This is a genomic window from Paraburkholderia sp. SECH2, assembly GCF_030464795.1.
Classification (GTDB): domain Bacteria; phylum Pseudomonadota; class Gammaproteobacteria; order Burkholderiales; family Burkholderiaceae; genus Paraburkholderia; species Paraburkholderia aspalathi.
On sequence record NZ_JALPRH010000006.1, the window covers coordinates 226,232 to 283,902 of the forward strand.

Genomic DNA, 57,671 nt, shown 5'->3' on the forward strand with positions numbered 1-57,671 from the left:
TGAATCTGTAACCTCTTAATTTTTTGGAGTTTTTATGGCGATCGAACGCACCCTGTCGATTATCAAGCCGGACGCAGTGGCCAAGAACGTGATCGGTCAGATCTACAGCCGTTTCGAAAACGCTGGCCTGAAGATCGTGGCTTCGCGCATGGTCCACCTGTCGCGCGCTGACGCAGAGAAGTTCTACGCTGTGCACGCTGCACGCCCGTTCTTCAAGGACCTGGTCGATTTCATGATCTCGGGCCCGGTGGTCGTGCAAGCGCTGGAAGGCGAAAACGCGATCCTGAAGCACCGCGACCTGATGGGCGCAACGGATCCGAAGAAGGCAGAAAAGGGCACGATCCGCGCTGACTTCGCTGACAGCATCGACGCTAACGCGGTGCATGGTTCGGACGCCGCTGAAACAGCTGCAGTTGAAATCGCGTTCTTCTTCCCGCAAGTGAACGTCTACTCGCGTTAAGCGGGTTTAGGCAGGTTTGAGCGTGTCTGAACGCGCTTGCCCTGCAAGGCGCTATCCGCGCGATTCGTGCGCTGCCGTTGGATTTGTCGCACGAATCCGCACGAACAGCCCGGCAAAGTAGTAAGGTAAAGCAGCAGGAATGGGCGCGAACGGCATTGCGTTCATGCAGCTTGTTGCATGAACGTAGTCTCGCACTGAAATGGCAGGATTCGATATGACGAGCAGTCCCACCGTCAACCTTCTCGACCTCGACGCCCAAGGGCTTGTCGCTTACTGCGACAGCCTGGGCGAGAAGCCGTTTCGCGCCAAGCAATTGCAGCGCTGGATCCACCAGTACAACGCTGCTGACTTCGACGGCATGACCGATCTGGCGAAGTCCTTGCGCGAAAAGCTCAAAGGGCGCGCAACGATCACGATGCCCGGCATCGTCAGCGACAACATTTCGACTGACGGCACACGCAAGTGGCTGATCGACGTCGGCAACAGCAACGCGGTTGAAACCGTCTATATCCCCGAAGAAACGCGTGGCACGCTGTGCGTGTCGTCGCAGGCGGGGTGCGCGGTCAACTGCCGTTTCTGTTCGACCGGCAAACAGGGTTTCTCCCGCAATCTCACCACCGGCGAAATCATCGGCCAGCTGCGTATGGCCGAGTTCGCGTTGCGCGCGACGCGCGGCACGGATGGCGGCCGCGCCACGGGCGGTGACGGCAAAGGCGAGCGTGTCGTCACGAACGTGGTGATGATGGGTATGGGCGAGCCGCTGCTCAATTACGACGCGGTGGTGCCCGCCATGCGCCTGATGCTGGACGATAACGCGTACGGCCTGTCGCGCCGCCGCGTCACACTATCCACTTCGGGCGTCGTGCCCATGATGGACCGGCTTGGCGCCGATCTGCCGGTGGCGCTCGCGGTCTCGCTGCATGCCCCGAGCGACCCGCTGCGCGACATGCTGGTGCCGCTGAACAAGAAGTATCCGTTGCGCGAATTGATGGCCGCTTGCCAGCGCTATCTGAAAGTCGCGCCGCGCGATTTCATTACGTTCGAATATTGCATGCTCGACGGCGTGAACGACAGCGAAGCGCAAGCGCGCGAATTGCTGGCGGTTACGCGCGACGTACCGTGCAAGTTCAACCTGATTCCGTTCAATCCGTTCCCTGAATCGGGCCTCATCCGCTCGAAGCCGGAACAGATCAAGCGGTTTGCACAAGTGTTGATGGACGCGGGCGTCGTCACCACAGTGCGTAAGACACGCGGCGATGATATCGATGCTGCCTGCGGTCAGTTGGCCGGTGCGGTGAAAGACCGCACGCGCCTCGCTGAGCGCACCGGGAAGGCGGCGAAGATTATCGAGGTGCGCGCCGTGTAATCGCGCGAGATAGTGGGGCGCGACCGTTCGGAGGAAAGCGATCCGGGCGTGTGAAAACGCTCCACGCCTCCGCGGTTGAAAAGAAAGTTTGCAGAAGCGATCGGAAGCGGCACACAAGGCCGCGCATTTTGTTATAAACGGTCTGCGATTCGGGCGTGAGGCTTTGGCCCGTCCGGGTTGCACAAGTGAAAAAGAATCGACGCGAAAGGATTTGGGATGAGTGAGCCGCAGCACCCGCAGCCGCAGCCGCAGGACACAGACACAAACGAAGGCCATCCGGCGCCAGTCGCCCGGGCGGTAGTGCAGCCTGTTGAGCAGCCGGGCCCGGCGAGTTTTGATTCCCTGGCGGCAGTTGGCGCGCGCTTGACCCAATTGCGTGAATTGAAGGGCTGGACGATCGAAGACGTGTCGGCGCGCCTGAAGGTCTCCGTCACCAAGCTGCGTGCGCTCGAATCGGGCGACATCAGCCATCTGCCGGACACGACCTTCGCGCTCGGCGTGGTGCGCAGCTACGCGAAGATGCTCGGCGCGGATCCCACGCCGTTTACGCAGGCTTTGCGCCGCGAGAAGGGTGTGCCCGCGCCGGATCTGTCGATGCCGGCATCGTCGGGCAAGGATTTGCCGCGCGGTCGTGTATCGCTGTCGCTCGGCGGCAGTGGACAAAAGAGCCGCTCATGGCTGTGGGGCATTGCAGCGATCATCGTCGCGGTGATCGCGCTCGGCATGTGGCATACCAATGGCGGTGATTCGTCGGCGTGGCTCGCACGATTGAAGGCGAGCGCCAACGGCGCGGCGGGTGGCGCGACCGGTGCATCGGGCGCGGTGGCGCAGGGTCAGCCGGCAGGTTCCGAGGCAACCGCGGAAGACGCGGCTTCGGCCCCGGAAGCGCAGGCCGCAACGGATCACGCAGCGTCGGGTACGCCGATGCCCGCCCCGCTGGCAACCGGTGAAGCGCCGTCTCCCGCTCCGGCGGTCACGGCAGCAGCAGTCGCCCCGAAGGCCGGTTCGCAGGTTCAGGCGGCGGCGCAAGGCGCGAGCGCGCCGGTGGTCGCCGCGATAGGCGCATCGGCGGCAGCGGATACGGCGGCGCCGGCCGCGGGTGAGGCGATCATTGCGTTGCGCGTGACGCAGGACAGCTGGTTCAGCGTGCGTGGCAAGGACGGCAAGGAAGTGTTCTCCGGCCTCGTGCACGCAGGCGATACGAAGGAAGTGACGGGCGCGGCCCCTTTCAAGGTCACGGTCGGCAACAAGGCGGGTCTCGAGTCGCTTACGCTCGATGGTCAGCCAGTCGATCCGTCGAAATATTCGGCAGCCAAGGGTAATGTGGCGCGCTTTGCGTTGCCTTGATAGATACGGTATGCGTCGCGGCCAACCGGTTCGCGGCGCTTTTTCAATTCAGGCGCTACGTCTTTTGTGTGGCGCATGCGGCGTAAATGGGTTTTTCGATGCAATCCGAAGCTCAATCCCAATCCAGTAGCAAGATCGTTTCAAACGAGCCGGTGTTCGGCGGCCACGCTGTACGGCGCAAGTCGCACGCGGTCGATGTCCGTTGGGGCGGCCAGCTCGTCACCATCGGCGGCGATGCGCCTGTGCGCGTCCAGTCGATGACCAACACCGACACCGCGGACGCGATCGGCACGGCGATCCAGATCAAGGAACTGGCGCAAGCCGGTTCGGAACTGGTGCGTATCACGGTCAATACGCCGGAAGCGGCGGCGGCCGTGCCGGCGGTTCGCGAGCAGCTCGACCGCATGGGCGTGTCGGTGCCGCTGGTCGGCGATTTTCATTACAACGGCCATTTGCTGCTGCGCGATTACCCCGCGTGCGCGGAGTCGTTGTCGAAGTACCGGATCAATCCGGGCAATGTCGGCCACGGCGCGAAGCGCGACACGCAGTTCGCGCAAATGATCGAAGCGGCGGTGAAGTACGACAAGCCGGTGCGGATCGGCGTCAACTGGGGCAGCCTCGACCAGGACCTGCTCGCGAAGATGATGGACGAAAACGCCGCGCGTTCCACGCCGTGGGAAGCGCAGAGCGTGATGTACGAAGCGCTGATCCAGTCGGCGATTGGCTCGGCGGAGCGCGCGGTCGAAATCGGCCTGCCGCGCAACAAGATCATTCTGTCGTGCAAGGTCAGCGGCGTGCAGGATCTGATCGCGGTGTATCGTGAACTCGCGCGCCGTTGCGACTTCGCGCTGCATCTGGGTCTGACCGAAGCGGGCATGGGGTCGAAGGGCATTGTGGCGTCGACCGCTGCGTTGTCGGTGTTGCTGCAGCAAGGCATCGGCGACACGATCCGTATCTCGCTCACCCCGGAACCGGGTGGCCCGCGCACGGGTGAAGTGATCGTCGGTCAGGAAATTCTGCAGACCATGGGCCTGCGCTCGTTCACGCCGATGGTGATCGCGTGCCCGGGTTGCGGCCGCACCACCAGCACGCTGTTCCAGGAACTGGCGTCGCAAATCCAGACCTATCTGCGCACGCAGATGCCGGTGTGGCGCGATCAATATCCTGGCGTCGAAAAGATGCACGTCGCGGTGATGGGCTGCATCGTCAACGGTCCGGGCGAATCGAAACAGGCGAATATCGGCATCAGCTTGCCGGGTTCGGGCGAAAATCCGGCCGCGCCGGTGTTCATCGACGGCGAGAAGGTCAAGACGCTGCGCGGCGAGAACATCGCGCAAGAATTCCAGCAAATCGTGAGTGACTACGTCGAGCGCCGCTATGGCCGCGCCGAAGCACTCAACTAAATACCGCCAATCGAAGACAGATGACTGAACAGAAGAAAAAGCTCGAAAAGTTGTCCGGTGTGAAGGGCATGAATGACATCCTTCCGCAGGACGCCGGGCTGTGGGAATTTTTTGAAGCGACCGTCAAGTCGATGCTGCGCTCGTACGGATACCAGAATATTCGTACGCCGATCATCGAGCATACGCAGTTGTTCAAGCGCGGTATCGGTGAGGTGACCGACATCGTCGAGAAAGAGATGTACAGCTTTACCGACGCATTGAACGGCGAAAATCTGACGATGCGCCCGGAAAATACGGCGGCTGTGGTGCGTGCGACGATCGAGCACAACATGCTGTACGACGGGCCGAAGCGCCTGTGGTACATCGGCCCGATGTTCCGTCACGAGCGCCCGCAGCGCGGCCGTTATCGCCAGTTCCATCAGGTCGGCGTGGAAGCGCTGGGCTTTGCCGGTCCGGACGCCGACGCTGAAATCATCATGATGTGCCAGCGTCTGTGGGACGACCTCGGCTTGATGGGCATCAAGCTCGAGCTCAATTCGCTGGGTCTCGTGGAAGAGCGCGCGGCGCATCGCGTCGAGTTGATCGCGTACCTCGAAAAGCACATGGACGTGCTCGACGAAGAAGCGAAGCGTCGCCTGTACACGAACCCGCTGCGCGTGCTCGACACGAAAAATCCGGCTATGCAGGAAGTCGCGCAGAACGCGCCCAAGCTGATCGATTTTCTCGGCGAAGAATCGCGCGCGCACTTCGAAGGCCTGCAGCGGATTCTGAAGGCGAACAATATTCCGTTCACGATCAATCCGCGTCTCGTGCGCGGTCTCGATTATTACAATCTGACCGTGTTCGAATGGGTGACCGACAAGCTCGGCGCGCAAGGCACGGTCGCGGCCGGCGGCCGTTACGATCCGCTGATCGAACAGCTTGGTGGTAAGCCGACGGGCGCATGCGGCTGGGCCATGGGCGTCGAGCGTATCCTCGAATTGCTGAAAGAAGATCAGCTCGTGCCGGAAGACGAGGGCTGCGACGTATACGTGGTCCATCAGGGCGACGCGGCGCGCGAACAGGCCTTTATCATCGCCGAGCGTTTGCGCGACACGGGTCTCGACGTGATCCTGCATTGCAGCGCGGACGGTCAGACGGCGAGCTTCAAGTCGCAAATGAAGCGTGCTGACGCGAGCGGCGCGGCATTCGCGGTGGTCCTCGGCGAAGACGAGATTGCGAACGGCACGGTCGGCGTCAAACCGCTCCGTGATACAAGTTCTAACGGCGGTAAAAACGAGCAACATAACGTGCCCGCCGAAGACTTGACCGAATTTCTAATCAATGCGATGGTTGCAACCGCCGAAGACGGCGACGACTGATCGCGATGTCGTCGGGCCCCTTGGCTCGACACGCACACGTATCAAGAAAGAGGAAATCGCCGGGCGATGAGTTACCACGACGAACAAGAATCGATTGAAAGTCTGAAAGCATGGTGGACGCAGTGGGGCAATGCAACCACGTGGATCGTGCTGGTGGCCCTGGTTGCCGCCGCCGGCTGGAACGGCTGGAATTTCTGGCAACGGCGCCAGGCCGCGGAAGCCGCGGTGCTGTATGACCAGGTGCAGCAGGCCGTGGCATCGGGCGACAAGGCGAAGATCACGCGCGTTGCCACCGATATGGAAGACAAGTTCAGCCGCACCGCGTATGCGCAGATGACCGCGCTGGGCGCCGCCAAGGCGCTGTACGCCGCGGGTGACGAAGCCGCCGCGAAGGCCCAGTTGCAATGGACCATCGATCACGCAAAAGACGACGAGTTCAAGCAGATCGCCAAGCTCCGTCTGGCTTCGCTGCTGCTCGACGACAAGGCTTACGACCAGGGGCTCGCACTGCTCGCCGAACCGCAGTCCGATGCGTTCAAGGGCATTGTGGCGGACGGCCGCGGTGATCTGCTCGCCGCCCAAGGCAAGCGTGACGATGCGCGCGCTGCCTACAAGCTTGCCCTCGACTCGCTGTCGAAAAACGATAGCTCGGCTCGCCAGTTGATTCAGTTCAAGCTGGATGCGCTGGGCGGCTAATCGCCGCATGCAGCGCGCCGCATGACACGACCAACCGGTCTCCTTTAACTCATTTCCTGAATGCTTCGTCCACCGATGAATCTGCTGAAACGTTACGCTGTGCCCGTTGCCTGTGCGATGACCGTGCTCACCATGGCGGCTTGCTCATCCACGAAAGACGAGCGCCGCGAGCCCACGCCGCTCACCGAGTTCAAACCCGTGCTCGACGTGCAGCAGGCGTGGAAGACGAGCGTCGGCAAGGCGGGTCGTTACCTGTTCTCGCCGGTCGCGGTCGGCAACGCGGTGTACGCGGCGGGCGCGAACGGCTCGGTTGCGAAGATCGACGCGCAAACCGGCAAGGACATCTGGCGCGTCAAGTTGCGTGACGATCTGTCGGCCGGTGTCGGCAGCGACGGCACGCTCACGGCGGTCGGCGGCCTGAAGGGCGATGTCTACGTGCTCGGCGCGGACGGCAAACAATTGTGGACCGCCAAGGCGCCTGGCGAAATCATCTCGCCGCCGCTGGTCGGTAACGGCCTCGTGGTTGTGCGCACGGTCGACGGTCAGATCGTCGCGTTCAACGCGCAAACTGGCGAGCAGAAGTGGAATTATCGCAATCGCGCGGTGCCGCTCAACCTGCGCGTGTCCTCGGGCATGACGTTCGCGGGTGACGCGGCGGTGCTGGCCGGCTTCCCGGGCGGCGCCTTCGCTGCGATCAACCTGCAGACCGGCGACAACTACTGGCAGACCCCGGTGTCGTATCCGAAGGGTGTGACGGAAGTGGAGCGCATCAACGACGTGACAGGCCCGCCCACGCTGCTCGGCTCGGAAACCTGCGCGGTGACGTTCCAGGGTCAGATTGGCTGCTTCGACGCGAACTCGGGCCGCGCGGTGTGGGAAAAGGCGTTTTCGAGCACGAGCGGTCTCGCGCAGGATGACCGTGCCGTGGTGGCGGCCGACGACTGGTCGGTGGTGTCGGCATTCGACGTCAGCAACGGCGCGACGCTCTGGAAGAACGACAAGCTGAAGAATCGCGAACTCAGCGTCCCGTTCATTCTGGGTCATGCCGCCGTGCTGGGCGACTATCAGGGTTACGTGCACTTCCTGTCGCGCGACGACGGTACACTCGTGGCCCGTGTGAAGACCGACGGCACCCCGATTACCGCAGCGCCGGTGCTGGCCGGCGAAACGCTGGTCGTGCTGACACACGACGGCGATCTGTACGGCTACCGTCCGCGCTGATCGCGCAGGCTATTGGCAGTCAAACGTCGTCAAACGTGCAGGCCGGCTTCGCCGGCCGCACGCGTTTTTGTTGTATAGCTGGGCAACTAGAAATATTCCGCCGGACTGGCTGGTCCGGCAAGTCGGATCAGAAACGGCCCATGTGGCCATCGGTGGCTGCTTGCGGCGCCACCTTCGACGGCATCCTGGTCGATACGCAGAGAATCGTATCGAACCGGCGTGTGAGCCGTTGAGCAAGAAAGACTGAAGCTGGCGGCCCATTGGCGCCGCCCCATACAGCCAAACCCCCGTCCGCCCGGGTGCGCATATTGACAGCACATCCGGGGCTGGCCGAATTCGTGATAATTTTCGTCAAAGGCTGCCGTGTAGCGGCCGCATGGCGTCGCTACGCGGGCCGTCGATTTCGATCCCGCGTTTCACCGTGAACAACATCTGATGAAACCCGTTATTGCCCTGGTTGGGCGCCCCAATGTGGGGAAATCCACGCTATTCAACCGTCTCACGCGCACGCGTGATGCGCTGGTTGCCGACCTGCCCGGTCTCACCCGCGATCGCCATTACGGCGAGGGGCGCGCCGGCGACCGGCCGTATCTGGTCGTCGATACCGGCGGCTTCGAGCCGGTCGCGAAAGACGGCATCCTGCACGAGATGGCGCGTCAAACCCGCCAGGCGGTCGAAGAATCGGACGTCGTCGTGTTCATCGTCGACGGCCGCAACGGTCTCGCGCCGCAGGACAAAACGATTGCCGACTACCTGCGCAAGACCGGCCGGCCGATCTTCCTCGTCGTCAACAAGGCGGAGGGGATGAAGTACAGCACGGTGGCCGCCGACTTCTACGAACTCGGTCTCGGCGACCCGCGCGCGATTTCGTCGGCACACGGCGACGGCGTCACCGAAATGATCAATGACGCGCTGGGTGTCGCGTATGCCGGACAGCCGGAAGAGAGCGACGAGGAAAAACAGGCGCACGGCGTGAAGATCGCGATCGTCGGCCGGCCGAACGTCGGCAAGTCGACCTTGATCAATGCGCTGGTGGGCGAAGAGCGCGTGATCGCGTTCGACATGCCGGGCACCACGCGCGATTCGATCTACGTCGACTTCGAGCGTCAGGGCAAGCCCTACACGCTGATCGACACGGCTGGTTTGCGCCGCCGCGGCAAGGTGTTCGAAGCGATCGAGAAGTTCTCGGTGGTGAAAACGCTGCAGTCGATTTCAGACGCGAACGTCGTGATCCTGCTGCTTGACGCGCAACAGGATATTTCCGAACAGGACGCGCACATTGCCGGTTTCGTGGTGGAGCAGGGCCGCGCGCTGGTGGTCGGCGTGAACAAATGGGACGGGCTCGATTCGCATGTGCGCGAGCGCACTAAGGCCGACATCGAGCGCAAACTAAAATTTCTCGACTTCGCCAAATTCCACTTCATTTCCGCCGCGGAAAAAACCGGAATCGGCCCGCTGATGCGCTCGGTCGACGACGCCTACGCCGCCGCCATGGCCAAGCTGCCGACGCCGAAGTTGACGCGCGCGCTGATCGAGGCAGTGGAATTCCAGCAGCCGCGCCGACGCGGTCCGGTGCGCCCGAAATTGCGTTACGCGCACCAGGGCGGACAGAATCCGCCGATCATCGTGATTCACGGCAATGCGCTCGATGCGATCACCGAAACGTACAAACGCTACCTCGAAAACCGCTTCCGGGAAACTTTCAAGCTGACTGGGACTCCATTGCGCATAGAGTTCAGATCGTCGACGAACCCTTACGCGGATAAAGGCTAAATCCAGGCTGAAACCCGCGTGTGTGTTGGGTTTGGCCGCAAGGCCGGCCCGCTCGCGCAAAAATGAAAATCGGCTATAGTGTAGCGGTTGACGGCGGATCTCTTTTTCTTCGTCGTCAATTCAGTCAACCTGCAAAAAAATACGGAGTTTGCTATGAGCAACAAAGGGCAATTGTTACAAGACCCGTTTTTGAACGCACTGCGTAAAGAGCATGTGCCGGTGTCGATCTACTTGGTCAACGGCATCAAGCTTCAAGGGAACATCGAATCGTTCGACCAGTACGTCGTGTTGCTCCGGAATACGGTCACCCAGATGGTTTACAAGCACGCAATTTCTACGGTCGTGCCTGCCCGTCCGGTGAATTTCCACCCGGATTCCGAACAGTCCTAACCCCCGTCCGCGGCCGGCGTAGCGTCGCCCGTTGGCGATTACTCCCGGCCGCCTTATTTTGATACCCTCCAATTTGATCAATGCAGCGCTTGTCGGCATCGACTTCGGTAAGATCGATTTCGAAGCCAGTCTGGAAGAACTCAGCCTGCTCGCGCAAAGCGCGGGCGCCAATCCCTTAGTCACCCTCACGGGGCGCCGCTCCAGTCCCGATGCCAAGATGTTCGTCGGCAGCGGCAAGGCCGAAGAATTGCGTCTGGCCTGTGAGGCGAACGACATCGAACTCGTCATTTTCAATCACGCTCTGGCGCCTGCGCAGCAGCGCAATCTGGAGCAGGCGCTTAACCGCCGCGTGATCGATCGCACCAGCCTCATCCTCGATATTTTTGCGCAACGCGCCCGCAGCCATGAAGGCAAGCTGCAGGTGGAGCTCGCGCAGTTGCAGTATCTATCGACGCGGCTAATCCGCGCATGGACCCACCTTGAACGCCAGAAGGGCGGTATCGGTTTGCGCGGTCCTGGCGAAACGCAGCTCGAAACCGACCGCCGTTTGATCGGCGAGCGCATCAAGGCGCTCAAAACCCGCCTCGAAAAACTGCGCCGTCAGCACGGCACGCAGCGCCGCGCGCGCAGCCGCAATCAGACGATGTCCGTGTCGCTCGTCGGCTACACGAACGCGGGCAAATCCACGCTCTTCAATGCGCTGACGAAGGCTCAGACGTACGCCGCCGACCAGCTGTTCGCCACGCTGGACACCACGTCCCGCCGTGTCTATCTGGGCGACGAAGCCGGCCAGGTGGTGGTATCCGACACGGTCGGTTTCATCCGCGAATTGCCTCACCAGCTGGTGGCGGCTTTCCGCGCCACGCTCGAGGAAACCATTCACGCCGACCTGCTGCTGCACGTGGTCGACGCGTCGAGCGCCGTGCGTCTCGATCAGATCGATCAGGTGAACGAGGTGTTGCACGCAATTGGTGCGGATACGATCCGTCAGGTGCTGGTGTTCAATAAGATCGACGCCGTGCCGGAGTTGGCGGCCCGTGGCGACGCGGTCGAGCGGGATGAGTATGGTAATATTTCGCGCGTCTTTTTGAGCGCGCGCACGGGGCAAGGGCTGGATACATTGCGCGCTGCCATCGCTGAAATCGCTACTGCCGAACCTCTCTCCGATCCGCTGGTCGATCTGTCGGAAGAAGACCGGTCGGCAGCACCACGCGAGGACCGTAAGGTCTCAGAACTCGGGCACTGACCCGCTCCAATTGCACTGACCCGCTGTCTACTCTGGTGAACGAACACAGGTGAACGATTACAACGAGCGGAGTATCTGGCTGCGCATGCGCGCCATGCTTTCACTGAACGATCCGCGCTGGGGCCGGGGCGACGGCAATGGCGAACGCCAACGACCCAACGAACCCAAGCGGCCGCCGGCCAAGGACGGTGAAGGCCCGCCCGATCTCGACGAGATGTGGCGCGATTTCAACCGCCGTTTGAGCCGGGTGTTCGGTCGCAAGGGCGGCGGTGCGGGTGGTGGCCGTCCGGACAACGGTCGCGGCGCACGCATTGGCGTGGGCATCGTGATCGGCGTGTTGATCGCGATCTATCTCGGCAGCGGCGTGTTCGTCGTGCAGGATGGCCAGGCCGGCGTCGTCATGCAGTTCGGCAAGTATCGTTACACCGCGGGGCAGGGCGTGCATTGGCGCCTGCCGTATCCGTTCGAAGCGCACGAGCTCGTCAACATCGGCCAGATTCGCCAGGTGGAGATCGGCCGTAACAACGTGGTGCGTCTCGCCAACGTGAAAGACGCGTCGATGCTCACGCACGACGCCGATATCGTCGACGTGCGCTTTGCCGTGCAGTACCAGGTGAGCAAGCCGACCGACTATCTCTTCCGCAGCGTCGATCCCGATCAGAGCGTGATGCAGGCCGCGCAGGCGGCGGTGCGTAGCATCGTCGGTGCGCGCAGCACCAGTGACATCCTCTATCAGGATCGCGAAACAATTCGCCAGCAACTGATGGCGTCGATTCAGCAATCTTTGGATGAATACCAGTCCGGCCTCGCCGTGACCGGTGTGACGATCCAGGGTGTGCAGGTGCCCGACCAGGTGCAGGCCGCTTTCGACGATGCCGCCAAAGTGCGCCAGGACAACGAACGCGCCAAACGCGACGCGCAGGCCTATGCCGCCGAGCTGCTGCCGCGCGCGCAAGCGGATGTGGCGCATCAGGTCGACGAAGCGAAAACGTATAGCGACAAGACGGTGGCCCAGGCGCAAGGCGATGCCGAGCGCTTCAAGCAGGTCTACGCGCAGTACTCGAAAGCGCCCGCTGTGATTCGCGAGCGCATGTACCTGGAAACCATGCAGCAGATCTATTCGAATACGACCAAGGTGTTTGTGGACAGCAAGAGCGGCAACAACGTGTTGTATCTGCCGCTCGACAAGCTGGTCGAGCAGACTCGCCAGCGCGTAGCCGACGCTGCTGCAGCCGCTTCCGGTGCTGCCGTTACGTCGGGCGCCGCCGCGCCGCAAGCCGCGAGCAGCGCTGCCGCACCGGCTGCTGCTGCCGCTGCTTCCGCGCCCGCCGCGGTTGCGACGCCTGCCAGTCAGGCCGCCGCCAGCAGCGACGCACTGCGTTCACGCGACTCCTTCCGCAGCCGTATGCGCGAAGACGACGTTCAATAAGGAGCGCACATCATGAACAAGATCATTGCGCTCGTCGTAGCCGTCGTCATCGTGCTGTTTGTCGCATCGTCGATGGTATTCGTGGTCGACCAGCGGCATATGGCTGTGTTGTCCTCGCATGGCGACACCGCGCCCGAATTGCTTGGCCCGGGCTTGCATGTGAAGCTGCCGCCGCCGTTGCAGACGGTCACGCTGGTCGATAACCGCATCCAGTCGCTCGACGCGCCGGATGAAGACCGTTATGTCACGTCGGACAAAACCGACCTGCTGGCCAACCCGGTCATCAAATACCGCGTAACCGATCCGCTGAAGCTGCTCGCCGAAACCCGCGGCGACGTGCAAAGTCTGGCGGACCGCCTCGCGCTGCTGTCACGCAGCGCGCTCGGCGACGCGTTCGCCAAGGTCACGCTGACCGATGCGCTCGCAAAGCAACAAGCCGTCGCGGACGAAGCACGTGGCACGATGAGCAAAGCCGCGGCATCGCTGGGCGTTTCGGTGCTCGACGTGCAACTGACGCGCGTCGATTTCCCGGCAGCGATGGCCGACTCGGTCTACAAGCGGATGATCGCCGCGCGCGAGCAGGCCGCGGCCGACGAACGTGCGAAGGGCACGGCCGAGGCCGACCAGATCAAGGCGGATGCCGTCAGCCAGCAACAGGCGATTCTCGCGGACGGCTATAAGCAGGCGCAGACCATCAAGGGCGAGGGCGATGCCAAGGCCGCGGAAATCGCGGCGGAAGCATATGGCAGCGACCCGCAGTTCTACCAGTTTTATCAAAGCATGCAGGCGTACAAGAACACCTTCAAGCCGGGCGACGTGATCGTGGTCGACCCAAGCAGCGAGTTCTTCCGCTTCATGCGTAGCCCGACCGGTGGCGCCGCCCCGGACGCTCCCGCGGTACCGCGCAAACACTGATAACCGGAAGGCCGCGGCATCCGCATCGCGGCCCCTTCATTCGCATGGACATAGCCGGCTCGTTACTGCTCGCGATCGCATTGATGCTGATTATCGAAGGGATGTTTCCCTTCGTTTTTCCGAGCGCCTGGCGCGACACGTTCCGTAAAATAGCGGAACGGCCCCCGCATCAGATTCGCGTCGGCGGGCTGGTCGTGATGGTGCTCGGGTTGATCCTGCTGTTTATCGTGACCTGAGGGCGTCGCATAGCGCCGCCGCTGCGCGCCGTTGCGTTGGCGCTCCATTTGCGCGGCATCAGCGGCTTGGCAACAGCGAGCGTTCAGCGGCGCGGGCCAGGAAGGGTTATGAAGGGCCGTAAAGGCCCGCCGCGATACCCGCGACAGCCGCCAGAATAGAGCCGTCGCCCGCCATTCACACACATTTACCGGCGCACCCAGCCGCCGTGTTCAACGTCGTAGGACTGTATCGATGTCGACCTGGTTACTTCCCGAGAATATCGCCGACGTGCTGCCGTCGGAAGCCCGCAAGATCGAAGAGTTGCGGCGCCATTTGCTGGACCGTTTCCGCTCGTACGGCTACGAGATGGTGATGCCGCCGCTGCTCGAGTACATCGAGTCGCTGCTGACCGGCGGCGGGCAAGATCTGAATCTGCGCACGTTCAAGCTCGTTGATCAGATGTCCGGGCGCACGCTCGGTCTGCGCGCCGACATTACGCCGCAGGTCGCGCGTATCGACGCACACCTGCTGAATCGTCAGGGCGTGACGCGTCTTTGCTATGCCGGCAATGTGGCGCATACGCGTCCGCGCGGCCTGCACGCCACGCGTGAACAGATCCAGATCGGGGCGGAAATCTATGGTCACGCCGGTCTCGAAGCGGATCTGGAAATCCAGCAGTTGATGCTCGACGCGCTGCGTCTGGCCGGCCTCGCGAAAGTGCGGCTCGATCTATGCCATGCCGGCGTGCTCGCCGCGCTGATCGAAGCGGAACCTGCTGCTGCGGAGTTGGGCCAATCGCTGTACGACGCGTTAGCCGGCAAGGATGTGCCGCGCCTCGTCGAGCTGACCGCCGATCTCACGCCGGTTACGCGCGACGCATTGCGCTCGCTCCCCACACTTTACGGCGACGCGTCGGTACTCGACGAAGCCCGGGCACGCTTGCCGAACGCACCAGCTATCGCCCGCGCGCTCGACGACCTCGCATTCCTCGCGAGCCAGGTGGACGGCGCCGAAGTGATGATCGATCTGGCTGATTTGCGCGGCTACGCGTACCACAGCGGCGTGATGTTCTCGGCGTATGTGGACGGCGTGCCGAACGCGGTTGCGCGCGGCGGCCGTTACGACCACGTCGGCCAGGCCTACGGCCGGGCACGTGCCGCAACCGGCTTCTCGCTCGATCTGCGCGAAGTTGCTCGAATTTCGCCCGTAGAAGCGCGCAGCAGCGCGATTCTCGCCCCGTGGCAGCATGACGACGCGCTGCGCGTGAGCGTCGCCGCACTGCGCGATGCCGGTGAAGTCGTGATCCAGGCGCTGCCTGGCCACGAGCACGATCTGGACGAGTTCGCCTGCGACCGCGTGTTGGTCGAGCGCAACGGCGCGTGGGTCGTCGAACCCCGTTCCTGAGCGTGAATCGATAGACCGCCCGAGGGCCATCCCAAGGGCATTTCAGAAGGCGTCCAAAGCGTCGCCGAACCCGGCGCGGCCACTCGCCGCGCTATTTTCGATATACCCACCATAACGTGCATACCGTTGAGCGGAAACGGAAAAATTCGGAAGGTTCCGCGAACATAGGTAGAATACGTTTTTAACCAGCTTACGAAACAACATGTCTGCCAGCGCAGTGAATGTGAACCCCGGGCGCAACGTCGTCGTCGTGGGGACCCAGTGGGGTGATGAAGGCAAGGGCAAGATCGTCGACTGGCTGACGGACCACGCTCAAGGCGTCGTTCGCTTCCAGGGCGGTCACAATGCCGGTCACACGCTTATCATCGGCGGCAAGAAAACCATCTTGCGTCTGATTCCGTCGGGCATCATGCATCCCGGCGTCGCGTGCTACATCGGCAATGGCGTCGTGTTGTCGCCGGAAGCGCTGTTCAAGGAAATTGGCGAGCTCGAAGCCGCCGGGGTCGATGTTCAGAATCGCCTCTTCATTTCCGAAGCCACCACCCTGATCCTGCCGTATCACATTGCCATCGACCAGGGCCGCGAAGCGCGCCGTGGCGCGAGCAAGATCGGCACCACCGGCCGCGGCATCGGCCCGGCCTACGAAGACAAGGTGGCGCGCCGCGGTTTGCGCGTGCAGGACCTGTTCGAGCCGGAAAGCTTCGCCGAACGTCTGCGTGAAAATCTCGATTATCACAACTTCGTGTTGACGCAATACCTGGGTGTCGCCGCAGTCGACTTCCAGCAAACGCTCGACACGATGCTGAGCTATGCCGACCGTCTGAAGCCGATGGTGACCGACGTGTCGCGCCGTCTGTACGACGAAAACGCCGCCGGCAACAATCTGCTGTTCGAAGGCGCGCAAGGCACGCTGCTCGACATCGACCACGGCACCTATCCGTACGTCACGTCGAGCAACTGCGTGGCCGGTGCGGCTACCGCGGGCGCAGGTGTGGGTCCGCAAAAGCTGAACTACATTCTTGGCATCACCAAGGCGTATTGCACGCGTGTCGGTTCGGGCCCGTTCCCGAGCGAACTGTACGACGCGGATAACGCCGCGCGTCAGGAACCGATTGGCCTCGAACTCGCCAAGGTCGGTAAGGAATTCGGCTCGGTCACCGGCCGTCCGCGCCGCACCGGCTGGCTCGACGCCGCCGCACTGCGCCGCTCGATCCAGATCAACGGCGTGTCGGGTCTGTGCATGACCAAGCTCGACGTGCTCGACGGCCTCGACGAAGTGAAGCTGTGCGTCGGCTACACGGTCGACGGCAAGAATATCGACCTGCTGCCGCGTGGTGCATCGGAAGTCGCGCGTTGCGTACCGGTGTACGAAACCTTCGCGGGCTGGAAGGAAAGCACCGTCGGCATCACGGAATGGGACAAGCTGCCGGCCACCGCGCGTGCTTATCTGACGCGTGTGCAGGAAGTCGCGGGCATTCCGATCGACATGGTGTCGACCGGTCCGGATCGCGACGAAACGATTCTGCTTCGTCATCCGTTCAAGGTTTAAGCCATGGTGCAAGGTGTACCCATGATTGCGATGAAAGACCCGCGCAACGACGACAAGAACCTGTGGGTCGGCTGGGACGAATATCACCGGCTGATCGAACTGCTGGCGTTGCAGGTGCATGAATCGGGCTGGAAGTTCGACAAGATTCTGTGTCTCGCGCGCGGCGGTTTGCGCGTCGGCGACCAGCTCTCGCGTATTTACGATCTGCCGCTGGCGATTCTCGCCACCAGTTCGTACCGCGAAGCGGCCGGCACGGAGCAGGGCGAGCTCGACATCGCGCAATACATCACGATGACGCGCGGCGAGCTGCACGGCAACGTGCTGCTGGTCGACGATCTGGTCGATTCGGGTGTGACGCTGGCACGCGTGCAGGCGCATCTGAAAGAACGTTATCCGGCGATCACCGCGGTGCGCTCGGCGGTACTCTGGTACAAGGGCTGCTCGAAAGTGAAGCCTGATTACCATGTGCAGTATCTGCCGACGAATCCGTGGATTCACCAGCCGTTCGAGGAATGGGACACGGTTCGTCCGCATAACCTCGGCGCGTGGATCAAGCGCGGCATGCAGCAGGACCAGGAGTCGTCGGGCACGTGATGCGCGCTACGACGTCGTGTGTATCGCGTCGTATCCCGTGCAGTGTCTGCAAGACGGAGCCCGAGCGGGCTCCGTTTTTTTTATGTGCGTTATGTGTCCACCGTATGTCCCGCGAAGGGTGCCTCGCAAAACGCGCATGCCGCGCCGGCGAAACGCCTGACGCAGCAGACGCGCCTAAATCGCAGTGCTACACTGCGCGGACCATCCACGTGGTGTATCCACAACAAGCCGGGCGGCGCTAGGCGGGCAGTTTAGAATAGCGGTCGTTTTTTCCGCTCAGGGAACGGATTTCCTCGCGTCTATGACAGATAACAATCACGTGCACAAACAGCCTCTGCCTTCCCTCGCGATTGCTGCGATCGGAGTGGTGTTCGGCGATATCGGCACGAGCCCGCTGTACTCGCTGAAAGAAGCTTTCAGCCCGGCACATGGCATTCCGCTGACCAACCAATCGATTCTGGGTGTGATCTCGCTGCTGTTCTGGGCGATCGTGATCGTGGTCAGCATCAAGTACGTCTTGTTCGTGATGCGCGCCGACAACAACGGCGAAGGCGGCGTCCTCGCGCTGATGGCGCTGGCGCTGCGCTCTCTCGACCAGAAGTCGAAAATGGCCGGCTTGTTGATGATGCTCGGCATTTTCGGCGCCTGCATGTTCTATGGCGACGCGGTGATTACGCCCGCCATTTCGGTGATCTCCGCAGTCGAAGGCCTTGAGATCGCGGCGCCCAATCTGTCTCATCTGGTGCTGCCGCTCACGATGGTGATCCTCGTGCTGCTGTTCTGGATTCAGCGGCACGGAACGGCCACCGTCGGCCGCCTGTTTGGCCCGATCATGGTGCTGTGGTTCGTGGTGCTCGCCGCGCTCGGTCTGTGGCACATCCTGCAGTCGCCGAATGTGATCCGCGCACTGAATCCGTACTACGCCTACACCTTTATGGCCGCGCACGTGTTGCAGGCTTACGTGGTGCTTGGCTCGGTCGTGCTGGTGCTGACGGGCGCCGAAGCGCTGTACGCCGATATGGGCCACTTCGGTGCGAAGCCGATCCGCATGGCCTGGTACTTCCTCGTAATGCCTTCGCTGGTGCTGAACTATTTCGGCCAGGGCGCGCTGCTGATGCACGACCCGAAGGCAATCGAAAACCCGTTCTTCCTGCTTGCACCGGATTGGGCGCTGCTGCCGCTCGTGGTGCTGTCGACGGTGGCGACCGTGATCGCGTCGCAGGCTGTGATTTCCGGCGCCTATTCGTTGACGAGCCAGGCGATCCAGCTCGGCTACGTGCCGCGCATGAAGATCCTGCACACGTCGGAACTGGCGATCGGCCAGATCTATGTGCCGGTGGTGAACTGGATGCTGCTGTTCATCATTCTGTGCATCGTGATCGCGTTCAAGAGCTCGGATAACCTCGCCGCCGCGTACGGTATCGCGGTAACGGCCACCATGGTCATCACCACGGTCCTGGCCTGCGTCGTTATGGTGAAGGTATGGAACTGGAACAAGTTCCTCGTGGCGCTGATCATCGGCGTGTTCATGGCGGTCGACTTAGGCTTTTTCGGCGCCAATCTGCTCAAGGTGGCCGAAGGCGGCTGGTTGCCGCTCGGCATCGGCGCGCTCCTGTTCTTCCTGCTGATGACCTGGTTCAAGGGCAGGATGATCGTCAAGGAGCGTACGGCGGCTGACGGTATTCCGCTTATGCCGTTCCTGCAGGGTCTGCTCGCGCATCCTCCGCATCGTGTGTCGGGTACCGCGATCTATCTGACGGGTAGCGATTCGCTCGTGCCGGTGAGCTTGCTGCACAACCTGAAGCACAACAAGGTGCTGCACGAACGCACAATTTTCCTGACTTTCGTGACGCTGGATATTCCGTATGTGAACGATGCGGAACGCGTGACGGTAAAGGATCTGAACGGCGGCTTGTTCCTCGTCAAGGCAGCGTACGGTTTCAACGAAACGCCTGACGTGAAGGCTGTGTTGCTCGAAGTCGGCCGCACGCACGACATGACCTTCGAGATAATGGACACGTCCTTCTTCCTCGCTCGCGAAACGGTCGTGCCTACGCAGTTGCCGGGCATGTCGGTGTGGCGCGAACGTGTGTTCGCGTGGATGCATCAGAACGCCGCCAAGCCGACCGACTTCTTCAGTATTCCCGCCAACCGGGTGGTGGAGTTGGGGACGAAGATCGAGATCTGACGCGACGGATCGAGGCTCGGACGCGCCTTGCATGTGAAGACGCGGCAAGCGAAAAGAGATAAAAAAAGCCCACGCAATTGCGTGGGCTTCTTTTCTGCTCAGTCATCGCGGATGTCAGTGCGTGGGCGAATCACGCACTGACGAACCCGCTTATTTCTGCTTGAGCTTGGCGAATGCCGCGGCCATTGCGCCGCCTGCTTCCGGCTCACGCGAGCGCTGTTGCTGCGCGCCGCGGCCAGCACCGCCCGAACGGCTCGAACCGCCCCGATCCTGCTGGGCGCCGCCACCGCTGCGCGGCGCGGCTGCCGCGCCGAACTCGTCGTCCAGACGCATGGTCAGCGCGATACGCTGTCGCTTCACGTCGACTTCCAGCACCTTCACCTTGACGATCTGGCCGGCCTTGACCACTTCGTGCGGGTCTTTGATGAACTTCGTCGACATGGCCGACACGTGCACCAGACCGTCCTGATGCACGCCGATGTCGACGAACGCACCGAAGGCCGCCACGTTCGTCACGACGCCTTCGAGCACCATGCCCGGCGTCAGATCGCTGACCTTCTCGACGCCTTCACGGAAGGTCGCGGTCTTGAACTCGGGGCGCGGGTCGCGGCCCGGCTTTTCGAGTTCCAGCAGAATGTCGCGCACGGTCGGCAGGCCGAAACGTTCGTCGACGAATTCGGCCGGCGAGAGGCCACGCAGTGCGTCGCGATTGCCGAGTACTTCGCCGACATGCTTGCTGATCTTCGCCAGCATGCGTTCAACGACCGGATACGCTTCCGGGTGAACCGACGAGCGGTCGAGCGGGTTCTCGCCGTTGTTGATGCGCAGAAAACCGGCGGCTTGTTCGAAGGTCTTGTCGCCCAGACGCGGCACCTTGCGCAGATGTTCGCGCGACGGGAACGGGCCGTTTGCATCGCGATAGTCAACGATGTTACGAGCCAGCGTCGCGTTCAAACCCGACACGCGCGCGAGCAACGCGACCGACGCCGTATTGGCGTCCACGCCGACTGCGTTCACGCAATCCTCTACCACCGCGTCGAGCGAGCGGGCCAGTTCGCGCTGATTCACGTCGTGCTGATACTGGCCGACGCCGATTGCCTTCGGCTCGATCTTCACCAGTTCCGCGAGCGGATCCTGCAGACGGCGTGCAATCGACACCGCGCCGCGCAACGACACGTCCATGTCCGGGAATTCCTTCGCCGCGAGTTCGGAGGCGGAGTACACGGACGCACCGGCTTCCGAGACGACGATCTTCTGCAGCTTGAATTCCGGATGACGCGCGATCAGTTCGCTCGCCAGCTTGTCCGTTTCCCGCGAGGCCGTGCCGTTGCCGATACTGATCAGCTCAGCCTGCGTCTGTGCACAGATGCGCGCCAGTTTCGCAATCGAGCCGTCCCAGTCGCGGCGCGGCTCGTGGGGATAAATCACGTCGGTGGCGAGCACCTTGCCGGTCCGATCGACCACGGCGACTTTCACGCCGGTGCGCATGCCCGGATCGAGGCCGATCACGGCCTTCGGTCCGGCGGGCGCTGCCAGCAGCAAGTCCTTCAGATTGCGCGCGAACACGCGAATCGCTTCATGTTCGGCTTCGTCGCGCAGATTGGTCAGCAGTTCGTTTTCGATATGCGGCTGCACCTTCACGCGCCAGCACCAGCGGCACACGTCGGCGAGCCACTTGTCGGCCGGACGGTTCTGATTGGCGATGCCGAAGTGGCGGGCGATCAACGCTTCGCCCGGATGCGGCACCTGCGCGTCAAGGTCTTCGCCGAGACCCAGCTTGACCATCAGCACGCCCGCATTGCGGCCGCGGAACAGGGCCAGCGCGCGATGCGACGGCACGGTTCGGATGGTTTCCGCGTAATCGTAGTAATCGCGGAATTTTTCTTCTTCCGCGTTTTCCTTGCCCTCGACCACCTTCGACGACACCACGCCCTGGTTGAACAGGTAATCGCGCAGCTTGCCGAGCAGATCCGCGGTTTCGCCGAACTGTTCGGAGAGGATGTCGCGCGCGCCGTCGAGCGCGGCCTTGACGTCGGCGACGCCTTTCTCGGCGTCCACGTAGGCGGCGGCTTCGGTTTGCGGGTCGAGGAGGGGATTGGCCAGCAGCGCGTCGGCGAGCGGCTGCAGGCCGGCTTCGCGGGCGATCTGCGCGCGCGTGCGGCGCTTGGGCTTATACGGGAGATACAGGTCTTCCAGCACCTGCTTGCTGTCGGCGCCTTCGATCGCGGCGCGCAGTTCGTCGGTGAGCTTGCCCTGTTCGTCGATGCTCGCGATGATCGTGGCGCGCCGGTCTTCCAGCTCGCGCAGGTACAGCAGGCGCTCCTCGAGATTACGGAGTTGCGTGTCGTCGAGATTGTCGGTCACTTCCTTCCGGTAGCGGGCGATGAACGGAACAGTCGCTCCTTCGTCGAGAAGTTGCACCGCGGCCGCGACCTGGCGCGGCTGGACGGACAGTTCGGCGGCGATGCGCTGTACGATCTTGAGTGCTACGGTTTCCGTCATAAGGTCTTGGTGTTCCTGCTGCTCAATCAAAGGTCGCGCCGTAGTGGCACATGCCCGGCACATGCCAGGCATACTCCGGGCCCACGTCGGGCACACCGGTGTACGCTGGGCGTGCGCGCTGCGACCAGGTTGCTGGAGCGGGGCATTTTGCCATAAATGCAAAAGGGCTCAACCGCAGGGTGATAGAATTTCGGGCATGTTCCGTTGACCAATTACGACGTTGCCAACCTCCCTGTCCCTCAACCGCCTGGACTCCCGCTTGGTCTCTCGCTTGTCACAATTACCGCTTTTTCTGACGCCGCGTGTGTCGCGCTCGCCGCTTACATCGCTCACGTCGGTGTTGCGGTCCCTGTTCAGGTCAGCGCTTCCGTCCAATGGGATGTTTTTCGTTTCGTGCGCGTCGTGCGTCATGGCAGCTTCGCTGGCCATGTCCGCGCCGGCCGTAGCGCAATCCGCAGCGCCGCTCGTGGCCGCCAGCAGCCTCGCGCCGGCAGCGGCTTCGGGCACAACGAGCACCATGAGCGCCACGGGCGCGGACAATGCCGATAACGCGGCATCGCCCGACAGCGCATTCGAGGCGCGGCAGAAAGTCCTCGATCAGCGTACCGAGGAAAACAACTACCGTTACGCGGTCGCCGAACACGATTGCTACAGTAAGTTCTTTGTCAACCACTGTCTGAACAAAGCGCGCGACAGCATGCGTTCGGTGCAGGCCGATATTCGCAAGGAACAGCTCGCGCTCGACGGTGAACAGCGTGTCCAGCACGCTCGCCAGCGTGACGAGCAGGCAGCGCTCAAACGCGCACAAGACGAAGCCAGCGCGCCGCAGCGTGCCGCTGACGACGCGCGCAACGCCCAGGCCTACGAAGACAAGCAGCGCCAACACCAGCTCGACCAGGCGCAGCGCGCGGCCGAGGCGCCGCAACGCAGCGCCAACGCGCAAGCCTATCAGCAGAAGCAACAACAGCACGCGCTGGATCAGGCGCAGCGCGGCATCAGCCCGTCGCAAGCCGCAGCCAACAGCCAGGCATACGACCAGAAGCAGGGCGACTTCCAGCGCAAGCTCGACCAGGCGCGTCAGCAGGGCGCGCAAAAGGCGCAGGAGCGGGTGGAGAAGCAGCAGACCTTCGAGAAGAAGCAGGCCGACGCGGCGCAGCACAAGGCCGATGTCGAGGCTCGTCAGAAGCAGGCGGCCGAGAAAGCCGAGCAGAAACGTCAGGACCAGTTGAAAGAGCAACAGCAGCTTGAAGAACAGCAAAAGCAGCAAAAGGAACAACAGTAGGTGTGCTGTAGCGGGTTCTGGTAGGGTAGTAGCCAGGCAGCAGTCGTCGTAACGCGTTTTAAGCCGGACAGCAACCTCAGGCATTGGGCTGCATATGCAGCCCTGTGCCGCATACGAGAGGAGGCGAGCATGCGCGATCAACATCACGTCATCACCGCGGACACATTGCGCGACCGTATTCTGCAACTGGAATCGGAGCATAGTGGGCTCGATCGCTTGATCGACCGAATGTCGGAAGAGCCCGGCATCGACGACTTCGAGTTGCAGCGCCTGAAAAAGCGCAAACTCAAAGTCAAGGACACCATCATCTTGCTGCAATTGCAGCTCGAACCGGACGCACGCGCCTGAGTTCGCGCCCTGGCAGGTGCCGGGTCGCGCCGCGCGCGCCGGACTTTGCAGGAAACGCTTGCCTTGAATTCACCGCTTGAAACTTCACCACGCGCCACGGCGGGCGAGGACGCTCCGGCGGCCGGCACGCCCGCGCTGCGTCCTCCCGCGTCTGCGCTCTCCGCGTCGCTGAATCCACGCCGCGTTGCCGAACTGGACGATATCTTCGCCGACAACGGCCTGCTCGCCCGTCAGATCGACGGCTATCGTTCGCGCGCGTCGCAGATCGAGATGTCGCGCGCCGTCGCGGCGGCCATGGAAGCGTCGGGCCGCGCGATGCCCGAGCCCGCGATGTTCGAGGCGCAAAAGCGTCCGGCGCGGCGTCTGCAAGCGCCAGGCGCGGAGGCGGCAACTGTTGCCCCTGAAAACGACGAATCGAGCGGTCTCGACGGCAGCGAAAACACGCTGATCGTGGAAGCGGGCACCGGCACCGGCAAGACCTATGCGTATCTCGTGCCGGCCATGTTGTGGGGCGGCAAGGTGATCGTCTCTACCGGCACCAAGCATCTGCAGGATCAGCTCTTTCAGCGCGATATTCCGACCGTGCGCGATGCGCTCGCCGTGCCGGTGTCGGTGGCGATGCTCAAGGGCCGCGCGAACTACCTATGCCATTACTATCTGCAGCGCACAGCGGATAACGGTCGCCTGCCTTCGCGCCAGGAAACCTCGTATTTGCAGGACATCATTCGCTTCGCCAAGATCACGCGCACCGGCGACAAGGCTGAACTCGCGAGCGTGCCGGAAACGGCGGCAGTGTGGTCGATGGTTACGTCCACGCGTGAGAACTGTCTTGGCCAGGAGTGCCCGCATTACAAGGAATGTTTTGTGATGCAGGCGCGCCGCGAGGCGCAGCAGGCCGATATCGTGGTGGTGAATCACCATCTGTTTTTCGCCGACATCATGTTGCGCGATACCGGCATGGCTGAATTGCTGCCGACGGCCAACACCATCATCTTCGACGAAGCGCATCAACTGCCTGAAACCGCGACGCTGTTTTTCGGCGAGACGCTTTCCACCACGCAATTTCTCGAGCTCGCGCGCGATTCCGTGGCGGAGGGCCTGGGTCATGCGCGTGAATCGGTCGACTGGGTCAAGCTCGGCTCGACACTCGAACGCGCGGCGCGTGACGTGCGGCTCGCTTTCAAGGAGGACACGGTGCGCTTGTCGATCGGTCAGTTGCCCGACGATCATCCGCTATTCCCCGCACTCGAAACACTTGAGACCGAGCTCGACGCATTGACGTCCGCGTTGGCGGGTCAGGCCGAGCGAGCCGAATCGATCGGGGCGTGTCTGCGCCGCGCACGCGAACTGCAAGGCGTGCTCGCGGGCTGGACCACACCGCCCACCGAGACCGAACGCGCATCCGCTGACGCCGCCGCGGAGGACGCCAAGGCCGAACGCACCGATCCGAACGAAAAGGTGCGCTGGATCGAAGTGTTCGCGCATACGGTGCAATTGCACGAAACGCCGCTGTCGGTTGCGCCGATCTTCGCTAAGCAGCGCGCGGGTGTGCCGCGCGCTTGGATCTTCACCTCGGCGACATTGTCGGTGCGTGGCGACTTCACGCACTACGCGGCGCAGATGGGCCTGAACGCAAAGCGCTCGATGACGCTGCCGAGCCCCTTCGACTATCCGACGCAAGGGCTTCTGTACGTGCCGCGCAATTTGCCGCAGCCTTCGTCGCCAATGTTTACCGACGCCGTGTTCGACGCGGCATTGCCCGCGATCGAAGCATCGGGCGGCGGCGTATTCATGTTGTGCACGACGTTGCGCGCGGTGGACCGCATCTCGGCCAAACTGCGCGACACCATTGAAGCACGCGGGTGGGACTACCCGTTGCTCGTGCAGGGAGACGCGAGCCGCACCGAGTTGCTCGATCGCTTCCGTGCGTATGGCAATGCGATTCTGGTGGGCAGCCAGAGCTTCTGGGAAGGCGTGGACGTGCGGGGCGATGCGCTCTCGCTGGTCGTGATCGACAAGCTGCCGTTTGCGCCGCCTGATGACCCGGTGCTGTCGGCGCGTCTCGATGCGCTAACGAAGAAGGGATTGAGCCCGTTCGCGGTCCACCAGTTGCCGCAGGCTGTGATTACCCTCAAGCAGGGCGCAGGCCGTCTGATTCGCGCTGAGACCGATCGTGGCGTGCTGATGATCTGCGATACCCGTCTCGTCGACAAACCGTATGGGCGCCGTATATGGCAGAGCCTGCCGCCATTTAAACGCACACGAGAGATCGAAGTCGTGCGTGAATTCTTCGAAGAGAACGCAACGCCGGCTGAATAGCAGGTGATTAAGCGAATGCCGTTGTAAAAAACGGCGCTTAAATGACAAAACGCCACGGATTTGAATCCGTGGCGTTTTGCTTTACTGCCCAGGAAATCGAGATGATTTCCCGGAGCAGTTTTCGCCCAGAGGCGAACCCTATGCGACAGCTTACTGGCTTGCGCCCGAAGCCGGAGCAGCAGCCGAAGCAGCAGCGCCTGCGTCCGAAGCAGCGGTCGTAGCCGAAGCAGCAGCGTCGCTCGCAGCAGCAGCCGCACCCGATGCAGCAGCAGCCGAATCCGAAGCTGCAGCAGCCGGTGCCGAAGCAGCAGCTGCGTCGCTAGCCGGGGCAGCGGCTTGATCGTTGCTCTTGTTGCATGCAGCCAGTGCCACAGCTGCCAACAGGGATGCTACGAGGAGGGATTTCTTCATGATCACGTCCTTTTATGGTTAAAGGTAAGCAACAGCGCAAAATAATACCGGTAATGTGCTCCAACATCGACCTGGGCCGTTGGTGGAGACGCTCTTTTGACGAGCTAGAATCTTCCCTACGGCTTGGGCGGAAATTATATGCACTTTCGTACTGACAATCCATAAATCCGGGGTCAATACGTTGTCTTTCTCATACAAAATTTCACAGTACGGTATAACAGGCGGGCAGAGTTACGCAAGCTCGCCCACTTGTATCCAGCCCGCACAATACCACTCGTGAAGCAGTGCTGTCACCGACGAATCGTCTGAGAGTGTTACAAAGCGTTTCGCACTCAGACACCGGTGGTCAGCGAGGTCAATCAACCACTTTTTGGCCCCATTAAACGGCGTTTCCTCTCCATTTAGGAAGAAAAAACGGCGGTTGTACAACAAATTAGTCTTGCGGTCCAGTCGAATGCCAGACTTGGATGCCTGACTGATGAAACGTGCTTCATTGAGCGGTCGTTGCGGCGGATCAAACACGACGCTCGGCTTCGGTTCGCTGAGGTACGTGCCAAGGAACGACGCAATGTCCTGCTCACTCCACTTGACGCCAGCAAGGATCGAACCAACCCGTTCGATCAAGGCGGCGGGCAGCGCTGCCGGACGGTCTACTGCGGCTTGCTGCGGGTCGCGATAAAGCGCATCGGGCCGCGCGGCCGAGTCGCCGCGTTCGGCCAGATAATAGAGGAACTGCGCGGTCAACTCGCCCGCGGACGGGGCGCGAAAACCGATCGAACAGGTCATGCATTCGCCTTCGGCGACACCGTCATGGGCGATATGCGGCGGCAGGTACAGCATGTCGCCCGGCTCGAGCAGCCATTCCTCTTCCGCTTCGAAATGCTGTAAAACTTTCAACGGCAAACCCGGTTGGAGTGTCAGATCTTTCTGAGCACTTATTCGCCACCGGCGCTTGCCTTTTACTTGCAAAAGAAACACATCGTAGGAATCGAAGTGGGGGCCGACGCCGCCGCCATCGCTTGCATACGAAATCATCAGGTCGTCCAGACGCGCGTCCGGCACGAAGCGGAAACGGTCGAGCAAGGCGCGCGCGCGATCGTCGTAAAGGTCCACGCCTTGCACGAGCAAGGTCCAGGCGCGCTGCTTGAGCGAGGGCAGTTCATCCGGCGCGAACGGGCCGTGCTCCAACTGCCATTTGTTGCGAAAGTGCGTGATCAGACGTGCTTCGACTTCGTCCTGATCGGCCAGCTCGAAAAACTCCTCGCGCGACAGCGGCGCCTCTACGTTCGGGATCGCCTGGCGGATCAGCAGCGGCTTCTTCTGCCAGTACCGGCGCATGAATTGCGACGGTGTCAGATTGCCGAGCAAGGGTATGGGCGTGTCGGGCGAGGGCGGGAGAATAGGGCGAGCCGGCTTTGAAGCCGCAGAAGAATTCCGTGCCGAAGCTGCATCGGCCGGGTGGTCAGTGGGCCGCTTGGGCATCGTATAATGTGAGTTGTATTCTGGAGAATCGAATGAAAATCGCAAAGAACACCGTCGTGTCGGTCGCTTACAAGCTATCGGATGCGCAGGGCAATCTGATTGAAGAAAGCGACGAGCCGATGGTCTATCTGCACGGCGGCTATGATGGCACGTTCCCCAAGATCGAGGAAGAGCTCGACGGCCACGAGGCCGGCTTCGAGACCCAGATCCAGCTCGAGCCGCAAGACGCGTTCGGCGAGTACGATCCCGATCTCGTGAAGATCGAGCCGCGCGATCGCTTCCCGGAACCGCTCGAAGTCGGCATGCAATTCGAAGGCACGCCGGAAGAAGGCGATGAGGATCTCGATTCGCTCGTCTACGTGGTGACCGACGTGGCGGAAGACAAAGTCGTGCTCGACGGCAACCATCCGCTCGCCGGCATGGCGCTGCGTTTCGCGCTGACCGTCAAGGACGTGCGTCCGGCTACGGAAGACGAAATCCAGCACGAACACGCGCATGGCGCCGACGGCCTCGAAGTCCTCGATGACGATGACGACGAAGCCGAAGACGACAAGTCAGGGCCCACGCTGCACTGAGCTTGCGGGCGTACTGGGCGCGCCTGAGGGCGCACCCGGTGCGTGCGGCAAAACGGTCGAGGCGGGCGGGCCGGACATGGCAGGCCCATACTCGCCGTTGCCGTCGTCCGTCGATCTGTGTTGCTGCGAGTCCGGTTGCTGCTGCCCGGGCGTTTGCAACAACGGCGGCAACTCGGAAGCGGGGCCCAAGGCGGGCACGGCCGGCATCGAAGCGGCCGGCTCTTCGCGCTGCGGCGCCGGTGCTGCTATCGGCATTGGCATTTGCTTCGGCACGTCGCGCACACTCACGCGGAACGGCGGTTTCTTGCCGAGATCCGCTTCAATCTGAATCCACTGGTTAAGACGATCATGCGGCGCAAGCGCGACACGCGTGAGGTTCGTCACCAGCATCCCCTTGTCATTGCGTAGCGGCTGATCGATCACGAAGCCGGCGCTCGCGCGTTCGTCGTCGCAATGCATCACCAGCACCGGTCCGCGAAAAATCTGCGCGAGTTTGACGAGGCTGCGTTTGAATTCCAGAAAGCCGTCGCGTCGCGTGTTTCGCGCAAAGCGCAGCCACGCGAAACGGTCGGGCCGTTCGTAGCGCTCCGGATCGGGGTCGCCCTGAATGAATACGACAATCGCACGCGCGTCGCGGCGTTTCGCATATTCGCCGGCATGTTCGAGCCAGAATGCATTGGCGATAACGCGATCTTCAAACTCGCCATTGCGGCCGCCCGCGGTCAGATAGTGATTGTTCGGGCTCGGTGCGTTCAGGCCGACAAACACGGTATCGCCGACTTGCCAGCGCACGTTTTCCCGGAACGGACGGAAGCGCGACACTTCGCTCTCGCGTGTCAATGCGATCGGGTTCTGACCCATCGACGTGGAGTCGGTGAAGAGGGTCTGGCGCAGTTGATCGAGCCGCTCGACCGGGTCGAAGCCGCCGGCCTCAGCCGTGCCGCAGTCGGCCCAGTCGTGCTGGCCCGGAATGAAGAAGAGGGCGGGCCGCGATGTTTCGAGCAGCGCGTGGCGCCGTTCGTATAACGCATCGCGGCAAGCTTCTTTTGCGCCCTTCAGATTGCCGTCATAGACGACGAACGATACGTCGCGGTCGCGGCCGATTGCGTCAATCAGACGTTGCGTGGGCGCTTCGTCGGCGGCGCTTTGCATCGTGCTGGCGATGACCGCGAACGCAAAGCGCGGCGCTTCGGCGTGCGCGAGCGGGGTACTCACCGCGAGCACCACAAACGACGCTAGAGACGCAAAGCCGCCCGTAAGCGTGAGAGCATTGGTCAGCGCCGCGCAAAGTTTGCGCGGGCGCTGCGAGGGCCTGTGTGCGTCAATGATCTGCATCCGGCGCGGCGGCCAGGTCGTGCAGTTCGTACAGCAGATCGAGCGCTTCGCGTGGCCGCAGATCGTTCGGATCGATTGCACGCAGACGTTCGACGAGCGCCTGCATGGCCGGCGACACCGCCGCTTGCTTTTCACCGGGTCCGTCGTCGGCGTCTTCGACCAGCATGGGCATGGGTGCGGCGAACAGATCGAGTTGCGGAGCGGGTTGCGCCGCCGATTGTTGTTCGAGATGCGCAAGATGCTTGCGGGCGGCACGAATCACTGCGTTCGGCACACCGGCCAGTTGCGCGACCTGCAAACCATAGCTCTGATTCGCTGGCCCTTCGCTGACCGCATGCAGGAACACGATGCCGTGCCCATGCTCGACTGCCGACAGATGCACATTGGCCGCATGTGGAAATTCAGCAGGCAACTGCGTCAATTCGAAGTAGTGGGTGGCGAACAGCGTATGACAACCATTGTCCGAGAGCAGGTGCCGCGCGATGGCCCACGCCAGCGCGAGACCGTCGAACGTCGACGTGCCGCGCCCGATTTCGTCCATCAGAACGAGACTTTGCGGCGTTGCGTCGTTCAGGATCGCTGCGGCTTCGGTCATCTCCACCATAAAGGTCGAGCGGCCGCCGGCCAGATCGTCCGCCGCGCCGATCCGCGTGAAAATGCGATCGATCGGCCCGAACGCCGCGCGCCGTGCGGGCACATAGCTGCCGACGTAGGCCAGCAAAGCGATCAGCGCGGTCTGCCGCATGAAGGTCGATTTACCGCCCATGTTCGGGCCGGTGATCAGCAGCAGCTTGCGCTCGGGTGTGAGCGTGCAGTCGTTAGCGATAAATTGCTCGACCTGCGCCTCGACAACCGGATGCCGGCCCTGCTCGATTTCGATGCCGGTATCCGGCGAAAACGTCGGCGCGACCCAATCGAGTGCGCGAGCGCGTTCGGCGAAGGCCGCGAGCAGATCGAGTTCGGCGAGTGCCGCCGCGACCCGCTGGCAGTCCGGGATAAAAGGCAGCAGCGCTTGCAGCAACGCGTCATAAAGCGAGCGTTCGCGGGCCAGCGCGCGTTCCTGCGCGGACAATGCCTTGTCTTCGAACGTCTTCAGCTCAGGCGTGATGTAACGCTCGGCGTTTTTCAGCGTCTGACGGCGGCGGTAGTCGTCCGGCACCTTGTCAGTCTGGCCGCGCGTGACTTCGATATAGAAGCCGTGCACCTTGTTGTACTCGACGCGCAGATTACCGATGCCGGTGCGCGCCCGTTCGCGCGTTTCGAGGTCGATCAGGAACTGCCCGCAGTTCTCCGAAATATCTCGCAACTCGTCGAGTTCCGCATCGTAACCACGCGCGATCACGCCGCCGTCGCGCACCATTGCGGCGGGCTCCTGCGCGACCGCGCGCTTGAGCAGTTCGACGCAGGCTTGCGGCGGTTCCAGCGACGCATCGATACGCGCCAGCGAATCCGCATTGGACGAAACGGCCGCGAGTTGCGTGCGCAACTCGGGCAAGGCGATGAACGTATCGCGCAGGCTCGACAGATCGCGCGGCCGCGCCGACAGCAGTGCTAGACGCCCGGTAATCCGCTCGATGTCGGAGACTTGCCGCAACGCGCCGCGCAGCGTATCGACGCCTGCACCGAGCGGTGCGTCGAGCAATGCGCCGATGGCCTGCTGACGTGCTTGCGCCACGGCGGCTTCACGCGGCGGGTGATGCAGCCAGTGACGCAACAGTCGGCTGCCCATCGTCGTGCAGCAGGTGTCGAGCAATGAACACAGCGTGGGCGATTCGGTGCCGCGCAGTGTTTCGGTGAGTTCTAGATTGCGGCGCGTGGCGGGGTCGAGCCCGATATATTCCGACTCGTACTCGACCTTCAGGCTGCGCACGTGACGCAATTGCTGGCCTTGCGTGGCCGCCGCATACAGCAGCAGCGCGCCGGCCGCGCCGCATGCGGCTGTCAGCGAGTGCGCGCCGAAGCCGTCGAGGCCGGCCACTTCCAGCTGGTCGCACAGACGCTGCGTGCCCGAGGCGATATCGAAGTGCCACACCGGCACGCGGGTAAGGGCGCCGGCGTTGACAGGCGGCGTCCAGCTCGCGGAGTCGGCGGGCGCATCGGCCACCAGAATTTCCGCAGGACGAATCCGCTCGAGCGCGGCGGCCACCTGGTCGGGCGCCACTTCGGCGAGGCGCAACGCGCCGCTCGCCAGATTCAGCCACGCGAGCCCGACGCTCGTGGCGACGCCGCGCCGATTATGCGCGACGCACAGCGCCATCAGGTAGACGTCGTTCTTGTCGGACAGGAGCGCTGCGTCCGTCAGCGTGCCGGGCGTGACCACGCGCATCACTTTGCGCTCGACGGGCCCTTTCGACGTAGCCGGGTCGCCGATCTGTTCGCAAATCGCGACGGATTCGCCGAGCTTCACCAGCTTGGCCAGATACTGTTCGACGGCGTGATGCGGCACGCCCGCCATCTTGATCGGATTGCCAGCCGACGCACCGCGCTGCGTAAGTGTTAAATCGAGCAGACGCGCGGCCTTTTCCGCGTCTTCGAAAAAGAGCTCGTAGAAGTCGCCCATCCGGTAGAACACCAGCGTGCCCGGATGATCCGCCTTGATGCGGAGGTACTGCTGCATCATCGGCGTGTGTTGTGCGACGTCATTGGCCGCTGCGGTTTGAATGCCCATCCGTGGTGTCTTTTTGCGTTAGCTGTTCAGGGCGTGAGTTTAACCCGCCAGCGCGGCGAGCGGACCCTGGCCGGATGGCCAGTCGCTACGCAACTTACCTGTCTTAAGACAGATTCTCGCGCCAGCCGGGCGATTCTCGCCAGGCCATCATTCTTCAACGAGCGCCCGCATATCCACCGTGCGCTCATTCACGGCGCTGCGCCGCTTGGCGAGCCACATCATGAACGTGATGAAACTGCCGAATACGACAATGATCCATTGCGCCGGCATCTTCGCGGTGAGCAGTATCGCGTAGGCCCCGAGCATCAGCAGCACGGCCAGATTCTGGTTGAAATTCTGCACCGCGATCGAATGCCCCGCGGAGAGCAAGGTCGCGCCACGATGCTGGAGGATCGCGTTCATCGGCACGATAAAAAAGCCGGACAGCGCGCCGAGCAGGATCATCAACGGATAGGCGAGCAGGATGTAGATCGGCAACACGTACGAGCCGATACGGATGCCGGCGCCCGCCGGAAACAGGTCCTTGTTGTAGAAAGCCACGGCGATCGCAACCGCGCCGGTGAGGATGCCGACCGGCAGCACGCGCAGCGAACTACGCAATGGGATCAGCGCGGCGGCGGCAGACGCGCCGACGGCGATGCCGAGCCCCGTCACGCCTTGCATCACGGCCGCCTTCGAAAGCGACAAGCCAAGATTCACGTTCGCCCATTTGAGCACCAGCAATTGCAGCGTGACCGCGCCACCCCACATCAGCGTCGTGACCCACAGCGCGATCTGCGCGAGCTTGTCGGCCCACAGCACGTTGAAGCAATGATAGAAATCGCCGACCAGTTTCTTCGGCTCGTTCAAACGATTCGGATAACGCGCGCCGGTGTCGGGAATGAAGATGTTGATCGCCGCCGCGATGGCATACGTAACCATCACCGCGAACATCGCCAGATCGGCGGAGGAGCGGATCAGCGGCAGATGCGCATGCGCGACGAACCGGTCGGCGAGCGTGCTGATCAATGCGCCGCCGACCATCGTGCCGACAATGGTCGACAGGACGGTGGCCGATTCGAGCCACGCGTTCGCCTTGACGAGTTTTTCCGCGGGCAGGAGCTCGGTGAGAATGCCGTATTTGGCCGGCGAATACGCGGCCGCGCCAAAGCCGACCACGCCATACGCGATCATCGGATGGACGCCGGCGATCATCATCAGGCAACCGCTCGCCTTGAGCGCGTTGGAGATGAACATGACGTGCCGCTTCTGCAGCGCGTCGGCGAAGGCGCCGACGAAGGGGGCGAGCAGCACGTAGGAGACAGTGAAGAAAATCTGCAGCAGCGGCGTGACCCAGGCGGCCGAACGGATCACCGATAGCAGGGCGATGGCGGCGATCAGCAGGGCATTGTCCGCGAGCGACGAAATGAACTGCGCCGCGATGATTGTGTAGAAGCCTTTTTTCATGAAGCGGATCGGAAGCTGCGCGGAAACCTGACGCGAAGCAGGGCGCTGCAAGAAGCGCGCAAAACGCAGCCAGCGATCGAGCGTGCCGGCGCGGCATTCCGCTTTGTAGCACGAACGCCCGCCGGATGCTGGCGGCCCAACGAAAAAGCGGCCGAAGCCGCTTTATGTATTACCGATGCCGGCGCCAAGCCGGCCAGTCCAGAACTAAGACCTGAACCTTAAGCCGCTTGCTGACGCGTGCGGCTGTAGCGCGACAGGATCGGGATCATCTGCGCGTAGACCTTCGGATTGCCCGCGACGATTTCGCCGACGTGCAGGAAGTCCGAGTCGCCCGTGTAATTGCCCACCAGACCGCCGGCTTCCGTGATCAGCAGGCTGCCCGCGGCGACGTCCCACGGATTCAGGCCTTGCTCGAAGAAGCCGTCCATACGGCCCGCGGCAACATTCGCCAGATCGAGCGCAGCAGCGCCCGGACGGCGCAGGCCGGCGCAGGCTTCGGTCATTTCAGCGAACTGGCGGCCGTACGCTTCGAGGCCGTCCTTTTCGCGGAACGGGAAGCCGGTGCCGATCAGGCCGTCAGCCAGGCGGTCGCGCTTGGCGACGCGAATGCGGCGGTCATTCAGGAACGCACCGCGGCCGCGCGAGGCGGTAAACAGGTCGTTGCGGGTCGGATCGTAGACCACGGCCTGCGTCACGATACCCTTGTGGGCGAGCGCGATCGACACGCAGTAGTACGGGAAGCCGTGGATGAAATTGGTGGTGCCGTCGAGCGGATCGATGATCCACTGATATTCGGACTCGTTGTCCGACTTGCCGGATTCTTCGGCGAGGATGGCGTGATCGGGGTAGGCTGTCTTAAGCGTGTCGATGATCGCCGCTTCAGACGCTTTGTCGACCTCCGTGACGAAATCGTTGTGCTGTTTCTTGCTGACCTGGAGCAGATCGAGGTCGAGCGACGCGCGGTTGATGATCTGGGCTGCGCGGCGCGCGGCCTTCACAGCGATATTGAGCATGGGATGCATGAGACTGGATCCTTGTGCCGGGGCAGCACGGCTGCTTACCGGTAAATGAGCGCGGGATGGGCGCTAATTGAGCGCCATCAAAGGGCGCGGAAACAGCACGGAACGCACGTCCGGTAAAGGACCGGGTGCGCATTCCGCCGACGGAGACGAATTGGATAAGAACGAGGCGCCGGAGTTTTCACAGGAGAAAACCGGGCGCGAATATTGGTATTTTACCTGAGTCCGGGCTGCCGCGGCAGCGCTTGCTGCCCGGTATAGCGTGCCACGGTCCAACGGCGCGGTTCTGGCGCGGCGCACGCGCGCATTTCAGAGCCGATGCGGCGTTGGCGCTACCATACGCGTTCTTTACTTTGCCGAGTTTCATCGTGGACCACCCCCACCATTCTTCCGATCCCGCCGTGGCGGACCTGCGCGGCGGTTTTACGTCGACGCGCTTCGTGCTCGTCGAGCCCAGCCATCCCGGCAACGTCGGCGCCGCAGCGCGCGCGCTGAAAACCATGGGGTTTTCGCGCCTCGTGCTGGTGTCGCCACGTGTGCCGCACGTGCAAAGCGATCCGGAAGCCATCGCGATGGCGAGCGGCGCCGATGACGTGCTGGCGTCCGCGCACGTCGTCCCGACGCTTGCCGATGCGCTGAATGGCGTGCATTGGTCGATTGCGCTGACCGCGCGGCTGCGCGAATACGGGCCGCCGCAATGGACGCCGCGTGCCGCGGCCGGCGCCGCGCGTGAGCAGGCTCTACACGGCGAGATCGCGCTGGTGTTCGGCAACGAGCGCACGGGGCTGTCGAACGAGGACGTCGAGCGTTGCAGCGCGCTCGCGCATATTCCGGCCAATCCCGCCTACAGTTCGCTTAACCTTGCGCAGGCCGTGCAGGTGTTGGCGTATGAATTGCGCACGGCGTATCTGTCCTCGGACGAGGTAACGGCGGCAGCATCCGCGGTGGCGCAGACGGCGGCCGGGCAGGGCGAGCCGGTCGGCGCGCGAGCGGCGAGCGACGAAATCGAAAGCATGTACGCGCATCTGGAGAGTGCGCTGGTCGCCCTCGAGTTTCTCGATCCGGCCAATCCGAAGAAATTGATGTCCCGCTTGCGGCGTCTGTTCGCACGTTCAGGTCTGGAGCGCGGGGAAGTGAATATCGTGCGGGGCATCGCCAAACATATTCTGCTGAAGACCAGGCCGCCCGGCGGCGACGCGTCTTAAGGGCTGCCCGCCCATCAATCTACGACCTTGCCGGCAGCGTGGGCTTCCGGCAGGTTTCGCGCAATCGCCCTACAATCGCTCGAAACGTTCTAAGCAAAGCTGCCGATCTGCTATGCGGCAAGCATCCGCCGTGCGTGGTGTTTCACGCAGGCGGTCTTTTCCCCTACAACCTAGTCCCTGCCATGTTCACGAGACTCCGCGAAGACATCGCCACGATCCGCGAGCGCGATCCCGCCGCCCGCAGCGCCTGGGAAGTCCTCACGTGTTATCCGGGTCTGCACGCGCTGGTGCTGCACCGGCTCGCGCACGCCTGCTGGCAGGCTAAACGCCGCTGGCTCGCGCGATTCGTCTCGCAGATGGCGCGTTTCATGACCGGCATCGAAATCCATCCGGGCGCCACGCTGGGCCGTCGTGTGTTCATCGATCACGGCATGGGCGTCGTGATTGGCGAGACGGCGCAAGTCGGTGACGACTGCACGATCTACCAGGGCGTAACCCTTGGCGGCACGTCGCTCACGCGGGGGGCGAAGCGGCATCCCACGCTTGAACGCGGCGTAATCGTGGGCGCGGGGGCGAAGGTCCTCGGCGGCTTTACGATCGGCGCGGACGCGAAGATAGGTTCGAATGCGGTGGTCACGAAGCCGGTGCCGGCACGCGGTACGGCAGTGGGGAATCCCGCGCGGATCATCGTCCCGGCAGCGGCTGCCGTGGCAGCCACGGCGAGCGCATCGGCAAATGGCGCGTCGCGTGAGTTGAAAACCACGTCAGAAAAGAGCGGATTCTGCGCCTACGGCATCACGCCGAATGCGGATGATCCGGTATCGCTGGCGATTCACGGTCTGATCGATCACGCTGCCACGCAATCGAAGCGTATCGACGAAATCGTCGACGCCCTGGAGCGGCTGGGCACCAGTCTGGAAGGCTTGCAAGGTGCCGATGCGGCTCTGCTCGATCTGCGGCGCCTGTCGGCCGCGATTGCGGGAAAGGTGGAAGGGGCAGTGGCGGAGCGCTAGTCTAGCTAGTCAATTCAGCGGCAACGCCCGGATCCCTTCCGCATCGATTCGCAGATAACCGCCACGGCGCTCGCCGTGGTCGAGATCCCAATCCGGCAATACCCAGCGCGTGCCGTCTGGCTCGCGATGCAGCGCCGGTCGATGCGTGTGCCCATGAATGATCGTGGCCGTTTTCGACACCTTGAATAACGCAGCGACGGCCTTCGGCGTCACGTCATACTTTGGCGAAACCGGACGCGAGCGGCCTTGCTCGCTCTTTGAGCGCATGTTTTCTGCAAGCGCCTGACGCCAGCGAAACGGCCACGCGAGAAACAGCATCTGCGCGACACGGTTGCGCGCAAAGTGCCGGAAAAATTGATAGCCGCGATCCGCGGTGCAGAGGCCGTCACCATGCGCGAGCACGATGCGCGTGCCGAATGCGGTGATCACAAACGGGTCGGGCAGCCAGATCGCGCCGGCCGCTTTCATGAAGCGCTTGCCGAGCAGAAAATCGCGATTGCCGTGCATGATGTAGAGCGCGATACCGCGTTCCGACAACGTATGCAGCAACGCCGCCATGCGCGCGACGAACGGCTCGACGAGCATGTCGTCGCCGATCCAGTACTCGAACAGATCGCCGAGAATGAAAACCGAATCCGCCTGCTCGGCCGTGACGCGCACGAAGTGTTCGAACGCGGCGACCGTATGCGGAATCGCCTCGCTCAGATGAATATCGGAGAGGAAAAAAAACGGGCGTGCGGCGTGCGGGCGTTTGCCCTCGCCAGGCACGCCCGCGGCGACGCTTCGCAGCGGCGTTTCTTGCAGCATTGAAGGTGCCTGATATCAGTTCAAACAGGTTAGCCCTGATCGGACGCTTAGTCGACGATCACTGCTTTTTCGATCACGACGTCGTCAGCCGGCACGTCCTGATGGAAGCCCTTCGAACCCGTCTTGACCTTCTTGATCTTCTCGACGATGTCCATGCCGTCGACCACCTTGCCGAACACCGCATAGCCCCAGCCCTGCGGCGTCGGCGACGAGTGGTTCAGGAAGTCGTTGTCGTTCACGTTGATGAAGAATTGCGCGGTTGCCGAGTGCGGGTCGTTCGTGCGAGCCATCGCGATCGAGCCGTTGACATTCTTCAGGCCGTTGTTCGCTTCGTTGGTGATCGGCTCAGCCGTCGGCTTCTGCTTCATGCCGGGTTCGAAACCGCCGCCCTGGATCATGAAGCCGTCGATCACGCGGTGGAACACCGTGTTGTCGTAGTGACCGGCCTTCACGTAGTTGAGGAAGTTCTCAACCGACTTCGGCGCCTTTTCAGCGTCCAGTTCGAGTTTGATGACGCCGTGGTTTGTATGCAGTTCAACCATGATGGAATCCTTTGATGAACGGGGTGGGTAAAAGGCGCGGCCGTTCGTCACGAAGTGTGATGACGACGGGCCGCGCCGGGGGCGTAGATTGAGTTGCTTTCCTGTGCAGCGTGCCGGGTGCTGCTTCCTGTTCTATTGCTTACTTGCTGACCACCGTGGCCGATTCGATCACGATCGGTTTTTGCGGCACGTCGCTCATCGGGCCGCGTGTGGTGGTGGCCGTGCCTTCGATCTTCTTCACGACGTCCATGCCGCTCGTGACCTTGCCGAACACCGCGTAGCCGTTGCCGTCCGGATTCGGATAGTCGAGGCCGGCGTTATCCACCGTGTTGATGAAGAACTGCGCGGTGGCCGAATTCGGATCGCTGGTGCGCGCCATGGCGAGCGTGCCGGCTGCGTTCTTCAGACCGTTGCGGCTTTCGAGCGGAATCGGCGCGCGCGTGGGCTTCTCAGCGAAGCTCTGCGTGTAACCGCCGCCCTGAATCATGAAGCCGCGAATCACGCGATGGAAAATCGTGCCGCTGTACTGGCCGGACTTCACGTAGTCGAGGAAGTTGGCGACCGTTTTCGGCGCTTTCTCAGGATACAACTCGACGCGGATGTCGCCTTCCGTGGTCTTGAAGAGGACGGACGGATGCGCGGCCTGCGAACCGGACTGGGCAAAGGCGGGGGCGTTTGCGATCAGGGCGGCGCTGCCGAGCGCCAACATCAACCATTTCATGAAGATCCTCAGGGTTGGAAAAAACGTGTTGCCGAAAACGGTGACCGAGTTACTGCGACGGCGCCATGTAGGGCGGCATGGCGAGCGAGCCATTTGCGCCGCCGTACTGGAAGCTCGGCGTTTGTGTCATGTCCGCGGAGGAGCGCGCGGCGCTGGCCTCGGCAGGCGCCGCGGCTTTTTTCGCCGGCCCGGTGCTCTTGGGGGGCGAAACGATCTTCTGGATGTCGGCGATGCGCTGCGTGGTGGTGGCACTCGCTTTGCCGAGGCCTTGCGCGCGACGGTAAGCCGAGTCGGCCATGCGCAGATACAGATCGCCGAGATTCTCGTACGCGAGACCGTAGGCCGGATTCACCTTGGTCGCGGTTTCGAGCGCGGCGCGTGCCTCCGTATAACGGCCGTGCTTCGCATAGAGCGCGGCCAGGTTGTTATACGGCTCGGGCAGTTCCGGGTACAGCTGCGTGAGTTCGGTGAACGCGGTGATGGCTTCGTCGTCGCGATTCAGGTGGGCCAGCACCGTGGCGCGCTTGAACTTGGCTTGTGCGTCGTGCGGATTCGAGGCGATGCGCGCGTCGAGCTGGGTGAGCGAGGCTTCCCAGTTCTTCTGCGCAATCGACGCGTCGATTTCCGGCGTGTTGTCACGCACGGCGGGGCCCTGCGGCATGGTCGCGGCGCCTTTCTGCGCGTACGCGGGAGCACCCGGCAAGACCGTGAGGGCGACGGCGCAGAATGCCGTCGCGGCGAGGGTCGCAGCGCTGCGCGCGCGGCCGCTGGAAGGTTTCATAGGCTCGGGTCTGGATGTTATACTCCGACCCATTCTAACAAAAGGTCTGCGCGTTCCGTCGAACCGCAAACTGTCTTTTCGCCACTCGTGGTCGTCTCCGCCTTGAACGCAGCCTGACCGCCGCACCAGATGCACCGGTTTGCTGCTGTGCGTGTTTTAGTGCAAAGGTAGTGCAAAGCGGCAGTACAGAACGCACCCGCTGTCTTTTCGCGGGGCGCCTCATGCACGAAACAGCACGAAACACATTGCGGATTTCTTTCGGCCCACGCACCGTTCTCTATGGAATCACTGCGCATCTACAACACGCTCGCGCGTGACAAGCAAACTTTCGTGCCGCTGCAAGATGGCGTCGTGCGGATGTACGTCTGCGGGATGACCGTGTACGACTATTGTCACGTCGGTCATGCGCGGGTGATGGTCGTGTTCGACATCGTGCAGCGGTGGTTGCGCACGCTCGGTTACGACGTCACCTACGTGCGCAACATCACGGATATCGACGACAAGATCATCCGGCGCGCAGTGGAGAACGGCGAAACGATCAAATCGTTGACCGACCGCTTCATCAAGGCCCTGCATGAAGATGCGGACGCGCTCGGCATCGAGCGGCCCGATCTGGAACCGCGCGCCACCGATTTCATCCCGCAGATGCTCGGCATGATCGAGAAGCTCGAGGCGAACGGTTACGCCTATCAGGCGGCCGACGGCGACGTGAACTACGCGGTGCGCAAGTTCGTGGGCTACGGCAAGCTGTCGGGCAAGTCGCTCGAAGATCTCCGCGCCGGCGAACGCGTCGCCGCGAACGACGCGAAGCAGGACCCGCTCGACTTCGTGCTTTGGAAGCAGGCGAAGCCCGACGAACCGGCCGACACCGGCTGGGAGTCGAAGTATGGGCGCGGCCGCCCCGGCTGGCATATCGAATGCTCGGCAATGGGCTGCACGTTGCTCGGCGAGCATTTCGACATTCATGGCGGCGGTCAGGACCTGCAGTTTCCGCACCATGAGAACGAGATTGCGCAGAGCGAAGCTGCGACCGGACAAACCTTCGTCAATTACTGGATGCACAACGGCTACGTACAGATCGACAATGAGAAGATGTCGAAGTCGTTGAACAATTTCTTTACGATCCGCGAAGTATTGGCGCAGTACGATGCCGAGGTCGTACGTTTTTTCATCGCGCGCGCGCACTACCGCTCGCCGTTGAATTACAGCGACGTGCATATCGACGACGCCCGCAGTGCGCTGACGCGTTTGTACACCGCGCTGAAAGACGTCACGCCGGATGGCGCGGAGCTCGACTGGAACGAAGCGCATGCGCAGCGTTTCCAGGCAGCAATGAACGACGACTTCAACACGCCGGTTGCAGTGTCGGTGTTGTTCGAGTTGGCAACAGAAGTGAACCGCACGCGCGACCCCGCGCTGGCCCGTCAATTGCGCTCGCTGGGCGCTGTGATCGGCTTGCTCGGCCGGGAGCCGCGTGCATACCTGCAGCAGGCTGCGGGCGCTGCCGCAGAAGGCGCGCTCGACGCGGCCGCGATCGAAGCGAAGATCGCCGCGCGCGTGGCCGCCAAGCAGGCGAAAGACTATGCAGCAGCAGACCGGATCCGGGCCGAATTGCTCGAGGCCGGCGTTGCACTTGAAGACAAACCCGGCGGGTTGACCGAGTGGCGGCGCGTGTGAGCGCACCTCGTACTTCCCTCTGATCGACTCGCCAGGCAGGAGGCAGGATGGCAACGGCCACGAAGACGCCGGCTAAACGAGCCACGTCTCAAACAAACGCTGCAACCGCGGTAAAGTCGACACGAACGTCGGCTCGTGCGGGCGGCAGCGCGGTAAAGAATGCATCATCGAAAGCCGCCGGGGCGGCGCCGAAGGCTGGCGTGCGTGCAGCGGCAACGACCGGAGCGGCGAAGAAGGCCACCGTCAAGCGCGCGCTGAACGGTTCGTCGGCGCACGCGCCTGTTTCGACACGCGCCAAAACGCCGCGTGCAAAAAGCAATGGCGCGTTGCCTGCCGAACTCGCCGGCGACGTGCAGGAACTCGCGCGCGTTACGCAAGACGGACACGAAGGCGAAGTCGTGCGCAAGACGCGTGCGTCATCGAGTGCGGGCGGCGAAGCAGCCGATGTTGCTGAACTCGCGGTGCCGGTGCAGATCGGCGGGCTCACGCCTGAAGTCACCCGTCCGGCGTATTGGGACAAGGCGTGCGCGGACCTCGTCAAGCGCGACCGTATCCTGAAGAAACTGATTCCGAAGTTTGGCCCGGTGCATCTGCTAAGCCGTGGCGATCCATTCGTCACGCTCGCGCGTTCGGTGGTCGGGCAACAGATTTCGGTGGCGTCCGCGCAGGCCGTCTGGGCGAAAGTCGAGGCAGCGTGCCCGAAGCTTGTGCCGCAGCAGTTCATCAAGCTTGGTCAGGACAAGCTGACCGCGTGCGGCTTGTCCAAACGCAAGGCCGAATACGTACTCGATCTCGCGCAGCACTTCGTGTCGGGCGCCTTGCACGTCGGCAAGTGGACCTCGATGGACGACGAAGCGGTGATCGCCGAACTCACGCAGATCCGCGGCATTGGCCGCTGGACCGCGGAAATGTTCCTGATCTTCAATTTGTCTCGCCCTGACGTCCTGCCGCTCGACGATCTCGGCCTGATCCGCGCGATCAGCGTCAATTACTTTAGCGGCGAACCGGTTACGCGCAGTGAAGCGCGTGAGGTCGCGGCAAACTGGGAGCCGTGGCGCACTGTCGCCACCTGGTATATGTGGCGTAGTCTCGATCCGTTGCCGGTCGACTACTGAAGAATAAGAAGCGATGCCGTTTCAAAAAACTATCGATTGTTAAAAATTGATAGTTGCGAGATGGTTTTGACATCGGCGAGCGCGGTTAGAATACGCGCTGCCGGTAAGTCCAAGGATTACAACCAATGAAGACCACCTTTCTGGATTTCGAACAGCCGATCGCTGAACTCGAAGCGAAGATCGAAGAATTGCGCTTCGTGCAGGACGATTCGGCCGTCGATATTTCGGAAGAGATCGAGCGGCTGTCCAAGAAGAGTCAACAGCTCACCAAAGATCTGTACGCGAACCTCACCCCGTGGCAGGTTTCGCAAATTGCCCGTCATCCCCAACGCCCGTACACGTTCGATTACGTGAACGAGCTGTTCACCGATTTCCACGAGCTGCACGGCGACCGCAACTACGCGGACGACCTGTCGATCGTCGGCGGCCTCGCGCGGTTCAACGGCCAGGCTTGCATGGTGATCGGCCATCAGAAGGGGCGTGACACGAAGGAGCGTGCGCTGCGCAACTTCGGCATGCCGCGCCCGGAAGGCTATCGCAAGGCCGAACGCCTGATGCGTCTCGCCGAGAAGTTTGGCTTGCCGATCTTCACGTTCATCGATACGCCGGGCGCCTACCCGGGCATCGGCGCGGAAGAGCGCGGCCAGTCGGAAGCGATCGGCCGCAATCTGTACGTGATGGCTGAACTCAAGACGCCGCTGATCGCCACGATCATCGGTGAAGGCGGTTCGGGCGGCGCGCTCGCGATCGCCGTTGGCGACAGCGTGCTGATGCTGCAGTTCTCGACCTATTCGGTGATTTCGCCGGAAGGGTGCGCGTCGATCCTGTGGAAGAGCGCCGCGAAAGCGCCGGAAGCCGCGGAAGCGCTCGGCCTGACCGCGCATCGTCTCAAGGCGCTTGGCCTGATCGACAAGATCGTCAACGAGCCGCTCGGCGGCGCGCATCGCGATCCGAAGGGCATGGCCGCCATGCTGCGCCGTGCACTCGCCGACTCGCTGCGCCAGTTCCAGGGCATGAGCATCAACGACCTGCGTCAACGCCGTTTCGAACGGTTGATGGCGTACGGCAAGTTCAAGGAAACGACGCCGGGTGCGTAAGCCCGCGCGCGTTTTCTTTCGTCCTTCAGCGCGTAACGCGTTAGCGACGTGACTCCCACCGAAGATTCGCACGCCGACCGCCTCGTTCTCGAGGCGGTCGGCGTTGCGCTGTCCGCCTTGCCTGCGAATGCGCGCATTGCGGTGGCGTTCAGCGGCGGCGTCGATTCGAGTGTGTTGCTCGATGCTGTGGTGCGTGTCGCGGGGGCGTCGCGTTGTGTTGCGCTGCATGTGCATCACGGCCTCAGTGCGCATGCCGACGAGTGGCTCGCGCATTGCGACGCTTTTGCGCGGGAACGCGGCGTTGAATTCGCGGCACAGCGTGTCGACGTGCCGCGTGACGCGGGCGTGAGTGTCGAGGCCGCGGCGCGCGATGCGCGTTACCGCGCACTGGACGCCATGTGCGCAACACGCGGCGTTCGCACGCTATGGCTCGCGCAACATGCGGACGATCAGGCGGAGACGGTGCTGTTGCAACTGCTGCGCGGCGCGGGTCTCGCGGGACTTGCGGCGATGGCGCCGGAGTACTTGCCGGCAGGCGCTTCCGCGGTGCGCGTGAGGCCCTTGCTGCATCTGTTGCGTGCGCAACTCGAGCAGTATGCGAGTGCCCGGAGTCTACGCTGGATCGACGACGAATCGAACGCGGATACACGTTACGCGCGCAACGCGTTGCGTCACGAGGTGACACCGGCGCTGGCCGTTCACTTCCCTGGTTTTCGCGACGCACTCGCGCGCACGGCGGCGCATGCGGCATCGGCACAGCGTCTGCTCGACGATCTCGCGCGCATCGATCTGAACGAAGCCGTGCGCGATGACGGCCGTGCGCTATCCCATGACGCGCTGCTCGCCCTCGACGACGATCGCGCGCTCAACCTGCTGCGCTACTGGATGCGCACGTTGGGTCTCGTTGCGGCATCGACTGCACGTCTCACCGATGCTTTGCGGCAGTTGCGCGAAGTTGGGCAAGCAGGCGAGGGCCATAGCCTGCGCATCGATCATGCGGGGCAGGCGTTGCGTAGTTATCGCGGTCTGATCTACTGGGAAGCGGGTGATGGCAGCGAACCCGCCGACGAAACCGCGCTCGCTGCGCGCGCAGTGAGCGAACTCGCATGGCAGGGCGAAGCGATCTGGCGTTTGCCGCAATGGCGGGGCACTTTTGTGTTTGTCGCCGTCGCTTCTAATGTCGATTCAGCTGCCGATGGCGATACCTCCCGCAGCGTCAATGCAGCGCCAGCCGATCACGATACGCTTCCCGTCAGCGTGCTACGCCGGGCCTTGCTAAGCGCGCGTTCGCGCAGCGGCGGCGAACGGATGCGCATGAGCGCCGCACCGGGCAGCCCGAGCCGCACGCTGAAAAACCTGTTCCAGGAGCGCGGCATTCCGGCATGGAAGCGCGACGTGCCGCTCCTTTACGTCGGCGGCGATTTGCTGTTCGTGCCCTTGCTCGGCCTGAACCGCGCGGCGTTGCCCGAACCGGCCGATGCCGCCGGCCAACGCGTCCGGATCATCTGGCGCGACGATCTGCTGATCGCCTGACCGGCCGGTCGGGCACACGGCTTACCCATCCGGTGAATCCTTGAAAAAGGGCGCAAAACCGCACCGGATAAGCCTTTTCAGCCGCGAATAAGGGCCATTCGACGGCCATTTCGGCTTGTCTTTTTGCGCTCGATCGGGTAATTTAGCTTGTTTGCCCGACCCGATTTCGCCGTCGCTTTTGCGGTTTCCGTGCGTGATCCGTCGTTTCCGGTAAGTCACTAGCGATCATTCCCGGGCAAATCCGCGCGTGTTACACGCGCGCTGCATCTACGCCGCCACACACTTTGCCGTCGTTCACAAGACGTTGCGCTCCTGTGCTTTTGTGCGGTCGTCTCCAGCGCGCCAGCGCGTTTTCTCCTCCAGTTCAGAACGACAATGGCACTCATCGTACATAAATACGGCGGCACCTCGATGGGCTCGGTCGAGCGCATCAAGAACGTCGCCAAGCGCGTCGCGAAATGGCACAAGGCCGGCCACAAGATGGTCGTCGTGCCGTCGGCAATGTCCGGCGAAACCAACCGCCTGCTCGGTCTCGCGAAAGAAATCACGAGCCAGCCGAGCCCGCGCGAACTCGACATGATTGCCGCCACCGGCGAGCAGGTCAGCTCGGGGCTGCTGGCCATCGCGCTGCAGGAAGCCGGCGTCGACGCGGTCAGCTATGCCGGCTGGCAAGTGCCGGTCAAAACGGATAGCGCATTCACGAAAGCGCGCATCAGCGAAATCGACGGCGAGCGCGTGCTGCGCGATCTCGAAGCGGGCAAAGTAGTGGTGATCACCGGCTTCCAGGGTATTGACCCTGACGGCCACATCACCACGCTCGGCCGCGGTGGTTCGGATACGTCGGCAGTTGCAGTCGCTGCCGCATTGAAGGCCGACGAGTGCCTGATTTACACGGACGTCGATGGCGTCTACACGACCGACCCGCGCGTGGTGGATGGTGCACGCCGCCTCGATCGCGTGACGTTCGAAGAAATGCTGGAAATGGCAAGCCTGGGTTCCAAGGTGCTGCAGATCCGCTCGGTGGAATTCGCCGGCAAATATCAGGTGAAGACGCGCGTGCTGTCGAGCCTGACCGATCCGCTGATCCCGCTCGACACTGAAATGAAGTCGGGCACCCTGATTACTTTTGAAGAAGACGAGACCATGGAAAAAGCAGTCATCTCAGGCATCGCGTTTCAGCGCGACGAAGCTCGTATCGCCGTGATGGGTGTACCCGACAAGCCGGGCATCGCATATCAGATTCTCGGCCCGGTGGCGGACGCGAATATCGACGTCGACATGATCATCCAGAACCAGAGCGTCGAAGGCAAAACGGCCTTCACGTTCACGGTCGGCCGCGGCGATTATCAGCGCGCCATGGACATCCTCACCGGCCAGGTGAAGGGTCATGTTCAGGCCGAGCAGGTGCTGGGCGATCCGAAGGTGTCGAAGGTCTCGGTAGTCGGCGTCGGCATGCGTTCGCATGTTGGTATCGCGAGCACGATGTTCCGCACGTTGTCGGAAGAGGGCATCAACATCCAGATGATCTCGACCTCCGAAATCAAGATTTCGGTGCTGATCGACGAGAAGTACATGGAGCTCGCCGTGCGCGCGCTGCATAAGGCTTTCGAACTGGATCAGGCGTAATTTGCTGCATGGGGTGGGGCGCCGAGTTGGACGAACAGCGCGCCTCGTCTTCGCCTCGTCTTTTTTGCATGGCCGTATGCGCGGCCCATGTGACGCAGGTAATGTCATTAGTTGCGTCTGCGATGACAAAACTGGCACAAAAAATGTGTGGTAGACATTGACCTTCGCGGTTCGGCCCGCTATTATCTTGGCTTCGTTGCGCTGACTCCCTGCGCAACCGAAAGTTTGGGAGACGTGGCCGAGAGGTCGAAGGCACTCCCCTGCTAAGGGAGCATCTGGGCCAAAACCTGGATCGAGGGTTCGAATCCCTCCGTCTCCGCCAGCAATGGCGGCAAACCCCGCAGAGTCTAGGCTCTGCGGGGTTTTGTTTTTCCAGACTCGCAATTGGCCTTTTCCGCTCCGGAATTCCTGCCATTCTGGAGCGGGCATTCAATCTCCCATCTGCATCAAAACGCGTGCCGCAACCCCACCATGCCGACGAATTGCGACGGCCCTGACGACGGCGTCGTATTCTGCGAGTCGCCGACCACAGCCACTGCGTCAGTAATACTCGTGCCAGTGCTGCCCGACGCGACCAGGGTCTTGCCGCGCGCATGCTGATACGCCTCCAGTGCGTATAGCGTTGTGCGAGCGGAGAGGTTGTACGTCTGCTCGAGCGAGACCTGCTGATAACGCGCTGCATCGCTGATGCCATTCGCTTTGCTCGCCTGCGTGTAGCTGTAGCCGGCGCCGACCGTCACGGCCGGCGTGATCCGGTACGTGGAAATCACGCCGTACGTATTGAATACGCCTTCGCCGGTAAAGAACGAGCTGTTGCCCGGCGTGTATTGCACGTTCGAATAGTTCACACCGACCATCAGGTCCTGGTGGGTGTAGCGCGCCGCCGCGGCGAACAATTGTGCGCTGCGTGCCGTCGCGTAGCCGCTGTTCACCGGCGAGTTGACCGCGTAGCTGCCGAGTGCCTGGCTCGTCGCGATGTCTTTCAGTTTCAGGTAGCCCACCGCGATCGCAAACGGCTGGTAGTCGTAGCGAACAGCAGCGCTGAACTGGCTGCCGTTGGCGACGCTCCCCGGCACACCGCCCAGGCCGTACTGCGCGCTGAATTGCAGACCGGCGAGGTTCGGCGAAAGATAGGTAACCGAATTGTTGAGGCGCAGTGTGGTGTCGAGCGCGTCGAGGTCGCCCGGATGCGCGCCGGTTGCGCCCGTCAATACGCCCGTCGGCCCGAGTGCGCCGACCATCTGGAAGTAGGGCGTGTACTGGCGGCCGAGTGTCACCGTTCCGTACCTGTCGTTGTTGAGCCCGACATACGCTTGCCGGTTGAAAATGAAGCCCGCGCTGCTTTGCGCGCCGGTCAGTGAGTTAAAGCCGCTTTCCAGCCTGAAAATCACCTTCGTGCCGCCGCCGATGTCTTCTGCACCGAGCAGGCCGAACTTGCTCGCCTGCAGGTTGCCCTGGCTCATGTAGAAGTTGGAGTGTCCCTTCTGGTTGCTGACATAGGTGAACGCGTTGTCGACGACGCCGTACAGCGTCACGCTGCTTTGCGCCGACGCGCCGCTTGACAGCACGACGCCCGCAAACGGCAGGCACGAGAGGACGAGTGCGCGTGTACGCGCGTGCTTCAATGAGTTCATGAGCGGGTCTCCGGATTGGATAGGGAATCGTTGGTCTTCAGGTAGGTGATGCATGCTGTGTCAGTGGGCGATGGCGATCGTCAGGCATCGCCAGCCGTCGGCGGTGTGGTCGGCCACCAGCGCGCCGTCGTTGCAGACGGCCGTGCGTGTTTCGTCCTTGGGCACGAGCAGTCGAACTTCCTGCTGCGGTTGCTGGACCCAGCCTTCCCGCACGATTGAAATGCGCAGCGTGCTCGCATCGCTTGTAATCGTGACGTGCCAGCGGCCTTGCGCGCCTGTGCGCCACGCTTCGCTTTCGCCGTCGTCTTCGACGCAGTTGCCGTGAGCGATGCCTGCGCCGGCATGCGGCACGGCGATGAACGCACGTTCCTCGGCGGGACGGCCGAAGTGTTGTTCAGCGATGTTCAGCGGAATCACGTTGCCTTCACGCAGCAAGGTCACTGGCTGTTCGAATGGGGCAGGCAGGGTCACCGTCTGACCGCCTTCGAACACCTCGCCGCTCCAGTACGACGCCCAACGTGCACCGGCAGGCAGATAGACGCCGCGCGTCCACTGGCCCGCTTCGACCACCGGTGCAACCAGCATCGACGAGCCCAGCATCATGTCGTCGCCATCCGCGAGGCAGCGCGGATCGTGCGGAAACTCCGCGAACATGGGACGCAGTATCGGCTCGTACGCGCTGTGCGATTGCCATAGCAACTCGTACAGGTAGGGAATCAGCCGGTAGCGCAGTTTGATTAGATCCGCCACCTGCTGCGTGACTTCGGGATGCATCCACGGCTCATTGACCGTGCCGTCGTCGTTCCACGAATGAATGCTGAAGCGCGGCAGGAAGATGCCGAAGGCGACCCAGCGGACGAACAACTCCGGACCGGGCGCTGGACCCGAGAATCCGCCGATATCGTGGCCGCTGTTCGACACGCCGGACATGGCGAGCCCGAGGCCCATTTTCAGATTGAAACGCAGCGTTTCCCACGAGGTGTAGTTGTCGCCGGACCAGGTTTGCACATAGCGTTGCATGCCCACGCCGCCCGAGCGGGACACGAGGAATGGCCGACGGTCCGGCGCGTATTCGCGCTGTGCATCGTGCGACGCGCGCATCATCAACTGCGTTTGCAGCACCTTCGCCTCGCGCGCGGGATACGGCTGGCCGAAGCCTTGGGCAATCGCGTCTGGCGACCAGATTTCGAATTCGTTGTTGTCGTTCCAGGTGGCGGCGATACCGTGTTTCAACAGGCTGTCTTTCACGCGCGCCTTCCACCAGTCGATGGTGGCAGGATTCGTGAAGTCCAGATACGCGCCGACTTCGTCCCAGAACTGCACCCACGCCGGATCGCCGTCACTCGATGCGATCAGCAAACCGGCGCGCGCCACTTCGTCGAATGCTGGGTGGTCCTGCAACAGGCACGGCTTGATGTTCGCGCACAGACGCACGCCGTGCTCGAGATAGCCCCGCACGAAGCCGTCGATGTCCGGAAACTTCTCGTGGTTCCAGTTGAACACGTAGCGCTTCGGACCGATCGAGGTATAGCCCGAGGACAGATGGAACGAATCGCACAGCACGTCGTGCTCGCTGCACCGTTCGATGAATTCGCCCATGCGCTGCTGCGCGTCGGGTGCGTCGGTATAGCTCATCGTCGAGCCGGAGTAGCCGAGTCCCCATTTCGGCATCCAGGCCGGACGCCCGGTCAGCCACGTAAAGCGGCGCACCGCGTGCAAGGGCGTGCCCGCCGATGCGATGAAGTAGTAGTCGAGATCGCCATGTTCGGCAACAAAATGCCGGTAGTGCCCGTGATAGTTGTCGAGCTCGCGGCCCATATCGAAGCGGCAGTCGGCAAGCGTGTCGTAGAACAGGCCGAATCCTGTGGCGCTTTCCGGCTGCCACGTCACGTAAAAGGGGATGTGCTTGTAGAGCGGATCGGTCGTGCGCGCGCTATAACCCATCGCGTCGATGTTGCGCATTTCGTAGGACTGGTCCGCGCGATTCAGCGATCCGGCGCGCTCGCCGAGACCCACATACATTTCGTCCTTGCGACGCTCGATGTAGTGGTACACGCGCTCGTCCCACCAGCCGAAGTTATACGCCTGCGTCTTCCGATCGCTCATCACGCGATGCCAGGTCGAATCGTGCAGGACGTCCCATGCGCAGAATCCGCCATCCAGCGCGACCGTCAAACGGATGCAGGCCGTTTCGATCACGACGTGCCCGGCGTCGCTTGAAAGTGTGAACGGTGGCGGGGGGAAGCCGCTCATGTCACGGCGATCGCGTCCTTCGAGCGGAACGTCGTCAGTGCCTGGCGCTATGGACCAGGTCCGCGGACCGTGCGTTTCGCCGTCCGGCAGCACGAGTACGCGGATGATGTCGTCGGCGAGAACGAACAGTTCGATCCGGCAGTTTTCCTGTGTCGCAAGAACGACGTGGTTGCCGGTATGGGACGACAGTGAAAAAAGCGGCGGGTGCTTCAGATTCGTCAGTGAACGCATGATGGGTCTTCGAGTGAGGTCACGCAGCAGGGCTGGCGTTGTTGTCGACTTGATGCGGACGTGCGTCGCGTTTGACGCCGCGCATCAGAATGATCAGCAGCGTGGCGCCGATCAGATCGAACGCGCCGAGGGCGCCGAAGAGCGGCGTGTAGCCGATCGTATCGGCCAGCGCGCCGACCAGCAGCGAAAAGCCCAGGCCGCCGATCCACGCGGACATCCCGGCAAATCCGGCGACGGTGCCGACTTCGCTGGGGTCGAAGACGTCGGCTGCCAAGGTGTTGACGAGCGCTGAGATCATCTGATGCGCGAAGCCGCCCACGCAGAAGAGCGCGATCGCCTGATACGGCGAGGCGACGAGGCCGATACAGGCCGGTCCGAGCATCATGAAAGCGCCGAGCACGACACCTGCGATGCGCGAGCCGATCAGCGGGATGCGCAAATGCTTCATCAGGAACGGCGACAGGTAGCCGCCGAAGAGGCCGCCGAGGTCGGCGGCAAGGAACGGCAGCCACGCAAACAGCGCGATCTGCTTCAGATCCATGTGGCGTTGCGTCGCGAGGTAAAGCGGAATCCAGAAGCTGAACGTTTGCCACGCCGGTTCCGCAAAGAAGCGTGCTTGTGCGATCGCCCAGAAGCGGCGCGTGCGGAGGACTTCGCGGATGCTGCGCCGTTGCGGTGCGCCCGGGGTTTGTCCGCTGACGATCGTCTCGCGCTCGGCCGCGCTAATGCGCGCGTGATCGGCCGGCGAGCGATACAGCACATACCAGGCGGCGGCCCACACGAAACCGAGCGCACCGGTCACCGCAAACGCGCTTTGCCAGCCATATCTCAACGACAGGAAGACGACGAGCGGCGGGGCGAGCAGCGAGCCGAGCGACGTGCCCGCATTGAAGTAGCCCACCGCCACGGATTTCTCGCGATTGGGAAACCATTCGGCGACTACCTTCATGCCTGCCGGGATGGCGACGGCCTCAGTCAACCCCATGAGGCCGCGCAAGGCCGCAAGCGATAGCCAGCCGGTCGCGAAACCGTGCAACACGCCCGTCAACGACCAGAGGCAGGCGAACAGCGCAAAGCCGAGGCGCAATCCGATCAGATCGATGATCAGGCCGCAAACCGGCTGCATGATCGTATAGCCGACCTGGAACGCACCGACTACGTACGAGTACTGCTTGGTGCTCATGTGCAACAGCTGCGTCAACTGCGGCGCCATCACACCGAGGGCGTTGCGCGACAGATAGTTGACGATCGTCCCGGCACACACGAGCGCGATGATCCACCAGCGCAAACCAATGATTGTTTTCAAAATCTGTCTCCGTACCCAATGTGTCCGCTGACTGGCCGCTGGACGGCAGGCATGCGCGAATTCGAACATTTATCTTCGTTTAGTGTCAGTCATCGTATCACTAGCAGAGCTATCGGATACTAGGGAAAACCATTGGTTAAGTGGTTGAGTTTCTTGAAATATCTATTGAATTAGGCTTTTTTGTGCCGTGCTTTGAAGGTGATGAGGTCGGACGACCGGTGACATGTAGATTTTGTCTAAATGTTCCTTCGAACATCCAATGTTCGTTTTGGCTGCCGATGCGAATGGGTGCGGTTGGGTCGCGGCTATCGGGGCGGAGAGATGGAAAGGCGGAAAGGTGAAGAGGTCGCTTGGACGAGAGGCGACGCTTTGCAGCGCCACGCTATCTTGCGATCCGATATGAATTGCCTGGGGGGGGCGGCGCGAGCGAGGGGGAAGGCAGGGGAGATTGAGCCGGATGGAGTGGACGGTTTTTGCAGCTAGGCCGGGCCCACTACGTGCCGCAAGAATGCTTCGACATCCTACTGATTTGAGTGCGCCGCCATTTTTAAGGCCACAAGGCGGATCGTGAAGCCTGCGGCAACCGGATGACCAGGCACGCGCGGATGCGGCGACCAGAATTACCCGGCAGCGGCGAAGGCGGTAAACGACGAGTAACTTGCCAACAGATGGGCGACTAACCGAACAACGGCAACGCGGCTCGATTACACCGCCACCACTTTTTCACCAAATCTTTGTCCAGTGTAACGAGACGTAACGAAGCGGCCACCCATGCGATGTTGTGCATCAGTTATTACAAAGTTGAAATACGCGGACGGCTGCCTTGCGCTATATTTCGGCCAACAACACACATTCTTCAAAAGGGTGATCGATGAAGTCCGCACGTCTTGTTCCACTTCTGATCGGGGTTCTCGGGTTGGCTGCGTCGGGTGCTGCAATGGCCGGCGGGCTCAACATTGGTGTCAACATCGGCATTCCTGCGCCGGTCTACGTGGCGCCGGCTCCGGTCTACGCACCGCCGCCGCCCCCGCCGCCGCCCGTCGTCTATCAACCGGCTCCTGTGTACTACGGCGGCCCGGCGATCGTGATCGGCTGGCACGGCGACCGCTATTGGGACGGCCGCCGCTACTGGGCGCGCGACGACTGGTATCGCCGTCATCCCCCGGGCCGCTACGATTACGGCCGTGACCACTACGACAATCATCGTGGCTGGCACTAAGTCATCAAAAAGCCACAGTTGACGCAGTTGCCGCGTTGAAAAAACCGCCCCCAAAAGGGCGGTTTTTTATTGTGTTCGCGAAACCAGCGGGCTGAGTCGAAAGCGTCGAGTCAACACAGTAAGCCGGTCAGCAGGAGTCGTTTGCCAGCGAGGACGCTCATGGATTCTCCCAATGAGGTCTGTGCTCCACGCACTCAAACGTCTTGTAGATGAGATGTGCGGATTGCGCAGGTTTATTGGGTAGAATTCCCTCACACCGCAATTGCCTACTGACCAACAAGGCCCCTATGACAACTGGCTCGCGATGGGTTCAAACGCCTCGTGCACTTTGGTGCAGCGTGATTCACAGGCTATCGCGTGTCGGTCTACCGGTTGTGCCGCGCTCCTCGCGCTCGGCGTGCGCTGTCGCGCTGTGCGGCGTGTCGCTCCTCGCCGGTTTGCTCGCGGCGCCCGAGGCCCAGGCAGTCTATGCGATCGCGCAATACGGCGAGCCGAAATACCCCGCGGATTTCAAGCACTTCGATTACGTCAACCCGGATGCGCCGAAGGGTGGCACGCTGGTGCTGGCCAATCCGAGCCGGCTTACCAGCTTCGATAAATTCAATCCGTTCACGCTGCGCGGTAACTCCGCACCGGGCGTCGACCTGATGTTCGAGAGCCTGACCATCGGCAGCAGCGACGAAGTGGCGTCCGCCTATGGCCTGCTCGCGGACGACATCAAGATCGCGCCCGACGGCCTGTCGGCCACTTTTCACATCAACCCGCGCGCGCGCTTTTCGAACGGTGATCCCGTCACCGCGGACGACGTCAAGTTTTCTCTCGACACGCTGAAAAGCCCGCAGGCCGCGCCGCAATTCGCGTCGATTTTTGGCGAGATCACGCGAGCAGTCGTTGTTGATCCGCGTACGATCCGCTTCGAGTTTCATCAACGCAATCGCGAGTTGCCACTGTTGGCGGGCAGCATGCCGGTGTTCTCGCGCAAGTGGGGGATGAAGCCGGACGGCAGCCGGATCGCGTTCGACCAGTTGGCGTTCGAGAAGCCGATCGCCAGCGGCCCTTATCTGATCGATCAGTATGAGAACGGTCGCACGATTGCCTACCGACGTGATCCGAACTATTGGGGCGCGACGTTGCCGGTGCGGGTCGGCATGAACAACTTCGATCGGATCGTCTACAAGCTGTATTCGGATAGCACAGCGCGGCTCGAGGCCTTCAAGGCGGGCGAGTACGACGCACTGGTCGAATATATCGCGCGCAATTGGGTGCGGCGCGACGTCGGCAAGAAGTTCGATAGCGGCGAGTTGATCAAACGCGAATTCCCGCAACACAACGGCATTGGCATGCAAGGCTTCGTGCTCAATACACGGCGGCCATTGTTCCAGGACGTACGCGTGCGCAAGGCGCTCGATCTCGCGCTCGACTTTCAGTGGCTGAACCGGCAACTGTTTTTCAATCAGTACACGCGCATCGACAGCTTCTTCGCCAATACGGAATTGCAGGCGAAGGGCACGCCTTCGCCGGGCGAACTGGCGCTGCTCGACCCGTGGCGCGCCAAGCTTGATCCGGCCGTATTCGGTTTGCCGCCAAAGCAGCCTGACACCGATCCGCCAGGCTCGTTGCGCGCCAATCTGCTGCAAGCGCGCGCGTTGTTGCAGCAGGCGGGGTGGACCTATCGCGACGGCGCCTTGCGTAACGCCAAAGGCGAGCCATTCCAGTTCGAGATTCTCGACGATTCCGGCTCGTCCGCGCAGTTTGAGCCGATCGTCGCGACACTCATCCGCAATCTGCAGAAACTTGGCATCACCGCGACGTTTCGAGCGTCCGACTTCGCGGTCTATCAGAAGCGACTCGACGCATTCGACTTCGATGCGACCACGATCCGTATGGCGGATGTGCAAGTGCCCGGTTCGGAGCAAATCGACCGGTTCGGTAGCAAGGCTGCGGACACGCCCGGCTCGGACAATGTGATCGGGGTGAAGTCGCCGGCCGTCGATGCGATCCTGGGCGCGCTCGTGCATGCGCAGACACGCGAGCAGCTGATCGACGCGACACACGCGCTCGACCGCGTGCTGATGCATGGCTACTATGTGATTCCGCAGTGGTACAGCGCTTCGCACCGGGTGGCGTTCAAGCGCGGTCTCGCGTGGCCGAAAACGCTGCCTCTGTACTATGGCGCGGAAGGCTGGATCACGTCGATGTGGTGGTATGCACAGCCGCAGCCGCCGCAAGAGCCGCAAACACAGTCGCACTGAACGCGTCCATTCATTCACCGCCTTCGCACCGGAAACGACGCCATGTGGAGCTACATCCTCAAACGCCTGTTGTTGATGATCCCGACCTTGCTCGGCGTGCTGACGCTGACCTTCGTCGTGATCCAGTTTGTCCCGGGTGGCCCGGTCGAGCAGATGCAGCACGAGCTGCGCAAAGGCGCGGAGAATGGCGCACCGTTCGGCCTGCGCACGCATACCGGTGTCGACGCGCAGCAGATCGCGCAACTGAAAGTGCTGTATGGCTTCGACAAACCGCCGCTCGAACGCTACGGCCTGATGCTCAAACGTTTCTCGACGTTCGACCTTGGCCAAAGCTATTTCCGCCACCAGAGCGTGTGGTCGCTGATCGTTTCGAAGTTGCCGGTGTCGATCAGCATCGGCTTATGGACGTTCTTTCTGACGTATCTGATATCGGTGCCGTTGGGCATCGCCAAAGCGGTGCGCAACGGTTCGCGCTTCGATATCGCAACGAGCCTCGTCGTGCTGGTCGGCTATGCGATTCCGGGTTTTGTGCTTGGCGTGCTGCTGCTGGTGCTATTTGGCGGCGGCAGCTTCCTGCAGTTGTTCCCGCTGCGCAATCTCACTTCGGACAACTGGGCGCAACTGAGTTTTGGCGGCAAGATCGTCGACTACCTGTGGCACATCACTTTGCCGATCACGGCCTCGGTGGTGGGTAGTTTCGCGGTCGTCACGATGCTGACGAAAAACGCCTTCCTCGACGAGATCCGCAAGCAATACGTGCTGACCGCGCGCGCCAAAGGTTTGTCGGAAAAGCGCGTGCTGTGGAAGCATGTGTTTCGTAACGCGTTGCTCCCGTTGATCGTCGGCTTCCCGGCGGCGTTCATCGGTGCATTCTTCACCGGCAGCCTGCTGATCGAGACACTGTTTTCGCTCGACGGACTCGGCCTGCTGTCGTACGAATCGGTGGTGCGGCGCGACTATCCGGTCGTGCTCGGCACGCTGTATCTGTTCACGCTGATCGGGCTTGCGACCAAGCTGATTTCCGATCTCTGCTACGTGTGGGTCGATCCCCGCATCCAATTCGAACAACTGGAGCGCTGATGAATCGAGCCCGTCTTTCAGCCGATGCGGCGGCGCGCACCGAACCGGCTCGCGCGTTCGTATCACCCACGCCCGCGCGCCGCGTCTGGCAGCGTTTTCGCCAGCAGCGTCTTGGCTACTGGAGTCTGATCATCTTCGTCGTGGCTTTTGCAGCGAGCCTCGCCGGGCCGCTGTGGTCGAACGACAAGCCGCTCGTAGTGCGCTACGAAGGGCAGTTGTATTTTCCGATGTTCAAGACCTATGCGGAGACCACTTTCGGCGGCGACTTCCCGACGCCCGCCGATTATCTCGATCCGTATATCAAGCATCGTTTCGACACGCCGGGCAACTTCGCCGTGTATCCGCCGAACCGGTACTACTACGACACGCTGAATTACTTCTCGAAGGCGCCGAACCCGGCGCCGCCGTCGCGCGATAACTGGTTCGGCACCGACGACCGTGGCCGCGATCTCTTCGCGCGTCTTCTGTACGGGTTTCGCGTGTCGGTGGAATTCGCGCTGGTGCTGACCTTGATCGGCACCGTGCTCGGGATTGCCGCGGGCGCCGTGCAGGGTTACTTCGGAGGACGTATCGACATCATCGGGCAGCGTCTGATCGAAATCTGGAGCGCCATGCCGGAGCTTTACCTGCTGAT

At 62.3% G+C, this 57,671-nt stretch carries 47 protein-coding genes and 1 tRNA gene (1 of these 48 cut by a window edge); 34 read left to right on the forward strand and 14 right to left on the reverse strand.

Features of this window, described 5'->3' with window-relative positions; genetic code table 11:
• Positions 1 to 34 precede the first annotated feature (34 nt).
• The 17 genes from ndk to M0D66_RS14065 all read left to right on the forward strand — a co-directional run bounded on the left by ndk (position 35) and on the right by M0D66_RS14065 (position 19,558).
• A complete protein-coding gene (gene ndk, locus M0D66_RS13985; protein ID WP_012433533.1) occupies positions 35 to 460 on the forward strand; it encodes a nucleoside-diphosphate kinase in 426 nt (141 codons plus the stop codon).
• 214 nt (positions 461 to 674) lie between these two features.
• A complete protein-coding gene (gene rlmN / locus M0D66_RS13990) occupies positions 675 to 1,826 on the forward strand; it encodes a 23S rRNA (adenine(2503)-C(2))-methyltransferase RlmN (RefSeq protein WP_028199529.1) in 1,152 nt (383 codons plus the stop codon).
• 216 nt (positions 1,827 to 2,042) lie between these two features.
• Positions 2,043 to 3,173 (forward strand): helix-turn-helix domain-containing protein, encoded by a 1,131-nt coding sequence (locus M0D66_RS13995; RefSeq protein WP_211706236.1) that lies wholly within the window; start codon positions 2,043 to 2,045, stop codon positions 3,171 to 3,173.
• An 86-nt stretch (positions 3,174 to 3,259) separates the two neighbouring features.
• A complete protein-coding gene (ispG, locus tag M0D66_RS14000) occupies positions 3,260 to 4,576 on the forward strand; it encodes a flavodoxin-dependent (E)-4-hydroxy-3-methylbut-2-enyl-diphosphate synthase (RefSeq protein ID WP_200650615.1) in 1,317 nt (438 codons plus the stop codon).
• Positions 4,577 to 4,596: 20 nt separating this feature from the next.
• A complete protein-coding gene (gene hisS / locus M0D66_RS14005) occupies positions 4,597 to 5,937 on the forward strand; it encodes a histidine--tRNA ligase (protein WP_093633527.1) in 1,341 nt (446 codons plus the stop codon).
• 66 nt (positions 5,938 to 6,003) lie between these two features.
• A complete protein-coding gene (locus tag M0D66_RS14010) occupies positions 6,004 to 6,633 on the forward strand; it encodes a tetratricopeptide repeat protein (RefSeq protein ID WP_054038226.1) in 630 nt (209 codons plus the stop codon).
• Positions 6,634 to 6,708: 75 nt separating this feature from the next.
• Positions 6,709 to 7,854 carry an outer membrane protein assembly factor BamB gene (gene bamB / locus M0D66_RS14015; RefSeq protein ID WP_093633526.1) on the forward strand — a complete coding sequence of 382 codons (1,146 nt, stop codon included), beginning with the start codon at positions 6,709 to 6,711 and terminating at the stop codon, positions 7,852 to 7,854.
• A gap of 435 nt (positions 7,855 to 8,289) precedes the next feature.
• Positions 8,290 to 9,627, forward strand: coding sequence for a ribosome biogenesis GTPase Der (gene der / locus M0D66_RS14020; protein WP_093633525.1), 1,338 nt, complete (start codon positions 8,290 to 8,292; stop codon positions 9,625 to 9,627).
• 153 nt (positions 9,628 to 9,780) lie between these two features.
• Positions 9,781 to 10,017 carry an RNA chaperone Hfq gene (hfq, locus tag M0D66_RS14025; RefSeq protein ID WP_006051315.1) on the forward strand — a complete coding sequence of 79 codons (237 nt, stop codon included), beginning with the start codon at positions 9,781 to 9,783 and terminating at the stop codon, positions 10,015 to 10,017.
• Positions 10,018 to 10,048: 31 nt separating this feature from the next.
• On the forward strand, positions 10,049 to 11,263 hold the full coding sequence (gene hflX / locus M0D66_RS14030) for a GTPase HflX (protein WP_266210909.1): 1,215 nt from the start codon (positions 10,049 to 10,051) through the stop codon (positions 11,261 to 11,263).
• A gap of 49 nt (positions 11,264 to 11,312) precedes the next feature.
• Positions 11,313 to 12,692, forward strand: a complete 1,380-nt coding sequence (hflK, locus tag M0D66_RS14035) for an FtsH protease activity modulator HflK (protein ID WP_266210910.1) — start codon at positions 11,313 to 11,315, stop codon at positions 12,690 to 12,692.
• Between the two features lie 12 nt (positions 12,693 to 12,704).
• On the forward strand, positions 12,705 to 13,607 hold the full coding sequence (hflC, locus tag M0D66_RS14040; protein ID WP_266210911.1) for a protease modulator HflC: 903 nt from the start codon (positions 12,705 to 12,707) through the stop codon (positions 13,605 to 13,607).
• Between the two features lie 44 nt (positions 13,608 to 13,651).
• A complete protein-coding gene (locus M0D66_RS14045) occupies positions 13,652 to 13,843 on the forward strand; it encodes a DUF2065 domain-containing protein (protein WP_054041860.1) in 192 nt (63 codons plus the stop codon).
• 232 nt (positions 13,844 to 14,075) lie between these two features.
• Complete coding sequence (locus tag M0D66_RS14050; RefSeq protein WP_256455249.1) at positions 14,076 to 15,227, forward strand: ATP phosphoribosyltransferase regulatory subunit; 1,152 nt, start codon at positions 14,076 to 14,078, stop codon at positions 15,225 to 15,227.
• Positions 15,228 to 15,429: 202 nt separating this feature from the next.
• Positions 15,430 to 16,776: an adenylosuccinate synthase gene (locus M0D66_RS14055; protein ID WP_093633520.1), complete on the forward strand. Its 1,347-nt coding sequence runs from the start codon at positions 15,430 to 15,432 to the stop codon at positions 16,774 to 16,776.
• 3 nt (positions 16,777 to 16,779) lie between these two features.
• Complete coding sequence (locus M0D66_RS14060) at positions 16,780 to 17,370, forward strand: phosphoribosyltransferase (protein WP_175053700.1); 591 nt, start codon at positions 16,780 to 16,782, stop codon at positions 17,368 to 17,370.
• Positions 17,371 to 17,671: 301 nt separating this feature from the next.
• Positions 17,672 to 19,558: a potassium transporter Kup gene (locus M0D66_RS14065; protein ID WP_266210912.1), complete on the forward strand. Its 1,887-nt coding sequence runs from the start codon at positions 17,672 to 17,674 to the stop codon at positions 19,556 to 19,558.
• 150 nt (positions 19,559 to 19,708) lie between these two features.
• Here M0D66_RS14065 and M0D66_RS14070 read toward each other — a convergent pair whose 3' ends face one another.
• Positions 19,709 to 22,060 carry a Tex family protein gene (locus M0D66_RS14070; protein ID WP_266210913.1) on the reverse strand — a complete coding sequence of 784 codons (2,352 nt, stop codon included), beginning with the start codon at positions 22,058 to 22,060 and terminating at the stop codon, positions 19,709 to 19,711.
• Positions 22,061 to 22,439: 379 nt separating this feature from the next.
• On the opposite strand from M0D66_RS14070, the gene M0D66_RS14075 reads away from it, so the two are divergent.
• The 3 genes from M0D66_RS14075 (at position 22,440) to M0D66_RS14085 (ending at position 26,009) form a co-directional block, all read left to right on the forward strand.
• Entirely contained in the window at positions 22,440 to 23,342 is a 903-nt protein-coding gene (locus tag M0D66_RS14075; protein WP_266210914.1) for a hypothetical protein, read from the forward strand.
• 129 nt (positions 23,343 to 23,471) lie between these two features.
• Positions 23,472 to 23,690 (forward strand): DUF465 domain-containing protein, encoded by a 219-nt coding sequence (locus tag M0D66_RS14080; protein ID WP_093633515.1) that lies wholly within the window; start codon positions 23,472 to 23,474, stop codon positions 23,688 to 23,690.
• A 63-nt stretch (positions 23,691 to 23,753) separates the two neighbouring features.
• Positions 23,754 to 26,009: an ATP-dependent DNA helicase gene (locus M0D66_RS14085; protein ID WP_266210915.1), complete on the forward strand. Its 2,256-nt coding sequence runs from the start codon at positions 23,754 to 23,756 to the stop codon at positions 26,007 to 26,009.
• A gap of 150 nt (positions 26,010 to 26,159) precedes the next feature.
• Here the strand turns inward: M0D66_RS14085 and M0D66_RS14090 are convergent, their stop codons facing one another.
• Both M0D66_RS14090 and M0D66_RS14095 read right to left on the reverse strand, forming a co-directional pair.
• Entirely contained in the window at positions 26,160 to 26,420 is a 261-nt protein-coding gene (locus M0D66_RS14090; RefSeq protein WP_093633513.1) for a hypothetical protein, read from the reverse strand.
• Between the two features lie 231 nt (positions 26,421 to 26,651).
• Positions 26,652 to 27,902, reverse strand: a complete 1,251-nt coding sequence (locus M0D66_RS14095) for a cupin domain-containing protein (protein ID WP_266210916.1) — start codon at positions 27,900 to 27,902, stop codon at positions 26,652 to 26,654.
• A gap of 32 nt (positions 27,903 to 27,934) precedes the next feature.
• On the opposite strand from M0D66_RS14095, the gene M0D66_RS14100 reads away from it, so the two are divergent.
• Positions 27,935 to 28,477 carry a peptidylprolyl isomerase gene (locus M0D66_RS14100; RefSeq protein ID WP_093633511.1) on the forward strand — a complete coding sequence of 181 codons (543 nt, stop codon included), beginning with the start codon at positions 27,935 to 27,937 and terminating at the stop codon, positions 28,475 to 28,477.
• On the opposite strand, the gene M0D66_RS14105 is transcribed toward M0D66_RS14100, so the two are convergent.
• From M0D66_RS14105 to M0D66_RS14120, 4 genes are all read right to left on the reverse strand, one after another.
• Positions 28,457 to 29,812 carry a hypothetical protein gene (locus tag M0D66_RS14105; protein ID WP_266210917.1) on the reverse strand — a complete coding sequence of 452 codons (1,356 nt, stop codon included), beginning with the start codon at positions 29,810 to 29,812 and terminating at the stop codon, positions 28,457 to 28,459. The two genes, M0D66_RS14100 and M0D66_RS14105, sit on opposite strands and share 21 nt — an antisense overlap.
• Positions 29,799 to 32,480: a DNA mismatch repair protein MutS gene (gene mutS, locus M0D66_RS14110; protein WP_266210918.1), complete on the reverse strand. Its 2,682-nt coding sequence runs from the start codon at positions 32,478 to 32,480 to the stop codon at positions 29,799 to 29,801. The genes M0D66_RS14105 and mutS overlap by 14 nt, the downstream gene beginning before the upstream one ends.
• 147 nt (positions 32,481 to 32,627) lie before the next feature.
• On the reverse strand, positions 32,628 to 33,926 hold the full coding sequence (gene lplT / locus M0D66_RS14115; RefSeq protein WP_200617868.1) for a lysophospholipid transporter LplT: 1,299 nt from the start codon (positions 33,924 to 33,926) through the stop codon (positions 32,628 to 32,630).
• Positions 33,927 to 34,144: 218 nt separating this feature from the next.
• The gene (locus M0D66_RS14120) at positions 34,145 to 34,948 is read right to left on the reverse strand and encodes an inositol monophosphatase family protein (RefSeq protein WP_093633508.1); all 804 of its coding nucleotides are present in this window, start codon (positions 34,946 to 34,948) and stop codon (positions 34,145 to 34,147) included.
• 67 nt (positions 34,949 to 35,015) lie between these two features.
• On the opposite strand from M0D66_RS14120, the gene M0D66_RS14125 reads away from it, so the two are divergent.
• From M0D66_RS14125 to cysE, 3 genes are all read left to right on the forward strand, one after another.
• Positions 35,016 to 35,168 (forward strand): hypothetical protein, encoded by a 153-nt coding sequence (locus M0D66_RS14125; RefSeq protein ID WP_200650606.1) that lies wholly within the window; start codon positions 35,016 to 35,018, stop codon positions 35,166 to 35,168.
• 145 nt (positions 35,169 to 35,313) lie between these two features.
• A complete protein-coding gene (locus M0D66_RS14130; protein WP_266210919.1) occupies positions 35,314 to 36,150 on the forward strand; it encodes an RNA methyltransferase in 837 nt (278 codons plus the stop codon).
• Positions 36,151 to 36,332: 182 nt separating this feature from the next.
• Entirely contained in the window at positions 36,333 to 37,163 is an 831-nt protein-coding gene (gene cysE / locus M0D66_RS14135; RefSeq protein ID WP_211701154.1) for a serine O-acetyltransferase, read from the forward strand.
• A gap of 9 nt (positions 37,164 to 37,172) precedes the next feature.
• Here the strand turns inward: cysE and M0D66_RS14140 are convergent, their stop codons facing one another.
• The 4 genes from M0D66_RS14140 to M0D66_RS14155 form a co-directional block, all read right to left on the reverse strand.
• Entirely contained in the window at positions 37,173 to 37,970 is a 798-nt protein-coding gene (locus M0D66_RS14140) for a UDP-2,3-diacylglucosamine diphosphatase (RefSeq protein ID WP_266210920.1), read from the reverse strand.
• 47 nt (positions 37,971 to 38,017) lie between these two features.
• Positions 38,018 to 38,512, reverse strand: coding sequence for a peptidylprolyl isomerase (locus M0D66_RS14145; protein WP_054041841.1), 495 nt, complete (start codon positions 38,510 to 38,512; stop codon positions 38,018 to 38,020).
• 139 nt (positions 38,513 to 38,651) lie between these two features.
• Positions 38,652 to 39,233, reverse strand: a complete 582-nt coding sequence (locus M0D66_RS14150) for a peptidylprolyl isomerase (protein WP_093633505.1) — start codon at positions 39,231 to 39,233, stop codon at positions 38,652 to 38,654.
• A 49-nt stretch (positions 39,234 to 39,282) separates the two neighbouring features.
• Positions 39,283 to 40,014 (reverse strand): tetratricopeptide repeat protein, encoded by a 732-nt coding sequence (locus tag M0D66_RS14155; RefSeq protein WP_093633504.1) that lies wholly within the window; start codon positions 40,012 to 40,014, stop codon positions 39,283 to 39,285.
• Positions 40,015 to 40,293: 279 nt separating this feature from the next.
• Here M0D66_RS14155 and cysS point away from each other — a divergent pair, with 279 nt between their 5' ends.
• The 6 genes from cysS to M0D66_RS14185 all read left to right on the forward strand — a co-directional run bounded on the left by cysS (position 40,294) and on the right by M0D66_RS14185 (position 47,384).
• Positions 40,294 to 41,691: a cysteine--tRNA ligase gene (gene cysS / locus M0D66_RS14160; protein ID WP_093633503.1), complete on the forward strand. Its 1,398-nt coding sequence runs from the start codon at positions 40,294 to 40,296 to the stop codon at positions 41,689 to 41,691.
• Between the two features lie 47 nt (positions 41,692 to 41,738).
• Complete coding sequence (locus M0D66_RS14165) at positions 41,739 to 42,806, forward strand: DNA-3-methyladenine glycosylase (protein ID WP_093633502.1); 1,068 nt, start codon at positions 41,739 to 41,741, stop codon at positions 42,804 to 42,806.
• Positions 42,807 to 42,931: 125 nt separating this feature from the next.
• Entirely contained in the window at positions 42,932 to 43,903 is a 972-nt protein-coding gene (locus M0D66_RS14170) for an acetyl-CoA carboxylase carboxyltransferase subunit alpha (protein ID WP_028199560.1), read from the forward strand.
• Positions 43,904 to 43,951: 48 nt separating this feature from the next.
• Complete coding sequence (tilS, locus tag M0D66_RS14175; protein ID WP_266210921.1) at positions 43,952 to 45,436, forward strand: tRNA lysidine(34) synthetase TilS; 1,485 nt, start codon at positions 43,952 to 43,954, stop codon at positions 45,434 to 45,436.
• A gap of 375 nt (positions 45,437 to 45,811) precedes the next feature.
• Positions 45,812 to 47,062: an aspartate kinase gene (locus tag M0D66_RS14180; protein WP_054041838.1), complete on the forward strand. Its 1,251-nt coding sequence runs from the start codon at positions 45,812 to 45,814 to the stop codon at positions 47,060 to 47,062.
• Positions 47,063 to 47,290: 228 nt separating this feature from the next.
• Positions 47,291 to 47,384: transfer RNA gene (locus M0D66_RS14185), tRNA-Ser, on the forward strand.
• Positions 47,385 to 47,508: 124 nt separating this feature from the next.
• On the opposite strand, the gene M0D66_RS14190 is transcribed toward M0D66_RS14185, so the two are convergent.
• The 3 genes from M0D66_RS14190 to M0D66_RS14200 are packed head-to-tail and all read right to left on the reverse strand — an operon-like array spanning position 47,509 to position 52,486.
• Positions 47,509 to 48,696 (reverse strand): porin, encoded by a 1,188-nt coding sequence (locus tag M0D66_RS14190; RefSeq protein ID WP_266210922.1) that lies wholly within the window; start codon positions 48,694 to 48,696, stop codon positions 47,509 to 47,511.
• Between the two features lie 60 nt (positions 48,697 to 48,756).
• Positions 48,757 to 51,180 (reverse strand): glycoside hydrolase family 31 protein, encoded by a 2,424-nt coding sequence (locus M0D66_RS14195; protein WP_266210923.1) that lies wholly within the window; start codon positions 51,178 to 51,180, stop codon positions 48,757 to 48,759.
• Between the two features lie 19 nt (positions 51,181 to 51,199).
• Entirely contained in the window at positions 51,200 to 52,486 is a 1,287-nt protein-coding gene (locus M0D66_RS14200) for an MFS transporter (protein WP_093633644.1), read from the reverse strand.
• An 871-nt stretch (positions 52,487 to 53,357) separates the two neighbouring features.
• On the opposite strand from M0D66_RS14200, the gene M0D66_RS14205 reads away from it, so the two are divergent.
• The 4 genes from M0D66_RS14205 to M0D66_RS14220 form a co-directional block, all read left to right on the forward strand.
• Entirely contained in the window at positions 53,358 to 53,705 is a 348-nt protein-coding gene (locus M0D66_RS14205) for a hypothetical protein (RefSeq protein ID WP_093633381.1), read from the forward strand.
• Between the two features lie 287 nt (positions 53,706 to 53,992).
• Positions 53,993 to 55,957 (forward strand): extracellular solute-binding protein, encoded by a 1,965-nt coding sequence (locus M0D66_RS14210; RefSeq protein WP_266210924.1) that lies wholly within the window; start codon positions 53,993 to 53,995, stop codon positions 55,955 to 55,957.
• A 42-nt stretch (positions 55,958 to 55,999) separates the two neighbouring features.
• Positions 56,000 to 57,037 (forward strand): microcin C ABC transporter permease YejB, encoded by a 1,038-nt coding sequence (locus M0D66_RS14215; protein WP_200650598.1) that lies wholly within the window; start codon positions 56,000 to 56,002, stop codon positions 57,035 to 57,037.
• Positions 57,037 to 57,671: the 5' portion of an ABC transporter permease gene (locus M0D66_RS14220; protein WP_093633378.1), read on the forward strand. It continues 472 nt past the right edge of the window; 635 of the gene's 1,107 nt are visible here — the first part of the coding sequence; the start codon lies at positions 57,037 to 57,039; its stop codon lies off the right edge, out of view. The genes M0D66_RS14215 and M0D66_RS14220 overlap by 1 nt, the downstream gene beginning before the upstream one ends.

Bases quoted from the DNA above. Each gene is read 5' to 3' on its own strand.
- M0D66_RS14215 (WP_200650598.1), top strand. From the start codon at position 56,000: ATGTGGAGCTACATCCTCAAACGCCTGTTGTTGATGATCCCGACCTTG.
- M0D66_RS14045 (WP_054041860.1), top strand. From the start codon at position 13,652: ATGGACATAGCCGGCTCGTTACTGCTCGCGATCGCATTGATGCTGATT.
- hflC (WP_266210911.1), top strand. From the start codon at position 12,705: ATGAACAAGATCATTGCGCTCGTCGTAGCCGTCGTCATCGTGCTGTTT.
- bamB (WP_093633526.1), top strand. From the start codon at position 6,709: ATGAATCTGCTGAAACGTTACGCTGTGCCCGTTGCCTGTGCGATGACC.
- M0D66_RS14140 (WP_266210920.1), bottom strand. From the start codon at position 37,970: ATGCTGCAAGAAACGCCGCTGCGAAGCGTCGCCGCGGGCGTGCCTGGC.
- M0D66_RS14210 (WP_266210924.1), top strand. From the start codon at position 53,993: ATGACAACTGGCTCGCGATGGGTTCAAACGCCTCGTGCACTTTGGTGC.
- M0D66_RS14190 (WP_266210922.1), bottom strand. From the start codon at position 48,696: ATGAACTCATTGAAGCACGCGCGTACACGCGCACTCGTCCTCTCGTGC.
- hfq (WP_006051315.1), top strand. From the start codon at position 9,781: ATGAGCAACAAAGGGCAATTGTTACAAGACCCGTTTTTGAACGCACTG.
- M0D66_RS14100 (WP_093633511.1), top strand. From the start codon at position 27,935: ATGAAAATCGCAAAGAACACCGTCGTGTCGGTCGCTTACAAGCTATCG.
- ndk (WP_012433533.1), top strand. From the start codon at position 35: ATGGCGATCGAACGCACCCTGTCGATTATCAAGCCGGACGCAGTGGCC.
- M0D66_RS14155 (WP_093633504.1), bottom strand. From the start codon at position 40,014: ATGAAACCTTCCAGCGGCCGCGCGCGCAGCGCTGCGACCCTCGCCGCG.
- cysS (WP_093633503.1), top strand. From the start codon at position 40,294: ATGGAATCACTGCGCATCTACAACACGCTCGCGCGTGACAAGCAAACT.
- M0D66_RS13995 (WP_211706236.1), top strand. From the start codon at position 2,043: ATGAGTGAGCCGCAGCACCCGCAGCCGCAGCCGCAGGACACAGACACA.
- rlmN (WP_028199529.1), top strand. From the start codon at position 675: ATGACGAGCAGTCCCACCGTCAACCTTCTCGACCTCGACGCCCAAGGG.
- lplT (WP_200617868.1), bottom strand. From the start codon at position 33,926: ATGAAAAAAGGCTTCTACACAATCATCGCGGCGCAGTTCATTTCGTCG.
- cysE (WP_211701154.1), top strand. From the start codon at position 36,333: ATGTTCACGAGACTCCGCGAAGACATCGCCACGATCCGCGAGCGCGAT.
- M0D66_RS14055 (WP_093633520.1), top strand. From the start codon at position 15,430: ATGTCTGCCAGCGCAGTGAATGTGAACCCCGGGCGCAACGTCGTCGTC.
- M0D66_RS14180 (WP_054041838.1), top strand. From the start codon at position 45,812: ATGGCACTCATCGTACATAAATACGGCGGCACCTCGATGGGCTCGGTC.
- M0D66_RS14010 (WP_054038226.1), top strand. From the start codon at position 6,004: ATGAGTTACCACGACGAACAAGAATCGATTGAAAGTCTGAAAGCATGG.
- hisS (WP_093633527.1), top strand. From the start codon at position 4,597: ATGACTGAACAGAAGAAAAAGCTCGAAAAGTTGTCCGGTGTGAAGGGC.
- M0D66_RS14170 (WP_028199560.1), top strand. From the start codon at position 42,932: ATGAAGACCACCTTTCTGGATTTCGAACAGCCGATCGCTGAACTCGAA.
- M0D66_RS14070 (WP_266210913.1), bottom strand. From the start codon at position 22,060: ATGACGGAAACCGTAGCACTCAAGATCGTACAGCGCATCGCCGCCGAA.
- M0D66_RS14080 (WP_093633515.1), top strand. From the start codon at position 23,472: ATGCGCGATCAACATCACGTCATCACCGCGGACACATTGCGCGACCGT.
- M0D66_RS14065 (WP_266210912.1), top strand. From the start codon at position 17,672: ATGACAGATAACAATCACGTGCACAAACAGCCTCTGCCTTCCCTCGCG.
- M0D66_RS14120 (WP_093633508.1), bottom strand. From the start codon at position 34,948: ATGCATCCCATGCTCAATATCGCTGTGAAGGCCGCGCGCCGCGCAGCC.
- M0D66_RS14095 (WP_266210916.1), bottom strand. From the start codon at position 27,902: ATGCCCAAGCGGCCCACTGACCACCCGGCCGATGCAGCTTCGGCACGG.
- M0D66_RS14050 (WP_256455249.1), top strand. From the start codon at position 14,076: ATGTCGACCTGGTTACTTCCCGAGAATATCGCCGACGTGCTGCCGTCG.
- M0D66_RS14145 (WP_054041841.1), bottom strand. From the start codon at position 38,512: ATGGTTGAACTGCATACAAACCACGGCGTCATCAAACTCGAACTGGAC.
- M0D66_RS14105 (WP_266210917.1), bottom strand. From the start codon at position 29,812: ATGCAGATCATTGACGCACACAGGCCCTCGCAGCGCCCGCGCAAACTT.
- M0D66_RS14165 (WP_093633502.1), top strand. From the start codon at position 41,739: ATGGCAACGGCCACGAAGACGCCGGCTAAACGAGCCACGTCTCAAACA.
- ispG (WP_200650615.1), top strand. From the start codon at position 3,260: ATGGGTTTTTCGATGCAATCCGAAGCTCAATCCCAATCCAGTAGCAAG.
- M0D66_RS14195 (WP_266210923.1), bottom strand. From the start codon at position 51,180: ATGCGTTCACTGACGAATCTGAAGCACCCGCCGCTTTTTTCACTGTCG.
- M0D66_RS14060 (WP_175053700.1), top strand. From the start codon at position 16,780: ATGGTGCAAGGTGTACCCATGATTGCGATGAAAGACCCGCGCAACGAC.
- M0D66_RS14090 (WP_093633513.1), bottom strand. From the start codon at position 26,420: ATGAAGAAATCCCTCCTCGTAGCATCCCTGTTGGCAGCTGTGGCACTG.
- der (WP_093633525.1), top strand. From the start codon at position 8,290: ATGAAACCCGTTATTGCCCTGGTTGGGCGCCCCAATGTGGGGAAATCC.
- M0D66_RS14150 (WP_093633505.1), bottom strand. From the start codon at position 39,233: ATGAAATGGTTGATGTTGGCGCTCGGCAGCGCCGCCCTGATCGCAAAC.
- M0D66_RS14205 (WP_093633381.1), top strand. From the start codon at position 53,358: ATGAAGTCCGCACGTCTTGTTCCACTTCTGATCGGGGTTCTCGGGTTG.
- M0D66_RS14075 (WP_266210914.1), top strand. From the start codon at position 22,440: ATGTTTTTCGTTTCGTGCGCGTCGTGCGTCATGGCAGCTTCGCTGGCC.
- mutS (WP_266210918.1), bottom strand. From the start codon at position 32,480: ATGGGCATTCAAACCGCAGCGGCCAATGACGTCGCACAACACACGCCG.